Below are 55,893 nucleotides of genomic sequence, written 5' to 3' on the forward strand. Positions count from 1 at the left end.
GCGAGTGACGGCGACTGCCGTGCCGTACCCCCTGGGCAGCCGCACAAGGCCACCGGGTGGGCACTGGGACGGCGCAGCGACCGCGCCTCAAGTCCTGTACCGGCGGTCGGCCCCCGTGCTGTCGTGAGCTCCCCTTCCCCCGCAGCCCGTGCCGCCCGGCACGGATACGAGGAGCCGCGATGCCCGCACGCCCACCGGACGAGGAAGCCGCCCTGCACGTCGAGAACCTCGACGTCACCTACGGCCGCGCCCTGTCCGCCCTCCGCTCGGTGTCACTGACCGTCCCGCACGGCGGCGTCGTCACCCTGCTCGGCGCCAACGGCGCTGGAAAGACGACCCTGCTGCGCGCCGTGTCGGGCACCCTCAGGCTGCATCGCGGGACGATCACGGGCGGCCGCATCCGCTACGGCGACACGGAGCTCGACGGCCGGGACCCGGTCGCCGCGGTACGCGCCGGAGTCGTCCAGGTGCCCGAGGGCAGGCGCGTGTTCGCCGGGCTCACCGTCGACGAGAACCTGCGCAGCGGGGGCCTCGGCCTCGGCCGGCGCAGCCCGGCACTCGTCCGAGACGGCCGGGACCGGGTGTTCACCCTCTTCCCCCGGCTCGCCGAACGCACCCAGCAGGCCGCCGGCCTGCTCTCCGGGGGAGAACAGCAGATGCTGGCCATCGGCCGCGCCCTGATGGCGGCGCCCCGCCTGCTCCTGCTCGACGAACCCTCGCTCGGCCTGGCCCCGCAGATGGTGCACCGGATCGCCGAAGTCGTCCGCGAGATCAACGCCCAGGGCACCGCCGTCCTGCTGGTCGAACAGAACGCGGGCATGGCGCTCTCGCTCGCCGACCACGCCCGTGTCCTGGAGGTGGGCGAGGTCCGGCTGTCCGGGCCCGCCGACGAACTCGCCCGCACCGACGCGGTGCGCCGCCTGTACCTCGGCGAGCAGACCGGCACCGACCACCCCTCCGACACCGGCCAGGGGGCCGCGTGAGCACCTCCGCACAGCGACCGCAGACCACCGAGCCCTCCGAGCTGCGCGTCCGGGACGTCACCGTGCGCTTCGCCGGACTCACCGCGCTCGACGAGGTGTCCTTCACCGTCGCCCCGGGGTCGGTGCACGCCCTCATCGGCCCCAACGGGGCCGGCAAGTCCACCTGCTTCAACGTCCTGTCCGGCCTGTGCCGGCCCGCCTCCGGCACCGTCGTGCTCGGCGACGCGGAACTCACCCGGCTCCCGCCGCACCGCATCGCCGCCCTGGGCGTGGCCCGAACCTTCCAGAACATCGTCACCACCGAGGGAACCGTCGCGGACAATCTCATGCTCGGCCGCCACGTGCTGTCCCGCGCGGGTTTCACGGCCAGCGCCCTGCGCCTGCCGTGGGCCGCCCGCGAACAGCGCGAACACCTCGCCAGGACGCGTGAGATCGCCGAACTCACCGGCCTGGGGAACCACTTCGACACACCGGTCGCGCTGCTGCCGTACGGCGACCGCAAGCGGGTGGAGTTCGCCCGCGCCCTGTGCCTGGAACCGAGCGTGCTGCTGCTCGACGAACCCGTGGCCGGCATGAACGCCGCCGAACGCACCCGCACCGCCGAGGCCGTCCGCAACGTCCGGACCGAACTCGGCCTGTCCGTCGTCCTCGTGGAGCACGACATGGGCCTGGTCATGCGCCTCGCCGACGAGGTCACCGTCCTCGACTTCGGCCGCCGCATCGCCGGCGGAACCCCCGACGAGATCCGGCGCGACCCCGAGGTGCTGCGCGCCTACCTCGGCACCGAAACCCCGCAGGAGGACGTGGCATGACCGGACTCCTCGACAACCTCCTGAACGGCCTCGCCCTCGGCTCGGTCTACGCACTCGTCGCCCTCGGCTTCGTCGTCATCTTCAAGGCGTCGGGCGTACTGAACTTCGCCCACGGCTCCCTGCTCCTGCTCGGCGGCTACCTCACCGCGGTCCTGCACGAGGACCTCGGCTTCGCCGGTGCCCTCGCCCTCGCCGTGGTGGCGACGGCGACCGTGGCCGGAGCGCTCGACCGCCTCCTGCTCCAGCGCGGCGAGCCGGATGCGCACGCCGCCCATGTGCAGACCATCGTGACCATCGGCATCGACATCGTCCTGGTGACCGACCTGTCCCGGCGCATCGGGGGCGACCTGCTGTCCCTGGGAGACCCCTGGGGCGACTCGGTGCGTGACCTCGGACCGGTGACCGTCGCCGACAGCAGGCTCGCCGCGATCGTCGTGTCGGCCGTGGTCATCGGAGCGGTCTTCGCCCTCTTCCGGTACACCGCCTGGGGGCTGTCCCTGCGCGCCGCGGCCGAGGACAGGGAGGCCGCCGCCCTGATGGGCGTACGGCTGACACGGGTACGCACCCTCGCCTGGTGCCTGGCAGGCGCTCTGGCCGCACTGGCCGCGGTCTTCCTCGTCGCCTTCCCGGCCCCCGGGCTGGAGCGCACCACCGGCCAGATCGCCCTCAAGGCCTTCCCGGCCGCGATCCTCGGCGGCATGACGTCACCGGCCGGCGCCCTCGCCGGCAGCATGCTGATCGGCCTGACCGAAGCGCTCGTGGCCGGCTACCAGTCGGAACTGCACGTCCTGGGCGAGGGATTCGGCGACGTCGCCCCGTACGCCGTGATGGTGCTGGTGCTCCTCGTGCGGCCCACCGGGCTGTTCGGCGCGAAGGGAGCGGCACGTGTCTGATTCCACGTCCGCAGCCCGGGCCCTGCACTGGGGGAAAAGAGTCCTTCCCCTCGTCCTCCTGTGCGTACTGCCCTTCTACCTGGACGCCTTCTGGCTGCGCATCGGCCTGTTCTCGCTGGCGGCGGCCATCGGTGCCGTCGGCCTCGGCCTGCTGACCGGGACCGCGGGACAACTCTCCCTCGGCCACGCCTTCTTCCTCGCCGTGGGAGCGTACGGCTACGTGTGGCTCGCCGGAGAGCCCGGACCGGGGCTCCCGCCCGTCCTCGCCCTCATCCTGGCGGTGCTCCTCGCCGGAGCGGCCGGCGGACTGTTCAGTCCCGTCGCCGGCCGGGTGCGCGGCATCTACCTGGGCGTCGCCACGCTCGCGCTGGTGTTCCTCGGCCACCACGTCCTGCTGACCGCGGACTCCGTCACCGGCGGATTCAACGGCCGCTCGGTCCCGCCGCTGCCGGGCTTCACCGACAGCAATCCCCAACTGGTCCTGCTGGGCGTCCCCTTCGGCGCCGCGGAACGGCTGTGGTACCTCGGCCTGGCACTGTTCGCCCTCACTTGGTTCACGGCGCGCGGCCTGCTGCGCGGGCGCCCCGGCCGGGCCCTGTCGGCGCTGCGCGACAGCGAGACGGCGGCCGCGGTGATGGGCGTGCACGTGGCCCGGTACCGCTCGGCGGCCTTCGTCGTGTCCTCGATGTACGCCGGACTGGCCGGAGTGCTGCTGGCACTCGCCTTCCGCCGTGTCGTGCCGGACTACTTCGTCCTGGCGCTCTCCGTCGACTACCTCGCCATGATCGTCATCGGCGGCCTCGGCTCCGTGGCCGGAGCCACCGCGGGAGCCGTCTTCGTCACCGCGCTTCCCCTGCTGATGACGCGCTACGCCGACCAGCTGCCGCTGGTGACGGCGCCGGGCGCGACGGACGGCGTCGTCGGCCCGACCGAGGCGGCCCGCTACCTCTACGGCGCGGCGATCGTCCTGGTGCTGCTGTACACCCCCGGCGGACTGCACGGCCTGATCCGACGACTGCGCGCCGGACGCTCCGCGGAACACCCACCGGCGCCCGCGCCCCCCTCCCAGGGATCCACCCCAGCCGTACGAGCCAAGGAGCACACCCCGTGAACGTCACGCACCACAGGAACCGCCTCACCGCCGTCGCCACCGCCGCGGCCGTCGCCCTGCTGATGGCGGGCTGCAGCTCCAAAGCCGGCGACCAGAGCACCGGCGACGGCGCCGACGGCGTGAAGACCGGCCCCGGTGTCACCGACAAGACCGTCAGGCTCGGCGCGCTGACCGACCTGACCGGCCCCTACGCCACCCTCGGCAAGAGCATCGTCCAGGCACAGAAGATGTGGGCCGACGAGACCAACGCCAAGGGCGGCGTGTGCGGCCGCAAGGTCGAGATCGTCGTCAAGGACCACGGCTACGACGTGCAGAAGGCCGTCACCGCGTACGCCGACATCTCGACGGACGTGGTGGCACTGCCCCAGGTCATCGGGTCGCCCGTCGTCGCCGCGCTCCTGGACGACATCGAGCGCGACCGGCTGCTGACCTTCCCGCAGGCCTGGGCGGCCTCCCTCCTCGGCAAGGACTCCGTCCAGGTCCTCGGCACCACGTACGACGTCGACATGATCGCCGCTGTCGACTTCCTCACCCGGACGAAGGGACTCGGCAAGGGCGACACGATCGGCCACGTGTACTTCGAGGGCGACTACGGCGCCAACGCGCTGGAAGGCTCACGCTGGGCGGCGAAGCAGGCGGGGCTGAAGGTCGCCGGCCAGAAGATCAAGGCCACCGACACGGACCTGTCCGCACAGGTGTCCGCGCTGCGCAAGGCGGGCGTCAAGGCCGTCCTCATCAGTGCGGGACCGGCCCAGACCGCCTCCCTGACCGGAGTCGCGGCCTCCCGAGGACTGCGCGTGCCGATCGTCAGCAGCGCCCCGGGCTTCGCGCCCCAGCTCATGAAGACGCCCGCGGCGGCCGCGCTGGAAGGCATGCTGCACGTGGTGAGCGCCGCACCGGCCGTGAGCTCCGACCTGCCCGGGGTGCGCCGCATGGTCGCCGCGTACGGGAAGAAGTACCCCGGCTCCCCGGTCGACTCCGGCGTGCTGTCCGGATACAACGCCGCCCAGCTCCTGGGCGCCGACCTGGAGAAGGCCTGCGAGGCGGGCAGCCTGGCCAGGGAGGACGTGGTCAAGGCGCACCGCGCGCAGAAGAACGCCGACACCGGCCTCGGCTCACCGCAGGACTTCTCCGACGTGGCCCGGCCCGCGAGCCTGTCCACCTACGTGCTGCGGCCCGACCGGAAGGCGGTCGGCGGGCTGGTGGGCGCGGAGGACGCACACCGCGCCCCCGGAGTCGAGGAGTACCTCACGTCGCGTCGGCCCTGATATCGCGAAGTTCCTGAGGTCACGTGATCTGACGGCGCGCAAGTACCGCTGCGCAGCCTGAACGAGAACGGATTCAGCGCCCCGGCTGCTGAATCCGTTCTCGTTCTTCTATTGGACCTCCGCCACCCGGCCAGCGACGCTGGAGTGTGTTCGGCGCCGCCGCGCACCCGAGCCCGGCGCGTCGGACGCCGACGGGGACCGCGCGACACCCGAAAGAGGTCACGAGCCCATGCACACTCGCCGTATCGGTGACGTCGAAGTCAGCGCGATCGGCCTGGGCGCCATGCCCATGTCGCTCGAAGGCCGGCCGGACGAGGCCCGCTCCCTCGCGACGATCCACGCGGCCCTCGACGCCGGCGTGACGCTGATCGACACCGCGGACGCCTATCACCGCGACGCCGACGACGTCGGACACAACGAGACCCTGATCGCCAAGGCCCTCGCCTCCCACGACCGGGGCGGCGACGTCCTGGTCGCCACCAAGGGCGGGCATCTGCGCCCCGGCGACGGGAGCTGGACCCTGGACGGCAGCCCCCAACACCTCAAGGACGCCTGTGAGGCCTCGCTGCGCCGCCTCGGCGTGGAGGCCATCGGGCTCTACCAGTTCCACCGCCCCGACCCGCGGGTGCCCTACGCGGACTCCCTCGGCGCGATCCGTGACCTCCTCGACGAGGGGAAGATCCGCATGGCGGGGATCTCCAACGCCGACCCGGAACAGATCGGGCTGGCCAACGAGATCCTCGGCGGTCGGCTGGTCTCCGTACAGAACCAGTTCTCACCGGCCTTCCGCTCCAGCGAGCCTGAACTGCGCCTGTGCGACGAACTCGGCATCGCCTTCCTGCCCTGGAGCCCGCTCGGCGGCATCTCCCGGGCCGGTGAACTGGGTTCCTCCCACGCACCCTTCGCGCGGATCGCCGAGGCCCGCGCAGTGAGCCCGCAGCGCGTGTGCCTGGCCTGGATGCTCGCCAAGTCGCCGGTGGTCGTACCGATCCCGGGCGCGAGCCGCCCCGGGACGATCCGCGACTCGGCCGCCGCCACGGACCTCGTGCTGACCGCGGACGAACGTGCGGAGCTGGACGCCGTCTGAGACCCGGGAACGGGCGCGGACTGGCATCCGCAAACCTCAGGTCTCTAGGATGTACTCCCTGTCCTGCCAGGCCAGTTGGCACGGCATGAAGCTGGGGGAAAGATGGAGACCGGTAACAAGCTGTCCACGTCGATCGACGCCACGGTGCCCACGGCCGCGCGCATGTACGACCACTACCTGGGCGGCAAGGACAACTACGCGGCCGACCGGGCGGCGTGTGAAGAACTCGACAAGGTCGTTCCCAGCACGCGCCGGCTGGCCGTCAACAACAGGCGCTTCCTCCAGCGGGTGGTCAAGACTCTGGCGGCGGAACACGGCATCCGCCAGTTCCTGGACCACGGCTCAGGCCTGCCCACCCAGGACAACGTCCACCAGGTCGCCCAGCGCATCGACCCGGAAACGCACGTGGTCTACGTCGACAACGACCCGATGGTGCTGGTCCACGGCCGCGCCCTGCTGGAGCAGGACGAGCGCACCGCCGTGATCCACGCGGACATGCGGGAGACGGACGTGATCTTCTCGCACCCCGAGACGCAGCGCCTGATCGACTTCGACCAGCCGGTCGCCGTGCTCTTCAACTCGGTGATGCACTGCATCCCCGACAGCGAGACGGACGGACCCCAGGCGGTGGTTCGGCGCGTGGCCGAACGCCTGGTGCCCGGCAGCTTCCTGGTGATGTGCCAGCTGGTCAGCGAGGACCCCGAGGTCCGTGAGTTCGTCACCAACTTCATGGACCAGGCGACCCAGGGCCACTGGGGCCGGGTGCGTCAGGAGAAGGACGTCGCCGAGTGGTTCGAGGACCTGGACGTCCTCGACCCGGGCCTGGTCGAGGTTTCCACCTGGCGCCCGGACACGGAGGTCGCGCCCCGTCAGCTCACCCACGAGTGGATCGAGTTCGGCGGCGTGGGCCGCCTGCGGTAGTCGGACGGCACACAGGAACGCCCCTCACGAGATCTCTTCGTGAGGGGCGTTGTCAGCCGTGCCCCGCCTCATCCGCCGTAGCGCTGCTTCATCGTCTGTCGCAGCAGCTCCAGTGAATCCCGCGGTTCCAGTGCCTCGTCGGCCAGCCGGTCCAGCGCCAGCCGGTACTCCTCCGTCTCGTCACGGTCCTCGAGGAAGTTCGCGCTCTTGATGTGCTCGAGGTAGACCACGTCGGGCAGATCCAGTCCGCCGAAGCGGAGATACGTGATCGGGATCGACGGCGCCGAGGCGTTCGTGACGTCCAACGGCACGATCTGCACGGTCACGTTCGGTCGCTCGGCCATCTCGACGAGGTGTTCGAGCTGTTCGCGCATCACGTCCTTGCTGCCCAGGACGCGCAGCAGGACCGACTCGTCGATGATCGCCCACAGCTGAGGAGCGTCCGCCCGCAGCAGCAACTCGGCCCGGCGGGTGCGCAGTTCCACACGGCGCCGGACCTCGGCCGCGGCCGCGGCGGGCAGGCCGCGCTCGACCACCGCCCGCGTGTAGTCGGGGGTCTGCAACAGGCCGGGAACGTACTGGATCTCGAACGTACGGATCGCGGCGGCCGCCTCCTGCAGGCCGACCAGCCGGTCGAACCACTCGGGCATCAGCCGTTTGTCGTACCGCTGCCACCATCCCGGCTCACCGGCACGTTCGAGCAGTTTCAGCAGCACGGAGGCCTCGTAGTCCTCGGTGCCGTACAACTCCAGCAGTGCGCGGACGTCGCTGTCGGCCGGAGGCCGGCGGCCCTTGCCCGACTCGATGCGGGACAGCTTGGCCGCGCTGAACCCGAGGGCCCGCGCCGCCTGCTCCTGGGCGAACCCGGCGTCCTCGCGGAAACCGGCCAACTGCACGCCGACCAGCATCTTCAGTAGTGTCGGAGCCGGCTCGGACCGGTCCAGATACGGCTGCAGTCGGGAGATGCGCTGCGACTCGGCGGACATCCAAACTCCCAGGGAACCGGCATAGAGGCGACCCACATTATCGCACTCCGCCGTGTCGCAGCGCATCCACCCGAACACAGAAGGGAGTTGACCCCAGCCGGGCAGAAGCCCTCACAGCAGGTGGTCGAACTCGCCCTCCTTCGCGCCCGCGACGAACGCCGCCACCTCGGCCGGGGTGTAGACGAGGGCCGGCCCGTCGGGGTGACGGGAGTTGCGCACGGCGACGCCGCCGTCGCCCAGGGTGGCCACTTCGACGCAGTTGCCCTCGGCATTGCTGTGCCGGCTCTTGATCCAACGGGCGTCCAACGAGCTCGCCCGCACTCCGTTCTGCACTGGTGGCACCGCACTCTCCTTGCTGTTCACGTTCCTCGCCGGGCGCTGTGCCCGGCTGCCCCGGAAGGCCGGGTCGGGTGTGTCATCGACCCCTCCCGTCCCACACATTCTTTGCGTGCAATTTCTCGTGCAATTGCACGCGGGCGCTTTCAGCGTGGATAATAGCTGCGGCGTCAACCCCCGGGGAGACGCCCCGTCTTGACGTCGCATCAGGGAGATGCCGTGTCGTCACCTGCGAACCACATGATCCGGGAGCCGGGCCGGGCTGCGCCGGGAGCGGGTGGTGGAGCGGCAGTCACCGCCGGGCCCCCGCCTGTGCCTCGACCGGCGCCCCCGAGTGAGCAAGCCACGCCGAGGGCCGTGCCCCCGAGCGAGGCCGCGGACTTTGCCGCGTTGCGCATCAGATGCAGCGGGGAAGGCTTCGCCCTGGCCCGCGCCTTCACCCGCGACACGCTGCACTGCTGGTCACTCGGCCACCGCAGCGACGACGCCGTCCTGGTGATCACCGAACTGGCCGCCAACGCCGTGGCGCACGCGGTGCCGCGCGCCGCGGCGCGCGAGCCGGAGGTGTGGCTGGGACTCCTGCTCGATCCCGGCCATGTACTGCTCACCGTCTCGGACTCCGGTGACAACGTGCCCGAGTTCACCGGCGGCGACGCCACCGACCTGCGGGAGCACGGCCGTGGGCTGTGCATCGTCGACGCCCTGGCCGAGGAGTGGGGCTGGACCCTCAAACCCCCGGCCGGCAAGACCGTCTGGGCCAGGCTGTCGGCCTGCCCTCCCCCCTGAGACGACCAACCCATGACCGCCGCGGAAAGGCCCCACGCCATGCGCACCGCTCCGACGCCCCCATCGAGCACCGAGCGCACCGACCACCACGTGCCGCCGACCGGGGTGGCCAGGACCGCGCCCCTCATGGCACTCGAACGGGTGCCGTGGCGAGACATCCAGGACTCCACCGGCTGCGCGGCGGCCATCCCCCTGCTCCTGGGCAGCGTCGCCTGGGGCGACGCCGAGACCGCCCGGGCCGCTCTCGCCGACCTGCGGACCCGCATCTGCCAGTACGGCTTCGTGGTGGAGCAGGCCACCGCCGCAACGGTCCCCTTCCTGTGGGAACTCGCCCAGCTCCCGCACGTGACCTGCCGGGCCGAGATCATCCAGCTGCTCAAGAGCATCGCCGACGCCCGGCAGTGGGAGAGCACGGCCGCCGTCTACCCCAAGCTGCTCAACCACCGTGAGAACCCGGTGGTGTGGGAGCGCGCGGCGCGCCGGGCCGTCCGCGAGCGCCGCGGTGTCCTGCGGCGGCTGATGGCCGAGGAGGACACCGAGCTCGCCCGGGCGACCACCGAACTCGCCCGCGCGCTCGGCGAGTGACGACGGGACCGCCACGCTCGCTCGGCGAGTGATGACGCACTCGAGTTCGTCGACCGGCTGCCGCAGGGACCGGCATGCACGAGGAACTCTCGCGCGCCCGCGGACCGGAACGTAACGAAATCGAGCCAAATGAGGCCTCAATGGTGGCGGATGTGAATGGTCCGTCGGGGTTCGGGCATACGCAGCGAAAATCGAGAGAGGGGCGCTACGTGCTCGTTCCGGACCCGAAGGTCGTCAGGAAGCTGCTGACTCGCTACGCATCGCTGCGGATCGCTCAGGCGGAAAGGGAAAGGGAAGCCACGGCACGTGAACTGGAGGACGTCAGCTACACGCTGTGCGTGATGATGGGGACCGCCGACATCCACGACGCGGTCGCCAAGGCGGACGTCCTGCTGGCCGACGCCGGGCGCCCGCCGGTCGCCACCACCGACCCGGACGGGGAGAGCGGTCTGCGGCTGGCGGTGTGACACCGTGCCGTCCCGGCCGCCGAAGGGCTAGGAGTGCGCTGCCGGGACGGCATCCGTCTTTCCGTGGAATGCGGAGCGATAGGCCTGCGGGGTGGTGCCGACCACTCGGCGGAACCGTTCGCGGAAGGCGGTGGGCGAGCCGAACCCCGCCTGCCGCGCGATCCGTTCCACCGGGTGGTCACTGTTCTCCAGCAGGTACTGGGCCCGCCGGACCCGTGCCCGGAGCAGCCACTGCAACGGCGTGGTGCCCGTCTGCTCGCGGAAACGACGGCTGAAGGTGCGCTCGCTCAGTCCCGAGCGGGCCGCCATCGCCGCCAGGGTGATCTCGTCGGCCAGGTGGTCCTCGATCCACTCCAGGAGCGGTTCGAGGGTCGAGCCCTGCGGTACGGGCGGGAACTCGTGCACGATGAACTGCGCCTGACCGCCCTCCCGTTCCAGCGGCATGACGGACATCCGTGCGGAGTGCGCGGCGACGGCCGAGCCCAGATCCCGGCGGATCATGTGCAGACACATGTCCATGGCCGCGGCGGCCCCGGCCGACGTCAGGATCTGCCCGTTGTCGACGTACAGCACGTCCGGCCGCACGTCGACGCGCGGAAAGCGCCGGGCCAGCACATCGGCGGCCACCCAGTGCGTGGTGGCGCCGAGCCCGTCCAGCAGTCCGGCCTCCGCCAGCACGAAGGCACCCACGCACACGGACGCGATCCGCGTCCCCGCCTCCGCGGCCCGCCGCAGCGCCGCCAGCACGGCGGGGGACGTCGGCCCGGCCGCCTCGGAGCAGCCCGGCACGATGACCGTGTCGGCGTCCGCCAGCGCCTCCAGCCCCCACTCGACCCGCAGGCCGAAACCACCGTCCGCCCGCACGTCCGGGGACTCCGCGCACAGCCGCACCCGGTACGGACGGCGCCCGTCGGGAAGCCGCGTCCAGTCGAACACCGTCATGGGGGCCGCCATGTCGAACGGCACCACGTGATCAAGAGCCAGGATCGCGATTGTGTGCATGAGCGCCACGATAGGCGGATTCCCGCCAAGGCCACGAACCGCTGCTGAGCACGGGATCGGCCTCGGTGCCTGAACCGGGCGTTGGCGAGAACCCGTTGGCGCCTGTCGTTTCTGCCTCTGTGTGATCACCCGCGTGATTCCTAGGGTGAGCGGACACCGTCGACCGCGGCACCGAAGGACACCTCACTCGATGACCAAGTTCCTGCTGACCCTGCACGTCCTGGCCGCCATCGTGGCCGTCGGCCCCGTCACCGTCGCGGCCAGCATGTTCCCGCCCGCGGCGAGACGCGTCCAGGTGAGCGCGGACGGGCCCGACACCGCGGGGATCGGCACCGTACGCCTGCTGCACCGCATCTGCCGTGTCTACTCCGGCATCGGGCTGGCGGTCCCCGTCCTCGGCTTCGCCACCGCGGCCGCGATGGGCGTCCTGGGGGACGGCTGGCTCACCGCGTCCATGGCCCTGACCGCGGCGGCGGCCGGCGTCCTCGTCGCCCTCGTCCTGCCGCGCCAGGAGGAACTCCTCGGCGAGCTCGCCGAGCACAAGGCCGTGGAACGCAGCGGCACGGTGCAACTCGCCATGTTCACCGGCGTCTTCAACCTGCTGTGGGCGACCGTCACCGTCCTCATGATCGTCCGGCCCGGATCCACGACCGGGGCCTGACCCGAACGGCAACCGGCGTTGACGTCAAGCCCCGCGCCGGAATGTGCGTGTCCGTGTGCGGAGGCGCCTACACTCGACATTCGTGCCCAACTGCATGGGCAGTGACACGAAAGGCGCGTTGACGGGTGTTCCAGGATTCCCCCATCTACGACCGGCTCGTCGCGGAGCGCGGCGACGTTCCCCTTCAGACTCGCAGGGAGGCCGAGCGGGTGACCAGGGAACTGGAGTACGTCATGCGACCGCTGCAGTCCTCCCTCGGCTCCCCCCTCCCCACCGACCGCCAGGCCGCCCCGGGCGCGGGCTGGCAGCGGGCGGCCCTGCCCGGCCCGCGGTCCTACTGACCCGAACTCAGCGCACCGCCGAGTCGGCGCCGTTGACGTGGGCCCGTGGCCGCGGGCCCGGTCGGGCGAGCCACTCGGCGACGCTGTGCGCGATCGGCTGGCCCGTCTCCACCTCGACGAAGCCGAACTGCCCCGACTGATTGCACTCCAGGAACCACCACGTCCCGTCGGCGTCCTCGGCGAAGTCGAAGGCACCATAGGCCAGTTCGGCGTCCCGGACGTACGCCCGCACCGCCGCGGCGACGCGCGGCGGCACCTCGACGGGACGCCAGGGCTCGGTGTTCGACGCGAACCGGACGTCCACCTCGTCGGGTTCCGCGTCGTCGGCGACGGCCTTGCGGGCGGCCAGTAGCCCCTCGCCCACGACGGTCAGGCGGATGTCGGCCCGCTTGGCGACCCGCCGTTGCAGCAGCGTCGGCCCGAACGCGACGGCGGAGAAGTCGGTGTCCGGGGCGACCCGGCTGGTCGGCACCGCCCGGGGCGGGTCCTGCGGATGGGCGCCGGAGACTGGCTTGACCACCAGGTCCGGATAGCGTTCCGAGAACTCGCGGGCGGCCTGCGGAAACGTCGTGATGAGGGTGGCCGGCACCGGCAGACCGCACAGCTGGGCGAGCCGCAGCTGCCAGGGCTTGTGGCGGGCCCGGCGCGCCGCGTCGGGATGGTTCATCCAGCGCGCGCCGCAGCCGCGGAGCATCCCGTAAAGCGCCTGTGAGGCCTCCTCGGTCAGCCAGGCGGAGGGCGCCGCCGCCCGCGCGGCCGGGGCCCCCGGCCTGCGCACCCACACGGACCGCAGCCCCTCGAGGCTCACCAGGCGCCCCCCGGACGACAGATGGCCCCGGAACCTGCCGTGCACGAACTCGCCGGACAGCGCCACCCCGCCGGTCAGGTCGGCGGGGTCGAGCCGGACCACCGGAACCCCCGTCGCGTTGAGGTGCACGACCACCATGTCGGCGGTCACGTCCTCTTCGCAGGTAAGAATCAACACGGTCATTTGGGCCGCGCCGTGTTCAGTCGTCGAAGTGCGTCTTGGAGCCCGCGGTGGAGGTCGTGGTCCCCAGTTCCCTCATCAGGCCGTGGTCGCGGGCGGCGATCCGCCCGTCGAAGAGCACGTTCAACTGCAGTCCGGAGTCATAGACGAACGGAGTGGTGGCCTCCAACTCCGCTGCCGGACGTGCGTAGTTGAGCGCGAACGGTTGCATCGTCTCTCCCTCGCCGGTGCTGCTCGATCAAACGACGGTCACCCCGCGGCCTCGCTCGGTCCGCCGACTTCCTCGGGCTTCCAGAGACTTATACGAATCGAACGGGTGATTGGTTTCCTTACGGTGCGTAGTCATGTCCCGTTCGGTGCGCCGCGCTCGGGCGTCGTGGGCGAGGCGCGCAGTGTGCGCAGCGCCAGGAGCAGTACGCCGATGTCGTCCAAATACACCGGATCGGGCAGCAGGTCGGTCGGCAGCACGAAGTACAGCAGGGCGCCCCAGAAGACCCAGCGGGGCCCGGTCGGCAGCCCCGCCCGCCGCAGACTGCGCCGCGCCCGCACCAGCCGGACCAGCAGCACCACGGCCACGGCCAGTGCCACTGCCGCGAGTACCGCGGCGACGACGATCACCGTTGTGGTCGAGTCCACGGCCCGCCCCCTTTTCGTCCCGCGGGCGGCACCGCGCGCCCGTCTCTTGTCGGATTCCCGGTTACGGCCCCGGTATGGCCTGCCGGACGCGGCGCTCATACCAGTGGGTCACTGAGTGGCACGCCGCGGCAGGGACGCCTGGTAATCGTCACCGTAACGTCGCATGTCGCACGTCGGTGACGCAGGAGCGACCGCACCCTTCCCCTGGAGCCGAGGATGACGACCCGTCCACCGGAAGCCCACTCGAACGAAGCCGGCATAACCCCCGCCGAACCGGCCGGCCCCACCGTCGCGTCGTCGTACGGCGATCCGGTCGGCGAACTCGTCCGTGCCGTCGTGGCCGACCGGTCCCCGGAGGACGTCGTCCACCTCGTCACCCTGCTGGAACGATCGCCGGAGTACGCACAGGCCACCGTCGCCGCACTGCGCGCGGTCGGCGTCGACCGGTCCGTGGAGGACGTCACCCGGCTGGCCGCCCTGCTGACCCGGCCGCCGCGTGACGCCGACAGCGCGGACGAGGCGATCCGCGCCGCGGCCGAGTGCCGTCCGCTGGAGGACGTGAGCCGGCTGGTGGCCCTGCTGCACCGGACCCCGCTGGAACCGCACTGCGGCCACGAGGCGGTACGGGCGGCAGCCACCGGCCGGCCCGTCGAGGAACTCGTCGACCTCATCGGCCGGCTCGCCGCGGAGCGGCCGGTGGAACCCCCCCTCGCCGGCGGCGGAGGAGGAACAGCCGAACTCGCAATCCGCCGACGAGGACGGCGGACCCGCCGCCGACGGTCCCCGGCCGGACCCCGTTTCCGGCCCGCGGCCCCGCCGCACCCCGGCACGGGCCGTACGGCCGGCGTTGTGGCCCGGTCGGCTCGCCGCCCTCGCCCTCGCCGTCTGCGCGCTGCTCTGCTTCCCACCGCACCGCGACGGCGCGTCCCTGCGCGTCCACGGGTTCGCCCTCGGCGTGTCCGCCCTGTGCCCGCTCCTGGCCCTCCTGCTGAGCGCGCGGCCGGCCGTGCCGCTGCTCGCGGTGGCCGTGCTGGTCCCGGCGGGGCTGGCCGCGGTCCAGTTGTTCGAGAGCCGCTTCCACTCGCCGGGGCTCTCCCGGGCCCTGGACCTCTCCCTCGCCCCGGACTGGCTCGTCGGTACGGCGGCCCTCTGCGCGTCCCTGGCCGCGCTGACGGCCCTGCTGGCCCGCCTGACATCGCCGCAGTCGCCGAGAAACGCCCCGGCGGAACGCCCGATGGCCGAGGCGAGCCGCAGCACCGACTGAAACGTCGCCGCGTGCCCGCGCCGCCTGCCTAGGCTGCCGTCATGACTGCGCATCACGTGAACCGCGACCACCCGGCCGAGGTGCTGCGAGCCGCCTACGAGGCCTTCGCCGCCGTGGTCCGTCCCCTCGGGGACGAGGAGTCCTGGCTGCCCACGGACTGCGCGGGCTGGGCGGTCCGCGATCTGGTGTTCCACTGTGTCGCGGACGCCCAGCGCGCACTGGTGGCCCTGCACACGCCCGCCACCGGGCCGGCCGACCGCGATGCCGTCACCTACTGGCGCCAGTGGGCACCGGATCCGGTCGGCGCGGCCGACGGGCGGCGCCGTAACCGGGTGGGCGCCAGCATGTTCCCCGATTTCCGGCAGCTGAAGGAGCTGTACCTGGAGACCACGGCGGCCACCGTGACCGCCGCGGCGGCGGCCCGGCCGGACGACCGTGTCATCACGCAGGGCCATGTCCTGACCGCCGGGGACCTGATGGTCACGCTCGCCGTCGAGGCGAGCATCCACCACCTCGACCTGGTGGCCCGGCTGCCCGCGGCCCCGGGGCCGGCGCCGACCGGCCTGGCCGCCGTCCGCGCCACGCTGGACGGCCTGCTGGGACGGCCCGTCCCGCTGGGGTGGAGCGACGAGCGGTACGCCCGCGCCGCCACCGGCCGCGCACCCCTCACGGAGGCGGAACGGGGCGCCCTGGGACCGGACGCCGACCGCTTCCCGCTCTTCAGCTGACCTCGCGCCCGGACGTGTCCGGCGGAACCTCACCGTCGCCTTCCGCGCGGGTGGGGCGCAGGGCCTTGGTGGAGCCCTTGAGACGTTCGAACGTCCGGGTCAGCTGCTGGAGGGCGGATCCGGCGGGCGCACCGGCCGAGCCGTCGGGCGCCGGGCCCGGCACGGCCTCGCGGTAGGCGGCCAGCGCCTCGTTGGCCCGCTCGGCGGCCTCCCGGTACAGGTCCCGGGACCTGGTCATGGCCTCCAGCGCCTCGGCGTACCTGGCCACCAGACCGCGCTCGCGGGCGAGTTCCTCCTCCAGCGTCAGCAGCTGCCACTGCTCCCGCAGCGCGGTGAGCGCCTCGTCGGCACCGTCCGGCAGGGGCCTGGGCAGCTCGGTGTAGCGGGTCACGGTCTCGATCAGCTCGGTCGGCTCCGACCCGTCGAGGAAGACGCTGCGGACGGCGAAGGCACCGTCGTGGTAGCCGGGCGGCACCGGTTGTCCGGGCAGGATCACGGCCCCGCCGCGCGGCACCTCCACCTTGAGGCCGCGCAGGGCCCAGTTCACGACCCGCAGCTGGTCAGGGGCCGCCCGGTGCTCGACCACGCGGTGCCGCAGGCTCGGCGGCAGCAGTCGGGTCAGCGGACGGCGACCGCGTTCGTCGGGGGTCATGGCCTCGTGGACGACGACGTGGACGGCCCAGCCGCGTACGGCGTCCTTGAACAGCCGCCGTATGGCCTTGTCGTCCGACGGCAGCGGGGTGAGGTCGCGGAACGGCAGGCCGGTGACGGCCTCGTGGTCCCAGGCGGCGTCCGGTGTGTCGGGCCAGAACATGGTGGCGGGCGAGGGCCAGGACTGGTCCCAGCGCCGTTCGGCCTCCGCCACCAGCGTCCACCGGGACGCGTCGTCGGCTTCGGGTACGAGGGTCAGCCGGGCGCGCACGGTCACCTCGCCCGGCGCCCGCCATCGGGCCTCGAAGACCCGCTCCGCGGCGTCCTCGGCCGCGGGCAGTTCCGCGAAGTCGTCGAGGACCTCGTCGTCCTTGAGACTCCGCAGGCGGTGGCGGAGCACGTCGGCCGCGCCGGGTCCGACATGGCGGCCGCGGGCCGGCCACAGGGTGGGGGGAGTGGTGGGGCGGTCGGTGGGGGAACTTGGCATGGATCCATCTGTGAGCGGGGGCGGATGCGAGTGCCAGTATCGTCGCCGCGGGTGGGTGGAGATCAACCGGGGGTCCGGCCCGTCGACACGCGCGGGCGGTGTCCCGGCCGAGACGATCCACTACGGCGGGTCGAAGACCGCGCTGCTCGCGGTCAGCCGAGGTTTCGCCAAGGAGGTGGCCGGCAGCGGCGTCACCGTCAACTCCGTGACCGCCGGGCCCACCCGCACGGAGGGCGTGGAGGACTTCGTGTACGAGCTAGTCGACGGCGACCTGCCCCGGGAGGACGCCCAGCGCGTGTTCATGCGCGACCGCGCGCACTCGGGGCGCGAACGGTGCGCACCCGTCAGGAGCGGTTCACTCCTGTCCCGTCCGCGGCGGCCCCGCCACAATGACTTCTCGAACGGGGCCCGCTCACCATCCGCATTGGGGCGGGCCCTGTTCGCCACGGCTCACGGCTCACGGCTCCTCGCGGGTGAACGTGCCCAGTCCGCTCTCGTCGAAGGCCTCGATGGTCACCCGGGTCGCCTGCCCGTCCCCGACGTCGCGGAAGGTGACGCCGGACGGACCGGTGGCGTTCTCGCCGGTCGTCTCGAAGCTGAACGTGTCGCCGTCGTAGTGGGTCAGGCGGAAGGTCTTCGGCTGGGGGCCGAGCCGCATGGTCAGGGTTCCGTTCGTCGCGGTGAGGTCAGGGGGCCGTAGTAGTCGTTGGCGTAGGTGCCGGTGTAGGCGCTGTCCACGCGGGCCTCGGAGGCGTCCTCGGGCGGCTTGGCGTAGTCGGTGGGGGAGCGACCCGCCTGTTCCTGCTGCTCGTAGAGATCGGCGGCCAGGTCGAGCCAGTCCGCGGTCGGTTTGCCGTGCTGGGCGGTGTCGAAGAAGTTCAGGGCGATGGAGTCGGCGAGACCGACCGGCTCGCCGTTGGTGAGCACGGCGATCCCGAGCTGTTCGCCCGGCAGCATGGTCACGTTGGTGTTCGCGCCCAGGGCGAAGGCGCCGGAGTGGCTCAGGCGCAGGCGGCCGAGATCGTCGTAGCTGACGTTCCAGCCCAGGCCGTAGAAGCCGGTGCGGCCGGCCGGCGCGGGTGGCGGCTGGGAGACGATCGCGGGGACGTGGGTCTGTTCCAGCGGTTCGGCCGGGATGATCCGCTTGCCGCCGAGTTCGCCGTTCGCCAGTTGCAGCCGGAGCCAGGTGGACATGTCGCGGGCGGTGGAACTCGCGCCGCCCGCCGGTGCCTGGGCGTCCGCGTCACGCACGTACCTCGCCTGCCAGGTGCCGTCGGCGGCCCCGACGTGGGTGACGGCCTTGTCGCCGGCCTTGTCGTAGTCGGCGAAGCGGGAGCTGGTGGTGTTCATGCCGGCCGGATCGTAGAGCGTGTCCTCGGAGAGCTTCTCCCACGTCGTGCCCTTGGCGTTCGCGACCGCCTGGCCGGCCGCCGTCACCCCGCAGTTGGTGTACGCGTAGCTCGCGCGGAACGGTGTCAGCGGCTCGTGGCGGAGGTGGCCGAGGATGTACGACCGGTCGTAGCCGAGGTCTTCGAGGAGGTCACCGGCGTGGTCCGGCAGTCCGCTGCGGTGCGAGAACAGGTCGGCCACGGTGACGTGTCCGGTCACTCACCTGTCCTTGAGGGCGAAGCCCGGCAGATGTCCGGCTACCGGGTCGTCCCAGTCGATCACCTTGTCGCCTACGGCGCCGGCCACGACGGTCGACGCCAACGGTTTGGACAGCGAGGCGAGTTGGAACACCGTGTCGGGCCCGACCGCCGGGGACAGCCCGGCCTGCCGCTTCCCGAACCCCGTCACATGGACGACCCGGTCCTTGTACACGACCGCCACCGCGACGCCCGGCACGCCGGTCTCTTCCATCCCGTCCCGCACGATGCCGTCCAGTTCGCCGACGGCGTTGTCCACGTCCTGCTGTGTGAGCTGCGGGGGCGGCGAGGAGGAGCGGAGCCAGGCCACCGCGGCGGCTGCCGTCCTGACGTGGTGTGTTGTCCTGCACCGAACACCCATGCTTCCCATTGAAGTCCCCGCTCGGCGCGTTGTCCTGCGGAGCCGGGCCGGCGGCCGGGGACGGAGAACCTGAGTCAGGCCGCTTTTTCGGGGGCAACGGGGGCAACGGGGGGAATGAAAAACGGCCTCGACGGTTCCGGAGGAGATGAATCCGGCACCGTCGAGGCCGTTGTCGTCGTCCTAGGCGCCGCTCGCCTTGAGCATGTCCTCACGCTCGACGAGCTTCACGCGCGCGCGGCCCTGCGGTTCGCCCAGCGCCTTCTCGGCGGCGTCCAGCTTGTACCAGCCCTCCCAGGTGGTGAAGCGGACGTCCCGCTCGGCGAGGAACGCGTCCACCGCCTCCGGCTCGGGGGAACCCGGCGTCTGCAGACGGCCGTTGGTGTGGTCGTCCAGCAGGTTCGACACCGTCTCGTTGGCGTCGCCCTTGGTGTGGCCGATGAGGCCCACCGGGCCGCGCCGGATCCAGCCGGTGACGTACGTGGACTGCAGGGGCTCGCCGCTCTCCTGGAGGACCCGGCCGCCCGCGTCCGGAACCGTGCCCGAGTCGAGGTCCCAGGGCAGCTTGGGCAGCTTGTCGGAGAGGTAGCCGACCGCGCGGTAGACCGCGGTGACGTCCCAGTCCTTGAACTCGCCGGTGCCCTTGACGTTGCCCGTGCCGTTCAGGGCGGTGCGCTCGGTGCGCAGGCCGACGACCTTGCCGTCCTCGCCGAGGATCTCCGTAGGTGACTCGAAGAAGTGCAGGAAGAGCTTGTGCGGCCGGTCGCCGACGTCGCGGATCGCCCAGTTCTCCAGGGTCTTGGCGACCATGTCGGCCTGCTTGTTGCCGCGCCGGGTCTCGATCGAGCCCGCGTCGTAGTCGATGTCCTCGGGGTCGACGATGACCTCGATGTTGGGGGAGTGGTCCAGCTCCCTCAGCTCCATCGGGCTGAACTTCGCCTGCGCCGGGCCACGGCGGCCGAACACGTGGACCTCCAGGGCCTTGTTGGCCTTGAGTCCGTCGTGGACGTTCGGCGGGATCTCCGTCGGCAGCAGTTCGTCCGCGGTCTTGGCGAGGATGCGCGCCACGTCGAGCGCCACGTTGCCGACGCCGAGCACGGCGACCTTCTCGGCCTCCAGCGGCCAGGTGCGCGGCACGTCCGGGTGGCCGTCGTACCAGGACACGAAGTCCGCGGCGCCGTACGAGCCGTCGAGCTCGATGCCGGGGATGGACAGCTCGCGGTCGGCCGTCGCGCCCGTGGAGAAGATCACGGCGTCGTAGAACGCCCGCAGGTCGTCCAGGCTGATGTCGGTCGGGTAGTCGACGTTGCCGAAGAGACGGATCTGCGGCTTGTCGAGCACCTGGTGGAGGGCCGTGATGATGCCCTTGATGCGGGGGTGGTCGGGGGCGACGCCGTAACGGATCAGGCCGAACGGGGCCGGCATCCGCTCGAAGAGGTCGATGGACACGCCGGGTTCGGCGGCCACGTCGGACTTGAGCAGGGCGTCGGCGGCGTAGATCCCGGCGGGGCCGGCTCCGACGATTGCTACCCGCAAGGGGCGGGGCATGATCAGGTTCCCTTCGAGCGGTGACAAGGCGTCTCGTCGGGAAGCCTAAACTAAGGCAAGCCTTAGTTGGTACGCGGGTCCGGTCTATGAGCTCATAAGGTCACTTTATGAGTAAGTCCCGTGGATCAAGGGAGGGGCTGCTCGGCCCAGATGACCTTGCCCTCGGGCGTGTAGCGGGTGCCCCAGCGCTCGGAGAGCTGCGCGACGAGGAACAGGCCGCGGCCGCCCTCGTCGGTCATGGCCGCGTACCGCAGATGCGGCGAGGTGCTGCTGCTGTCGAAGACCTCGCAGATCAGGGTCCGGTCGTGCAGCACGCGAACATGGATGGGGTCGCCGCCGTAGCGGATCGCGTTGGTGACGAGCTCGCTCAGGATCAGCTCGGTCGTGAACGTCAGCTCGTCCAGCCCCCACCGGGCCAGCTGACGGCTGACCGAGGCGCGTACCTCGCCGACCGCCGCCGGGTCGCCCGGCACCTGCCACTCGGCGATCCGGTCGGCGGCCAGCGACCGGGTGCCCGCCACGATCAGGGCGATGTCGTCGCCGGCCCGGTCCGTGAGCCGGGAGTCGAGGACACCCCGGCAGGTCTCCTCGGGTGACCGGCCGGCCCCCTCCAGCGCGGTGCGCAGCAGTTCCAGGCCCACGTCGATGTCCCGTTCCCGGTCCTCGACGAGCCCGTCGGTGTAGAGCACGAGGCGGCTGCCCTCGGCCAGTTCGAGGTCGGCCGTCTCGAAGGGCAGGCCCCCGAGCCCGAGCGGGGGACCGGCCGGCACCTCCGGGAACTCCACGCTGCCGTCGGGGTGGATCAGGGCGGGCGGTGGGTGGCCTGCCCTGGCGATCGTGCACAGCCGGGAGACCGGGTCGTAGATCGCGTACAGGCAGGTCGCCCCGGTGACGGGGGCGTTGGCGCCCTCCGCCGCCTCGTCCTGGTCGATGCGCCCGACCAGCTCGTCCAGGAGCGCGAGGAGTTCGTCCGGCGGAAGGTCCAGGGCGGAGAAGTTGTGCACCGCCGTCCGCAGGCGTCCCATGGTGGCCGCGGCGTGCAGCCCGTGCCCGACGACGTCACCCACCACGAGCGCCACGCGGGCACCGGACAGCGGCAGCACGTCGAACCAGTCACCGCCGACACCCTCCTGCGCGGGCAGATACCGGTAGGCGATCTCCAGGGCGTCCTGCTCGGGCAGGTTGCGGGGCAGCAGGCTGCGCTGCAGCGTCACCGCCATGTTGTGCTCGCGCGTGTAGCGGCGCGCGTTGTCGATGGAGACCGCGGCCCGGGCGACCAGTTCCTCGGCGAGGGCCACCTCGTCCACGTCGAACGGCTCGGGCTTCTCGGACCGCCAGAAGCTGACCACCCCCAGCACCAGACTGCCCGCGCGCAGCGGCACGGCGACCAGCGAGTGGATGCCGTACGCCACCACCTGGGCGGAACGCTCCAGGTCCTGCGCCTGCCAGCCCGCGGCCTCGCTCAGCCGCGGCTCGACGACGGCCTGCCCCGTGGCGAGGGCGCGCGCCTGGGGCGAGGTGTCGACGAGCCGGATCCGCTCGTCGACCGGATACAGCGGGGCGTCCTTGCGGATCCCGTTCACGGCTGTCCGGCTCAGCGCGGTCGTCACCTGCGGCTGGCCGCCGCTCAGTACCGCGTCGAACAGGTCCACCGTGACGAAGTCCGCGAACCGGGGGACGGCCAGCTCCGCCAGTTCCTCGGCGGTACGGGTCACGTCCAGGCTCGTCCCGATGGCCACTCCGGCGTCGTACAGCATGTTCAGGCGCTCACGGGCCGCCTCGGCCCGGCCGGACAGGGCGCGCAGCTCGGTGGAGTCGCGCAGGGTGGCGACGGTGCCGGGCGGGCCGCCCTTGGTGTCCGTGGTCCGCTGGTTGATCGCCAGCAGCCGGTCCTTGACCAGGTGCACCTCGTCCGTGGCGACCCGTCCGGAGGCCAGCAGACCAGCCGTGTCGGGGGCGAGCCCGAGGTTGAGCACGTGCCGGCCCTCGGCGTCGTCGGGCAGGTCGAGCAGTCGCTGCGCCTCGTCGTTGGCGAGGAGCAGCGTGCCCTCGTCGCCGACGATGAGCACGCCCTCCCGCACCGAGTGCAGCACCGCGTCATGGTGCTCGTACATCCGTGTCATCTCGTGCGGGCCCAGACCGTGCGTCTGCCGCAGCAGCCGCCTGCTCACCAGCGCCGTGCCCGCCGTGGCCAGGGCGAGCCCGGCCGCGGCGGCGACCAGCACCAGCGGAAGCTGCTGGTCGGCGGCACCGCCCACGCTCTCGGTCGTGATCCCGGCCGACACCAGACCGACCACCGTGCCGTCGTCGGCCTTCACGGGAACGACGGCCTGCACCAGCGGGCCGATCGTTCCGGTGATCTCCTCGGTCACGGTCTTCCCGGCCAGCGCCGGGGCGATCGTCCCGACGAACTTCTTGCCGATGCGGTCCGGCTTGGGATGGCTGTAGCGGACGCCGTCGGTGTTCATGACGACGATGAAGTCCACCTTGGTCGCCTTGCGGGCCGCCTCGGCGCGCGGCTGGAGCACCGCCGACGGGTCGGGGGAGCGCAGCGCCTCGCGGGTACCCGGCGCATTGGCGAACGCCTCGGCGACGGCGACCGAACGGTTGCGGGCCTCCTTGGTGCTGTCGTGTCGTACCTGGAGCACCAGGGCCACCACCGCGGCCACGACCAGCAGCAGCACGATCACCACTTGCAGGACGAACACCTGTCCGGCGACGCTGCGCCCGCCGAGAGCCGACGGCAGCCCCGGCCGGCCCCCGCCGTGTTCCCGCCGGGGAGGCGGACCGCCCGGCTGTCGCCGGGTTCGCCGCGGATGCCCGTCGGGCGCTCCGGGAGCGCGGTCGGGCGCGGGTGAAGGGTTCGGACCGCTGGGGCGACGGGTCGACGCCCCGGATCGACCCAAGGGCCGGACCATGTGCCCATGTCTACACTGCCGGGCCCACAGGAGGCGAGGGGGCCCCAGGTCATGACAGCCCCAACTCCCGACTCTTGGGGGGTGTGGCCGGCCCCGGGCACCTGTCGGTTTCACCGCGCGGGACGGCGTGCGGCGAGCAGGAGGGCGATGTCGTCGGGACGGTCGACGGCGTGGCGGGCCGTCGTGGTGAGGCGGTCGGCCACGCCCGCCAGCGCGCGGCCGCCCGGACGGACGGCGGGGGCGCCGAACCTGGCCAGGGCCACGCGCAGGGAGCTGATGCCGTCGTCGATGTCGCCGCCGGGCTTCTCGACCAGCCCGTCGGTGTACAGGGCGAGGATGGCTCCGGGGTCCATATGCAGCTCCGTCACCGGGTAGCGGGCGCGCGGGTCCACGCCGAGCACCACCCCGCCGGGCAGGTCCAGGACGTGGGTGCGGCCGTCCGGGCGGCGCAGCAGAGGGGGCGGGTGCCCGGCACGGGCCGCCCGGGCCATGCCGGTGGCGGGGTCCAGGCGGATGTAGCAGCAGCTCGCGAACAGCCCGGGGTCGAGGTCGATGAGGAGGTGGTTGGTGCCGCTCATGACCTCGTCGGGCGGCCGGTCGCCGAGCGCGAACGCCCGTACGGCGCTGCGCAGTTGCCCCATGGTCGCCGCCGCCTGCACCCCGTGCCCCTGCACGTCCCCGATGACCAGCGCGAGGCCGTCGCCGGACTCCACGACGTCGTACCAGTCCCCGCCCACCTCCATGCCCTGGGTGCCGGGCAGATAGCGCCCCGCCGTCTCCACCTGCGGGTGTGAGGACAGCCGCCGGGGCAGGAGGGCCTGCTGGAGTCCGCGGGCGAGGGCGGCCTCGGTCTCGTATCGCTGAGCCTTGTCCATGGCGTGGGCGATGAGCCCGGCGAGCGCGGTGAGGACCGTACGTTCCTCGGTGCTGAAGCTGCGGGACCGGTCGAAGCCCAGGATGCAGGAGCCGACCGGGCGGCCGGAGGCGATCAGCGGCAGGAAGGCGCGGGCGCCCTCCTCGGCGTCCAGCTGGATGCCGGGGTAGGCGGCGGCCAGCTGTTGCATGGAGTCGAAGAAGAGCGGACGGCCGGTGGTGAGCGTCTCGACGCCGGGCAGCCGCGCGTCGAGCGCCACCCCGTCGAACGGGGCGAGGAACCCGGAGGGGAAGCCGCTCTCCCAGGCCAGATACAGGTGCCGTTCCTGGAGAAGGTAGATGGCGAGCCGGCGGCCGCCGAACGCGGGCAGCAGCTCCCGCATCACCACGGCGGACACCTGGCGGGCGGTGACCGCCTCCGTCAGCGCGATCGCGAGGACGATGGGGCGGTACACGGGCGCCGGCGGGGCGAGACCGTCCTCGGTGGTGAGGGCGGCCGGGGCGGTGTCCGCCACCCGGCTCGCCGGCCGGATCGTGCAGGTCAGGCGGTCCGGGCCGGGATACACGGAGAAGGCGAGCCAGTCTCCCTCGGAGGGCCGCGGCGCGGACTCGGCGGTGTCCGCGGGGGGTCGCTCGACGTGGAAGTGCACCGGGTCCGGCGACAGCAGGGCCCCGCGCAGATGGTCCTCGACGTCCGGCAGGCCGATCCACGGCACGGCGTCGCACAGGGCCCGGCCCAGCAGCTCGGCCCGCGGCCGGTGCAGCAGCTGTGCGGCGCGCGGGTTGGCGTAGACGACCAGGCCCTCCCGGTCCATGCAGAACACACCGTCCGGCAGCAGGTCGGCCGCCGCGTCGGCGGTGGCGCCGAGACCCGGGTCGAGCACGATGCCCCGCACCGGACGCGCCTGCGGCGGTACGGCGGCCGGGGTGGTCGCGTCGTGCGGGGGCCGGCCGGTCGCCTTGTACGGGCTCCACAGGTCCATCAGCCGCAGTCCGCCGTCCGCGGCCCGCAGGTACAGCGGCAGGATCGGAGGTCTGCCGACGGCCGTGTCCCGCAACGCGAGCAGGATGCGGTTCGCCTCGGAGGGGGCCACGGCGTCCGCGAACGCCTGCGGGGTCCCGGCGAACTCCGTCGGCGGTACGCCCAGCAGCACATGCAGGTCCGTGTCCCCGGTCACGAGGCCCGTCTGCGGCGTCCACAGGAAACGCCCGATGCGTGCGAGCGGCGGACGCCGGGCCGGCGTCCGCGCGCACAGCGGCTCCTGGTCCCAGCGGAGCGGGGCCGCCTCGTCCTCGTCCAGGCTCCGCAGAGCCGCGCCCAGATCCAGGGCCAGCCGGACCAGGCGGTCGCACTCGGGCAGCAGCTCGGCGGCGTCCGGGACGGAGGGGCGCAGCACGGTGAGGACGCCGTACGCGTGGGATCCGGCCATGACCGGCGCGTAGAGGGAGCCGAACTGGAACGGCAGGCCGGCCGAGAACTGGGGGTATCGGCGCATCGTCTCGGTGGCGTTCGGCAGGACCACGTGGACGCCCAGCCGATGGGCGTCCGCGACGGGGAACGGACTGTCCATGTGCAGCCGCCACCAGGGACGGAACAGCGGGCCGGGCAGCCCCGTGAGCACTGCCAGGCGCAGCAGTCCGGGCGTGGAGGAGCGCAGATAGACGCCTCCCGCATGGCCGCCGGCCGCGCTGATCGCCTCCGTCGAGGCGTCGATCAGCAGCGCCGCCAGCCGTCCGGGCTTCGGCTGTGCGTCCTGGGAGCTCCCAGTCATCGGCCCTACCTCGTCCGTGCGCCAGTCACGCGGGCGACACTGCAAGAATGCGCCATGACGGGCCCGGACCGCACCTGGGCAGGCGAAAGTGACCTCGTACTCTCCGAGGGGGCGGGCGGGTCAGCGGCTGCCGGTCCAGTTGTGGGCGACGTCCACCACGACCCGGTCGGCGAGGTGCTGTACCCGGAACGGCAGCCGGGTGCGGACCCCCAGCCCGATCTGTGTCTCGCCCTCGAAGCTGCCCGCGAACCGGGTGTCCCGGAAGGTGCGGTAGCCCGTGAGGTTCACGCCGGGCAGCGGACGGGCCACCCGTCCGGGATACGTGGGGGCCCCGGTCGCGGGATCGTAGGCGGGTGCTGCCACCCGTACCTCGAGGACGGCCCCGCCCGCGACGGCGACGGGACGGCCCGACCCGTCCTGACGGAGGCTGTCGACATAGCGCACCCAGTAGCCGAGGCCGCCGGCGCCGCCGGGGACGTCGATGACCATCCGGTCGTAACAGGGGTGGCTTCCGGTCCTGATGTTCTTCACCGGCGCCGTCGTGCCGGCGGCGCGTGACTTGGCGAGGCTGCCCCAGCCGGTGGGGCATGTCGTGGCCGCCGGGGCGGCGTCCGCCGGCATCGTGCTCGCCGTCAGTGCCGCGCCCATGAGTACCGCTGCGGCCCAGGCTGTTCTGCTTCGTCTCATGATGTCCCTCGAGACGTTGATGTGAGTGGTAACAGGTGAGACATCCGACTTGGCTGAAAGGTTGCACTATTTCGCACTGATCCATGCCGGGTTCCGAAACAACGGCGCGGCCCCGGCGCTCGGATCCTGCACCGCGTCCTGACCGCGCCCGCCCCGTTCCCGACAGAGCCCGGGCCTCCCCGGCCGATGTGGCCGAAGCCACGTCACCGGGGAGGCCCGGGCCATGTCGTACGGCGGGACCGGCGGGCTACCGTTTCGCGCAGTCCCCCCTCTCATCACCAGCATCGGGCGGCCCGGCAGTGCAAGCAGATCTCTCCCCGGTCATAGCGGCGACCTCCCAGTGGCTGACCTGCGCCTATCCCTCGGGCGGCGGCGCGCTGGCCTCCGCCCTGTGCGAGGTGCAGGCGCGCCAGGCCGTGACCGTGGCGGCCTGGCTGAGATATCCGACGCTGATGGACGCCGCACTGGTCGGCATGGCCGGACCCGGTGGTTCGGCCCGGCTCGACTGGGTCACGGGCGCGGACGGGGCCGGTGCCCGGGACGCCGACGAGGCCGCCTGGCGCAGCTGGGTCGACGAGGTCGTCGCGAGCTGGGCGGCCTGCCTGCTCACCGACCCGGAACTGGCCGTCAGGGCCGTGGCCGCACTCGCGGGGGGCGGCCACACGAACGGGGTGCCGGCGGCCGAGTTCCGCCGCCTGCTCGCACCCGACGAGGAGGACCGCCGTGCGGCGGTCCTCCTGCGTCACCCCGACCTGCTGGCCCCCGTGGCCGAACTCCATCACTCCCAGCTCGTGGAACGCCTCGAGCCGGGACAGGCACTCATCGCCTGAGGCCGCCAGCGGTCAGTCGTGCTTGCCGCGGCCGGTCAGCGCGTCCCGCATCCGGTCGACCAGTCCGGCACCCGGTGCCAGCAGCTTGTTGGCCGGAGGCGTGTCCGGGGCGGACGGGTGCGGCCGGGTCGGCGCCATCTTCTTGGCCGTACGGACCTTGTCGCCCAGGGTGTCGAGTGCCTCCGGCGGGCACGCCACCCGCAGCTGCGGGAAGAGGTTCTCCTCCTCGTCGGCGATGTGGGAGCGGATCTCGCTCATCAGCATGCCGACGAGCCGGTCGAACTCGGGATCCTCCGCCGCGCAGCCCTCCAGATCCTTCATGATCTGCTCGGCCTTCGCGTGGTCCTCGATCTCCCGGTCCGCCATGGCGTTCCCGTTCACCAGATGCTCGCGCACGGCCGGGTACAGGTACTCCTCCTCGGCCACCGAGTGCCGGACCAGCTCCATCGTGGCCTGCTCGGCGTACACCTTGCGGTCCTTGTCACCGGACGGCAGGGCCTCGATGCGGCCGAAGAAGTCCTCGACCTCCCGGTGATCGGCCATCAGCTCGTCGATGACGTTTCCTCCGTGTCCCATGCTCTCCACCTCCAGCCAGGGGGTGGCGGCCCGGGGCGGACCCGCCACGGCCCCCGAGTGCCCCGCGCGGCCCGCCCTACGCCCGGCCAAAGCCCGGCCGGAGGGGTGTGGGCGGGGCACATCGAAGGAACCCGCACCGGGACACACGCCTGTGACGCCCCCCGGGAGGCCGACGTGACCGACGCTCTGGACGAGGTGCTCGCGCGAGTACGCGGGGAAGTGGCCGCGAGGGCCGAGCGGCTGTGGGACATCGCGCTCACCCTGCACACCGAGCCCGAGTACGCCTTCGAGGAGCACCGGGCGGCGGCACTGCTCTGCGGCGAACTCGCGTGGGAGGGCTTCACCGTCGAGAGGGGCGTCGCCGGACTGCCCACCGCCTTCTCCGCACGGTGGGGCGCGCGGCCCCGGCCCGCGGTGGCCCTCCTCCTGGAGTACGACGCCCTGCCCGGCCTCGGGCACGCGTGCGGCCACAACCTGATCGCCGCGGCCGGCCTGGGTGCCGCGCTGGCGGCGCGGGCCGTCCTGCCCACCGACGCGGGAACCGTCCAGGCCGTGGGCACGCCCGCCGAGGAGGGCGGCGGCGGCAAGGTCACCGAGGTCGAGGCAGGGCTGTTCGACGACGTCGACGCCGCACTGATGTTCCATCCCGGCGTGTACAACTGGCGGTGGGCGCCGCTGACCGCGCAGGCCCAGTACCGGGTCGCCTTCCACGGCCGCGCCGCACACCCGACCGGCAACCCCACCGAGGGCATCGACGCGCTCGCCGCGCTGATCCAGCTGTTCAACACCCTCGCCGTGGTCGGGCGGCGGCTGCCCGAGGGCTCCCACGTCCAGGGCATCGTCACCCACGGCGGCCGGGCGACGAACATAGTCCCCGAGTACGCGGAGGGCCTGTTCGGGCTGCGCGCCGCGACGACCGCCGCCCTGGAGGACCTCGCGGGAGAGCTTCTGACCTGCGCGCAGGGCGTGGCGCGGGCGACGGGAACGACGGTCACCGTCGAACGCGCCACACCGCGCTACGAGCACTTCCGCGACAGCGGGGTGCTCTCCGCACGGTTCGCCCGGCACCTGGCCGGCGCGGGCATCGGCATCACGGCCCCCGAGCCGGGCGTGTACCTGGGCTCCTCGGACATCGGCAACGTCAGCGGGCGCGTCCCCGCCATCCATCCCTTCGTGGCGATCATGGATCCGGACGGCTCCGACCACACCCCCGAGTTCGCCGCCGCCGCGGCGTCCGACCGCGGCCGGGCGGCGATGCTGGCGTCGGCGGAGGCACTGGCGTGCACGGCGGTCGAGGTGCTGCTCAGCCCGGAGGTGCGAGACCAGGCGTGGCAGGACCACGCGGCCGCCGCGCTGTGAATGCGGGAGCTCAGCCGGTGTGCAGCTGGTACACGTTGAACGCCCGCCGGATCACCGGCTGGGCCACGTTCCGCACCCGCACGCCACCGGCCGTCATCCCGTGCTCGGTGCCCGCGTGGGCGTGGCCGTGGACGGAGAGGTCGGCACCGGCCGTGTCGATCGCCTCCGCCAGCAGGTAGCTGCCGAGGAACGGGTAGATCTCGGGCGGCTCGCCGGCGAGGGTGTCGGCGACGGGGGAGAAGTGGGTCAGCGCCACCCGCAGCTCGCAGCCCTCTTCCTCCAGCTCCTTGAGCGCGGTGTGCAACGAGTCCGCGCAGCGCCGCGTGTACCGCACGAACTCCTTCATCAGCGGCTCGCCGAACTCGCCGGCGCTGCGTCCGACGAAACCACCGCCGAATCCCTTCGTACCGGCGACACCGACGCGCGAGCCGCCGCACTCGACGACCGTGCCCTCGCCCTCCAGGACCGTGACGTCCGCCTCCCGGAGGATGGCGGTGACCTTCCCGGGCTGCTCGTCGTGATGGTCGTGGTTGCCGAGCACCGCGACCACCGGCACCGGCAGCCCCCGTACCTCCTGGGCCACCACCCGGGCCTCCTCGGGCGTACCGTGCCGGGTCAGGTCGCCCGCCAGCAGCAGCAGGTCGGCACACTCGTCCAGGGTGTCGAAGGCGGGGCGCAGCAGGCCCTGGCTCTCGGGGCCCATGTGGATGTCCCCCACGGCGGCGACGCGGATCATGGCAGGTCCTCCGCATGGTCGGGGGAGGCGGTCTCCGCCACCACGACGTCCGTGTGCACGGCGAGCCCGGCCAGCTCCTCGTGGACGGTCCGCAGCACCGTCTCACGGCACTGCGCGGAGGGCACCGTACCGGTCACCACGACCGATCCGGCCCGCACCTCGATCCGTACGCCCAGCTCACCGAGCTCCTCCGCGGCCAGCCGGTCGCGCAGGTGGGCGACGCGGTACTCGACGTTCTCCGCGGCAGGGGCGTGGCCGGCCCCGTGGGCCTGCCCCGCGCCGGTCTCGCTCATCGCCGTTCCTCCTTCGGCCTCGGACCGATGACCTCCAGTCGCTCCAGGAAGTAGAAGAACGCGTCGGGCATCGGATCGTCCCCACAGGCGTGGCGCACCGCCTCCCAGTCCACCCTCTCCCGCAGCGTGCGCGCGATCGGGAGCACCGCACCGAAGTCGCAGTGGTGCTCGGAGAAGGCGGCCACCAGGCTGTGCACCAGGTCGGTCGGCGACAGCACCGGCATGAACACCGAGTCGACCGACAACTCCTGCGCCCGCTCCAGCAGTTCCGTGGTGACCGGCTGGTGCGCCAGCTCGAAGATCAGGTCGACCTGCTGTCCCAGGCAACTGGACTTCAGCAGCCAGTCCTCCGGCGGCACGTACACCGGCAGCCCGGCTTCGCGCAGGGTATCGGCGACGGCGTCCGCGTCCTCGGGACGGAAGCAGAAGTCGACGTCGTGCTGCAGGTTCTGGGCGCTTCCGTGCGCGTACACCGCGACGCTGCCCGCGAGGGCGAACGCGTGCCCCTTCCGCTTCAGGATCGAGCCCACCTGCTTGGCGGCCTGCAGGATCGCCTGATTGCGGTCCAGGGGCAGGTCCTGGCCGAGCGCCCCGTTCTGCGGTACGAGCTCCGGATCTCCCGATGCCAGACGCAGCTCCGCGACGCCTGCTCGCTGATCCACAGCGTCGTCCTCCGCATGCCGCGTCATCGCTGCCCCCTTTCCTGGTCGACGGCTCAGGCCCGGGTACCCGGCGCGTCGCCGTCGACACGAACGTCATACGCCGACGTGCGCGCGTCACACTTCCGCGTTTGCGGGAACCCGGCCCTCATGAAGAGCAAGGACACACCCCAGCAGACCTCGCCCGAGGAGCGCCGGATCGTCGAGCGACTGGTGCCGGCCTGGCTGGAGGAGACCGAGCGGCACGACGACGCCGCGGCCCGCGAGGCCCGCCGGGGCTGGGAGCGGGGCTCGCTGTCGGACCGGTCCGCGCAGGACCTGGCCCACTGGGTCACCGCCCGGGTCACCGACACGGGCTTCAACGAGGACGAGGGCCCGCACGTGGAGGGCCCCGTCCGGATCACCCCCGCGGACAAGGAAGCCGTCCACCGCTGGCTCACGGCGCAGGGCCACGGCATCTGACGAGGTGCCCCGCTCAGCCCTCGGTCTTCTCCTCGGTCCAGGTCCACGCGTGCTGCAGCCAGTCCGCCACCGTCACGGCACTCAGCCCCGCACAGACCAGACGGGCGGCCCGCGGAGCGGCGGAGTAGCAGGCGACCAGGCCTCCGGCCACCCATGCGGCGGTGCAGAACGGGCAGGTCACCAGCTCTCCGACGGCTCGGCGGACACCTTTGCCGCGGGGTGCGTCGTTCACCTCACCGCCCGCCCCCTCCTCTTCGCGGCGGGTGAAGGGCGCCCGCACGAAGCTGGTGATCCGGTCCTTGGACAGCAGCCTGGACGCCTTGAACGTCGCGGTGCCGAGCAGCGCGACGTCCCAGGGCGGAACACGGTCCGGCAGCTGTACGCCACGACGCCGTGCCGCCACGGAGAACAGCACCGCACCCGCGGTGAACGCCGTGGTCAGCGTGGCATAGCCCGCCAGGGGCGCCTCGTCCTGATCGTCGTAGCGTCGGTCGTCAGTGGTCATGGCGCCCGAGTGCCCGGTCCGCTCACCGGCACACGTGGCGCACCCGCGCGCACGGGCAACCGCACCGCAGAAGAAACACCGGCCGGTGTGACGGACCAGAAGGGCCGGGTACCCGGCCGCCCGCACGGCTGTGGCCCGGTCAGCGGCGGCTGCCCCGCGGCCCGGTCCACGCGTCACAGCAGCCACGAGTCGAAGGAGCCCACGAACATGACGGACGTGTCGAGCATGGGGCCCGGTCCGGACGACGACCGGAAGGTGCTCACCAACCGACAGGGCCACCCCGTCTACGACAACCAGAACCAGCGCACGGTCGGCGCGCGCGGCCCGGCCACCCTGGAGAACTACCAGTTCCTGGAGAAGATCAGCCACTTCGACCGGGAGCGGATCCCGGAGCGGGTCGTCCACGCCCGGGGCGTGACGGCGTACGGCTACTTCGAGGCCTACGGCGCCTGGGGCGACGAGCCGATCAGCCGCTTCACCCGGGCCAAACTCTTCCAGGAACGCGGCAAGCGGACCGACCTGGCCGTCCGTTTCTCCACCGTCATCGGAGGCCGCGACTCCTCCGAGGCCGCTCGCGATCCACGCGGCTTCGCGGTGAAGTTCTACACGGAGGACGGCAACTGGGACCTGGTCGGCAACAACCTCGGCGTCTTCTTCATCCGGGACGCGATCAAGTTCCCGGACGTCATCCACGCCCTCAAACCCGACCCCGTGACCTTCGAACAGCAGCCCCGGCGCATCTTCGACTTCATGTCGCAGACGCCCGAGGCCATGCACATGCTGGTCAACCTGTTCAGCCCGCGTGGCATCCCGGCGGACTACCGCCACATGCAGGGCTTCGGCGTCAACACCTACAAGTGGGTCAACGAGGAGGGGCGGACCGTCCTGGTCAAGTACCACTGGATGCCCAAGCAGGGTGTGCGCAGCATGACCGAGGAGGACGCCGCGAACGTCCAGGCGCAGGGACTCGGCCACGCCACCAAGGACCTGTACGAGGCCGTGGGGCGCGGCGACTTCCCGGAGTGGGAGCTCCTCGTCCAGATGATGGACGACCACGACCATCCGGAGCTGGACTTCGACCCGCTGGACGACACCAAGACCTGGCCCGAGCAGGAGTTCCCGCCCAAGCCGGTCGGCAGGATGGTGCTCGACCGGATGCCGGTGAACTTCTTCGCCGAGAACGAGCAGATCTCCTTCGGCACCGGCGTCCTCGTCGACGGTCTGGACTTCTCCGACGACAAGATGCTCGTCGGCCGCACCTTCTCCTACAGCGACACCCAGCGCCACCGCGTCGGCCCCAACTACCTGCAGCTGCCGGTGAACCACGCGAAGAACGCCGACGTGCGCACCAACCAGCGCGACGGCGCGATGACGTATCACGTCGACGGCGCCGGCGAGAACGCCGACGTCAACTACGAGCCCTCGATCCGGGGCGGTCTGCGCGAGGCCGAGTACCCCAGGCACGACGAGCAGGGACCGGAGATCAACGGGCGGCTCACCCGCAAGCGCATCCCCCGCACCAACGACTATCTGCAGGCCGGCCAGCGCTACCTGCTGCTGGAGGACTGGGAACGCGACGATCTGGTCAAGAACTTCACCGACCTCCTCGCCCAGTGCGACCGGCCGGTGCAGGAACGCATGGTCTGGCACTTCCTGCTGGTGGAGAACGACCTCGGTCTGCGGGTCGGTGACGCCCTGGGCATCAGCCCCGACGACGTCTCGCACCTGGAGCCGCTGGCCTCCCAGGACCTGACCGACGAGGACCGGGAGCGCCTGGCCAACCTCGGCAAGAACCCGCCGCGAGATGTGGAGGGCCTGACCATGACCCACTGTGTCCCGGACGAGCGGCACGTCGTGACCCGGTGACCCGGTGACCGGACTGGTGCCGGGCGCGGCCCGACGACCCGCCCGGCACATGGTCCGCGGGGCTCACCCCGCCCGTTCTCCGGCTTCTTCGCCGGCCGCTGCTGCCGCCGAGCTCCCCGCGGCGCGGGAATAGGCGTCGGTGTCCAGGTCCCGGTGCCCGCCCCGGAGTTCGTACCGTGTGCGCAGCACGGCGGCGGCCTGTTCGCGGGTGGCAGAGGTGAGAGCGAAGTGCTGGCGGGCGTACTCCAGCACGTCGTCGACGTTCACCCGGCCTCGCAGCAGCCGTTCGCCCGCCCCGTCGGCACCGACGGCCTCCAGCCGGGCCGCCAGGGTCTTGCGCTGCGCGGCGATCGCGATGTCCGCCGCCACCCCGAGCTGTGCGCGCAGGTGGCGTGCGCGTCGCGCGGCCACCTCCCGCGAGGTACGGCCGCGCCAGTGCACCAAGCGCCTCATTCCCAACCCCCTGATGGATCGGCGCCGCCCGAGAGGTCCCGGACGGCGCATGCCAAGTCGTGACCCGTCCGACTACCCGGAGTACCGGCATCCAGACGCGACGATTCCCGTCGGAGTGAGGGTCGGCGGGGCGAGGGCCGCGGCCGGTCAGGCGGGCATCTTGGCCCGCAGGCGGCCGGCCGCCGCGGCGGGACCGGCGGTGGCACGGACCGAACGGCGCACCAGATGCGCCTCCCGGCGCAGGTCATGAGCGCTGTGGCGGCCGCGCCACCACAGCGACGGATGCCCGGCGGTGTCGTCCGCCGCGATGAGCAGCCCACCGAGCATCGAGAGGTTCTTCAGGAAGTGGATGCGCTGCTGGGCGCGGTCCGAGGGATCCTCGGCCTCCCAGAAGCGGTGCCCGGCCAGCGTCGTGGGCACGAGCGTGCCGGCGATGGCCAGGGCCGCGACCCGCGGGACACGGCCCATGCCGAGCAGAACCCCCGCAGCCACCTGGACGGCACCGCTGAGGCGTACGACCTGTTCGGTGCGGTCGGGCAGCGCCTCGACGCGCTCGGTGAGCGGCTGGACGACCGGCTCGGCCACCGGGGCCACCGACTTGGGATCACGCACTGAGTTCAGGCCGCCGGCGATGAACATGGAAGCGAGCATCGGGCGGCCGACCATACGCAGAAGACTCATGTCCCTCTCCAGGGGTGTGGGTGCCGGCGGTGTGGATGCCGGCGGTGGATGCACGCTGCGCTCCCCGGGTTCCCGACCGGTGCGGGCTCATTCGACGCCGGCCGTCCCACTGCGGAGCGTCCGGTTCAGCTCCGGCAGGCCGGGAACGCGGTCCGTCGTACGACCAGGATCCGAGGCAGGAAGAAACGGTGTCCCGATGACCGAGTACGAGCGTTCCCGCACGATGCCGGCCCAGCCGGAGCACGTCTTCGACCAGGCCGCCCAGGTCGAGCAGCTCGACGCCTGGCTGCCCGAGGCCCTGCACGTGCACGCCGACGAACCGCCCGCCGTCACCGTGCACGAGGACCACGCCGACCACGACACCCGGGCGCTGCTCCAGTCCCGTCGCGACCAGCTGCGGCTGGAGTGGGGAACGCGCGACCAGGGCAGCTACGCCGGCTGGCTCCAGGTCGCCGGGCTCGACAGCGGGGCCAGCGAGGTGACCGTGCACCTGTCGTTCTTCGACGACAGCCACGACCCCGGCCGGCAGACCGTCCACGACGCCCTGGACAGCAGCCTGCGCCGCCTGGAGGAACAGGTCCGGCTGCGCGTCGACAACGCGGCGGGCTGATGACCGTCGCGTAAGAGATTTCTGTGAATTTCCGGGGCGCTTGAACACCGGAGGCTTCGCCTGCGTATAGGGCCGGGGGATTTCCATGCCCGTACGGACGAAACGCGCAGGAGTACTTCCGTGGGACACAACAGGCGCAGACGCCCAACAGGCGCACGACGTGCGACCGTTGCCGCCGTGGCACTGATGCTGGGCGGTGGTGGGCTGATGGCGGCCAACGTGTACGCCTCGGCGACCGACGGCGGCGGCTCGGACGGCCAGGGGTACGGCGGGGCCCGGGTCCTGGGAGCAGCGACGGTCTCCTGCCCGGACGTCGGCGCCCGGTTGACCACCGTGCCCGACGAGGCGCGGGCCGACGTCGACAAGGAACTCGCCTTCCTGGACCAGCAGGTGGCCGAGGCCTACCGGCAACTCCAGGACCCGGCACGGAACGCGCAGCCGGACAGCGGGATCATGGACCCCCTCAAGGAGGACCGGGCGGCGACGATCGAGCGGATAGCCGCCGCCATCGACCGTACGGGGGACCGTCCGCAGGGACTCGACGCCATGGCCGACTGCACGCTGCGTGAGAGCGACAAGCAGACCGACGAGCAGAGCGGCGACCAGAGCGGCGGCGAGGAGCAGCAACAGGGCGAGGACCAGCAGGGCGACGGCCAGGAGCAGGGCGACGGCGCCCAGCAGCCGGGCAACGGCGGCCAGGCCGGCAACGGTCCCGTCGCCGCCGACTTCGCCGACATCACCAGCGTCCAGCCCGCCGCGGCCGCCCCGGGCGCCGAGGCGGACGCCTCGCGCGGCACCTTCGTCACCAGCTGCGGCGTGAACGAGAACGGCCTGTTCAACTCGGACAACGTCATCGTCGCCCCGGGTGTCTCCAACGGAGCCCACCACTTCCACGACTACGTCGGCAACCAGGCCAACAACGCCTTCGCCGGCGACGACGACCTCGCGAACGGCGACACGAGCTGCGAGGACCAGGGCGACAAGTCGTCGTACTTCTGGCCCGTCCTGCGCCTGCAGAACGGCACGCAGGAGCAGGACGCGGCCGCCCCGGGCGGCGGCATCGAGGGCAACGCCGGTGAGATCGTCACCCCCCGGCAGGTCACCCTCACGTTCGTGGGCAGCCCGCGCGGCGAGGTCACGGCCATGCCGAGGCTCCTGCGCATCATCACCGGCGACGCCAAGGCGTTCGTCAACGGAACGGCCAACGCCAACGCGTCCTGGAGCTGCACCGGGTTCGAGGACCGGCAGCTGAAGGACAGGTACCCGCTGTGCCCGCAGGGCAGCGACGTGGTCCGCACCTTCAAGTTCCAGAGCTGCTGGGACGGACGCAACATCGACAGCGCCAACCACCGCACCCACGTGGCGTTCGCGCAGGCCGACGGCGCCTGTCCCGCCGGGTTCCAGGCCATCCCGCAGCTCGTCCAGCGCATCGTGTACGACGTGGACGCGCCGAGCCTTCAGGACGGCGGCCGTACGACCCCGCTCTTCGCCGTGGACTCGTTCCCCGAGCAGCTGCACAAGCCCGTCACCGACCACGGCGACTTCATCAACGTCTTCGACGAAGACCTCATGCGGAACATGGTCGACTGCATCAACGACGGGCGCCAGTGCGGTCCCGGCTCGGACCAGGACCCCGGCAACGGAGAAGACCCCGGCAACGGCGAGGACCCGCAGGACCAGCCGAGCGACCAGCCATCCGAAGAGCCGCAGGACCAGCCGACCAAGCAGCCGACCAAGCAGCCGTCCGAGGAGCCGCAGGAGCAGCCGACGGCGCCCCCCGCCCCCTCCGCCGGTGAGAACGAGGAGCAGGGCGGGAACGGCCAGGCGAAGCCCGACGCCTCACCCACCGCGTCGGCCGACGACGAACCCAAGGTCTACGCCACGCCCACCCCCGCCCGGAGCGCCACCGCCCTCCCCGAGGCCTGGTCGAACGACCTGGTCGAGGGTGGGACGGACGGCACCGCCTCCACCACCCCGACGATCGGCGCGGCCGCGCAGTCCCCTGCCGGCGCACAGACCGAACCCCAGACGGCCGGTGGCTCGCTGGCCGAGACCGGCAGCCAGCTGTGGCCGGCCGCGGCAGGTGCGGTGCTCCTCGTCTGCGGCTTCGTGCTGCTGCGTCGTACCAGGCGCGGTTCCGTGTAGACGGACGGACGGACGGACGGACGGACGGCCGGGCGGGCCCAGCGGGCCCGCCCGGCTCGACGCGCGGAAAGGCGGCATCCTGCCTACGATCACTTGAGTGGGACACACATTCGAAGAGCTCGTGGAGAAGCAGCGCGCGGCGGAGCAGGCGCACGAGCGGGTCGAAGACCTGAGCCGCGCCTACGGGCCGCCCGCCGAGCACAAGTGGTCCAGGAAGCAGACCGTCACCTACGAGACCGCGTTCCGGGCCTGGCGTGATCTGGACCGCGACATCCGCTCCGCGGTGGCGGAGTTCGCGAAGGAGCAGGGCCGGGCGCGCCGACAGGTGGAGGCGGACGTGCGGACGGCCGTGGCCCGTACCGAGTCGGAGTAGCGAACCGGCACGGCGGAACCAGGTTTTTGCCGTACCGGCAACACTCTTTGCCTGTTGGCCGGGCGCGTCGCAGGCTTGGGCACCATGACGCACACGCACACGCACCCGAACCCTCACATCCCTCCGACCCAGCCCGCCGAGTTCTGGGAAGCCCGCTACCGGGACAGCGAACGAGTCTGGAGCGGCCGCCCCAATCCGCTCCTCGTACGGGAGGCGAGCCACCTCCCACCGGGCACCGCCCTGGACCTCGGCTGCGGCGAGGGGGCCGACGCGGTGTGGCTCGCGGCGCGCGGCTGGCAGGTCACCGGCATCGACATCTCCCACACGGCCCTCGAACGCGCCGCCTCGCACGCCGCCGAGGCGGGGGTGGCCGACCGGACGACGTGGGAACGGCACGAGCTGGGCACGACGTTTCCCGAGGGCACCTTCGACCTGGTCAACGCCCAGTTCCTGCAGTCCCCGGTACGCCTCGACCAGGAGGGAATCCTGCGGCAGGCCGCCACGGCGGTCGCTGAGGGAGGCACGCTCCTGATCGTCATGCACGGCGGATGGCCGTCGTGGCGGAGCGAGGCACCCTTCGAGATGGAATTCCCCACGCTGGAGGGCACTCTTTCCGCGCTCGGGCTGCCGGAGGAGAGCTGGAGCGTGGAAACCATGTCCGCCATGCGCAGGGAATGCGTCTCCCCCGAGGGAGTCGACGGTTTCCGTGAGGACAACGTGTGGCGGATCCGACGCGTGCAGAAGCCGGAATTCGGGTCCGCGTTTGGATGAAGCGGTGAGGGCTACCCGGCAGGAGAACCTACCCGCAGTCAAGCGCGGCTTGGAGTGATGGAACGTGGCCGGAGACCAGAAGGCCAGGGCGAAGAAGGAACAGGCCAAGGGAAAGGCCAAGGAGGCGATCGGCCGCACCGCGGGCAATGAGCGGATGGAGGCCGAGGGCCGGGGCGGGCAGTCGAAGGGCGACGCCCGACAGGCCAAGGAGAAGATGAAGGACGTCTTCAAGCACTGACGCAACTGCACACGACGAAAACACTCAGCGGGGCCCCCGTTCCATACCCGGGGGTCCCGCTGACTGCTGTTACCTGATGACAAAGGAAACGCAAGCCGCTGCGTTCCCGTGAGCACCGCCTGAGCGCACCGTGCTCACGGTCCTACCGTCCGGCTATGAACCTGAGTCGCAGCGAAAAGAGAACATGGCGGAGCGCCGCGGCGGCCGTGCTGCTGATCGCGGGAGTGCTCACGGCCGCCACCCCGAGTGACGCACAGGCGCGCACCGAGCGGACCGAGACGCCGGTGGCGTCGACGTCGCCGGTCACCGGGGTGACCGAGTCGGTGGTGCGGGTGAAGGTGCCGCTGCCCGCGTCCGTGGGGGCCCGTCCGGCGGCGTGCGACTGGCTGTCGTACCTGCGCTACCGCTCCTCCGCCGCACCGGCCGCCTCGGCCGACGCCGACCGGATCCTCGTGGCCCAGCCAGGCATCCTGGAAGGGGCCGGGGCGTTCGACAGCGTCGCCCGCAACACCGTGGCCCGGGCCGCCGAGCAGGGCAGCCACATCGAGTTCTGGGCACTGGACCGCCGCTCCAACTGCCTGGAGGACCGCACCGGCATCGCCTCCGGCGACCAGCACGCGGCCGTCGACTACTACTACCGGGGCAAGCAGGTCGAAGGGCGGACCTTCGGCGGGTACGTCGGCAACGCCCGGCTCGGCTGGATGGCGAAGCTCGGCATCGAGCAGACCGTCCGCGACCAGTACGACCTGCTCGCCGCCGAACTGCCCGACCCGTCGCTGCGCAAGCACAAGGTGCTGTGCGGCGGCCACTCCCTGGGCGGCGTGATCACCGGCTACTTCGCGGCCGCCGACTTCGACGGCGACCGCACCACCACCGCGGATGCCGGCTTCAACCAGTGCGCCGGCTACTTCGCCCTCGACACCACCGTCTCCACCTCGCTGGCCGACCTCAGCGGCAGCATCCCGGACGACACCAACCTGCCCGACGTCGGCCTCGGTCACGGCGCCGTGCAGGCCGGGCTGGACAGCGGGGTGCTGCCCCGCTCCTTGTCCGCTCCGGTGCTGCTCAACCCCGAGACCATGACCGTGCTCGCCATCGCCGGCCTGGGTGCGCTCCGGGACCCCGACGGCGAGGCCGACCTGCCCCGCTACCTGCCGTCGAACGTCAACATCGAGGCCACCAACCGGTTCCTGTTCTCCGAGGACACCGCCACCTTCCTCACCGGCTCACCCGCCGTGGAGGACTTCCGGCTCACCAACGCGGCGATGCTGGGGGCGCTGATGGACGACAACTCCGTACCGCTCGCGTTCCTGCAGAGCAGCGTGGGCTTCTTCGACGGCGGGCCGGTCGTCGACAAGAACTTCCCCGTCGCCAACGGCGGCGACCAGCAGGCGGGCCTGTTCGGCACCGACTACAAGGCCCTCCCCGGCCAGCCGAACGGCCCGCTGTACAGATGGCGTAATTACGACCGTGTCGGCGACCCCGACGACCCCGGAGACCGGTCCGCCGACGGCACGCCGTTCACCTCGGCCGCCAAGGAGGTCACCGACATCCAGGAACTCGCCCGCAGCATGGTCGAACACCCGCTGGACTTCACCGAGCAGTACTTCCCGACCAAGCTGGTCACCGACATCCAGCTGGCGACCTCGCCGCAGGTGAAGCGGCTCGTCGTCCACCCCGAAGGGCTCACCGCCAACCCGACGCTCACCGTGCTCGCGGGCGACGGGCTGCTGGCGGGCCGCGCACCGGCCGACCTGGACCCGGTGATCGCCGAGGGCTACCAGCATCTCGACGTGCTGACGGCGGCGCCCGTACAGAACAGCGGACTGCCCGAGCCCGTCTCCACCCACCTCACGCGCTTCGCGCGCTCGCCCGAATAGAGCCCGACAGGACGACAAGAGTGGGCCCGGGAGGTGATCACCTCCCGGGCCCACCGGCTTGTGCGGCTCAGACCTTGCCGGCGGCGAACGTGGCCGCCTCGTCGGCGTCGTCGCGGTAGCTGAGGTGGGCCCCGGTGTCGCCCCCTCCGGACTCGCAGACGGGGTCGCCCTCTGCGCAGATGTCGAAGGTGCGGCTCTGGTAGGTGCCGGTGACGCTCTTGCCGATGGCCCGGATCGGGTTGCCGAACAGCAGCACGGCGGAGACCTTCGGTTCGAGGGCGGCGGGGATCGTGGCGACGATGGGGCTGCCGACCACCGCACCCGCGCTGCTGATGCCGATCGAGTTGTCGACGACATTCGCGCCCTGCGAATATCCCACCAGAATGAAGCGCTGGTTGGGACATGCGGCCGCTTGGCTTGTGACGCGGTTGACGAGATCCCTGTTGCCCTGCGCGGCCGAGGTCAGGGAAAGGTTCGCGGGATAGTTCACGCTGTAGCTGGACAGGGTTTTGCCGGTGATTTTCCTTTTGAGTTCCGAATACACCGGGTCGCCGACGATGAAGCCGAGCGTGCCCGGCTCGAAGGTGCCTCGGGCCGATACGACCTCGACGTCCGTGCAGGCGGCGGCTGTTGCGGTGGGTGCCGAGACAGTCGCCAGTCCTGCCCCGCCGGCCAATGAGAGCGCGGCGAGGCACAAGCGGATACGCATGGGGAATCCTCCGCGTGCGGGGCGCGGGATGCGCCTGGGAAGTGGAACGCCCCGAACGTATTCGCTTTCCCCAACGGAGTGTTATGCAGAGGATTATGGAATTGTCGCGCCTTTTTGAGCTCTCGTGAGCATGGTTCCCGACGGGTATCTCACCGGCTGTCGGGCGCCTGCTCCCGTAAGGGGTCCTTTCACTATGCCCGTCCGGGTCGCGCGGCCTGGCACCGCACCTCGCCGCGTTGCCGAAACGCCCACGTGGCTCCTCCCCCACGCTCGAACAACCTCGCGCGGGGGGACCCCCATCGCGGCCGCTCCGGCGCCTTGCGATGCACGGCACCAGACCACGCGACCTGATCGGACGCTCATAGTGAAAGGACCCCTAATGCCTCGGCGCGCAATGCCAGCACGAGGTCCAGGCGGCTGTCCGGCTCGTGCAGGGCCTCCCCGAAGAGCTTCTCCAACTGCCTCAGGCGGTAGCGGACCGTCTGCGGGTGGATGTGGAGCCGGGCGGCGACGTCGGGGACGTTGCTGCCGCTGAGCAGCCAGGCGAGCAGGGTCTCGGCGAGCCGGGGGCGCTGCCCGGCCGAGACCGTGTCGAGCGGGGCCAGGACCCGTGCCTGCAAGTGGGCGAGCAGGGGCTCGTCGCCGTGCAGCAGCAGCGTCGACAGGTGGTCGGCGCAGCGCACCACGCCCTGCCGGGGAAGGATCCCGCGGCCCATCAGCGCGAGGGCCCGGCCGGCCCAGCGCAGCGACCGCGCCGCCTCGGTGACGCCGACCGTCGGACCGATCGCGGCCGGTCGTCCGCGCAGCGCGAGGGCGAACGCCCGGCCGCCGAAGCGGCCGGACCCGTCCGGGTCGGGCAACAGCATGCGCGGCGGCCGCGACTCCATGTCCACGAGCGCGCCGGCGGCGGCCAGCGGACGTTCCTCCTCGCGCTGGTCGGGCCCGGCCGCGAGCGCCACGACCGCGACCTGCCGGGGCACCGGCCACCGCGCGCCGTGCGCGAGGTCCTGCACGGTCTCCAGGGACACCGGCCCTTCGCCCAGCAACAGGTCGAGCAGGCGCCTGCGACGCCGTTCCAGCTCGTCCGTGCTGTGCGACCGGGCCTCCGCGTAACCGGCCGCGGCCGCCTCCGCGACCTCGTGCACGGTCTGGAACGCGAGCTCGCCGAGCGCCGACACGGTCGCGGAGTCCAGTCCGAGCTGTTCCGCCGTGCGGCCCATCAGCCGCCAGGCGTGCAGCCCCCCGACGCGCAGCGCCGACTGCAGCGCGTCCAGACTGCGGCCCTCCAGGGCCTCGCCGCGCCCGAGTTCGTAGTACGTGGCGGCGATCGCGTCACTCCGGCCGCGCGGGTCGGCGATGTGGTCGACGAACAGCGTCAACGCCTGCACCACACCGGCTCTGAGATTGCGCCGGTCGTCCCCGTCGGACAGGCGGAGGTACTCGGGCACCTGTCTGCGCACCTCCTCCTCCACCTCGTCGGCGACGGATTCCAGCTGGGCACGCAGCAGTTGGGCGAGATCGGGCGGCACCGGCGGGGCTGTGGGACCGGTCGGCACGCCGTGCGGGACGGGAACGGCCACGACGGACACTCCTTTCACCCGGAAGCGGCTCACCCACGGGCTGTTTCCCATGGGGCGAGTGGGACGTCCCGTGTTGGACGGACGATCCCTGCGCTCCGTTCCGTGCCCCGCCGGCTCCGGCCTCACTCGGGCAGACCCAGCGCACGGGCGAGCATCGGCCACGAGGCGGCGAACTCCCCCTTCCAGTAGGCCCAGCTGTGTCCTCCTCCCGGATAGAAGTGCGTGGTGACCGGGACGCGGTGGCGCGCGAGCGTGTCCGTGAAACTGTGCGCGGAGGGCCACAGCGCGCTCTCCAGCGCCGCCGGCAGCGGATCACCGCTCCCGCCGGCCAGTCCGCTGCCGTTGGAGACGTACAGGGCGGTGCCGCGCAGCCCTTCCGCGCGGGCGCGCGGGTTGAAGTCGCGCCAGGTCAGGAGGTTCAGGATCGGGTTGCCCCACAGGGAGTGGGCCGCCAGGTTCTCGCGGGCCACGATGGCGTCCATGATGTTCGGCACACCGGGCGCCGTGGTGTCGAGGATGCCGCTGTAGGAGGCCGCGGCGGTGAACGCGCCGGGGTGCCGGGCCGCGTGCGCCATGGCCCCGTACCCCCCGGTGGACACCCCGGCCACGGCCCGTACGCCGGAGGCCCGGTAGGCGCTGCGGAGCAGGGCCGGCACCTCCCGCACCTGGAAGGTCTCGTAGTCGGGTCCGTTCCGCCAGGCGGTGGGAATTCCGGTGGGGCCCGCGTCCGGCATCGCGACGATCAGGTTCCGGCCCTCGGCGAAGGCCTCGATGTCCGTCTCCCGGGTCCAGGAGGTGTAGTCGTCGTGGGCGCCGTGCAGCAGGTACAGCACGGGGTACGTCCGGGTCGGCTGCGTGTCGAAATTCGACGGCAGGATCAGCCGCACCGCCGCGCTGCGGCCCAGCGCGGCGGAGTTGACGGACACGTCCAGGGTGCGCGGCCCGAGCCGGGTGGCGGCCCGGGCCTGCCCGGTGGCTGCCCCGGCTCCGAACAGGACGGCCAGTCCCGTGGCGGCGGCCGCCTTGGTGACGGCGCGCCGGGACATGTGGGTGGTGCGGTGGGGCATGGCGGCTCCTCGGATCTCGGTTCAGTTGGTCTGCTCGGCTCCTCCGGCGGCGTACGCCGGTGCGCCGAGCAGCCGCCGAAGGTGTACGGCGATCTCGTCGACGTGCGGCGGATCGAGCAGCGACAGATGGTGTCCGCCCACGGGGACGGCCTCCAGGCGCGAGCACAGCTCGTCCCAGCCCAGCGCCTCGTCGTCCCGTTCGTACGCCGGGTCGCGCACGGTGTGCGGGGCGGGCTCGGTGGCCCGGTACAGCACCACCCGCCCGTCGTAGGTGCCCGGCTGGTGCGCCTCGCCGATCGTCAGGTCCAGGTACGAGGACCGCTGATGCTCCAGCGCCGCCGGGGGCACGTCCACGGCCTCGCGCAGCGCCCGCAGCACGGTGTCGATCCGTTCCGTGTCGTCGTCCGTCGCCACGAGTTCGTCGTACGGCAGCTCCAGCCGGGCACCGTAGGTCTCGGAGACATGCCGGGCGAAGCCCGTGAAGTGGTCGCGGATCCGGTCGGCCCGGGTGCGCCCCGGCCCAGGGAGGGGCCGGACGGAGTCGATGAGCACCACCAGGTCGACGTCCCGCCCGGCGGCGGTCAGTTGCCGAGCGGTCTCCTGGGCGACGAACCCGCCGAAGGACCAACCACCCAGCAGACAGGGCCCGTCGGGGTGGGCGGTGGCGATGGCCTCCGCGTAGCGGCGGGCCTTCTCGGTCACCGTGCGCGCCGTTTCCACCCGCTCCAGCCCGTACACCGGCCGGTCGTCCCCGAGCCGTTCGGCCAGCGCCCGGTAGACGTCGGTCGGACCGCCGGCGGCATGCGCGAGGAAGAGCGGAGGCCCGGAACCGGTGTCCCGCAGTACCCGCAACGGCGAGCCCTCGCCGACCGCCCGCCGGACGCGCCCGGCCGCCTCCTCGACGGTCGCGGTGCCGAGCAGGTCGCGCAGCGGCAGCTCGATCCCGAACTCGCGCTCCACGGCCGTACGGATGCGGACGGCCATCAGCGAGTCCAGCCCGAGGTCCGCCCAGGCGGCGTCCGGCGTGATCCGGGCCGTGGGGTGCCCGGTGACGGCGGCGACGTGGTGGCTGAGCCGGGCGAGCACGGACGCGGACCCGGTGTGCGGAGCGGCGACCGGCGCATCGGCCGCACCGTTCCCGGCGACCGGCGCCCGCGCCGACCTGTTCCCGGCGGCCTCGGGTGCCTGCGCCGACCTCTTGACGGCGGCTACCGGCGCCTGCGCCGGCCCGTTCCCGCGGCTACGGGCGCCGTCCGTCCACCAGTGCCGCACATGCCGCCAGCGCGGTGCCGGCAGGTCGACGACACGGCCGGGCGGCAGGGGCAGAGGTACCCCCGCGGCGTACAGTGCACCGAGCTGCCGCACGAACCCCGCCGAGCCGTCCGCGTCGCGGCGCAGCGTTCCCACGGTGAGGGCGTCGGGCACGGTGTCGACGACGGCCCCCGTCAGCACGGGGTGCGGCGAGATCTCCAGGAAGGTGGTGTGGCCGTCGGCGGCGGCGGCCGCCAACGCCCGGTCCAGACGCACGGGCCGCCGCAGGTTGGCCGCCCAGTGCGCGGCGTCGAACTCGCTGTCCCCGCGCGGGTCGGCCAGCACGGTGGAGTACACCGGAACCCGCGGCCGCCGCCCCTGCACACCGGCCAACGCCTCGGTCAGCTCCGGCAGCAACGGGTCCACCTGCGGTGAGTGTCCGGCGCCCACCACCCGCATGGCCCGCGCCCCCCGGCCTTCCCGCTCCAGCCGGCGGACGAGCCGGGCCACCTCCGCCTCGTCACCGGTGACGACCTTGTGACGCGGCGAGGAGTGCACGGCCACCTGAACACCGGGCAACTCCTCTGCCAGCGCCTCCAGTTCACCGTCTGCCAGGTCCACGACCGCCATGGCGCCGCCGCTCAACCGGCTGAGCAGCCGGGCTCGTACGGCGATCACCCGGGCCGCGTCCGGCACGTCCAGGGCGCCCGCGCACACCGCGGCGGCCACCTCGCCCATGGAGTGGCCGATCACGGCGGCGGGTTCGACACCGTAAGAGCGCCACAGCTCGGCGAGTGCCACCTGAAGCCCGAACAGGACGGGCTGCGCGACCTCCAGGCGGTCCAGGCCGTCACCCGAGGCCAGCCGGTCGTACAGGGACAGGCCGCACTCCGCGGCCAGTTGGGGATCGAGCTTCTCCACGGCGGCCGCGAACGCCGGTTCCTCCTCCAGCAGCCGCCGGCCCATACCGGCCCACTGGCTGCCGTACCCGGAGAAGACCCACACCGGCCCGCGCCCGACGAGGCCACGCTCGCTCATGACGGCCCGCGTATCGCTCCGTCCTGCCGCCAACGCGTCCAGGCCCTCGGCGAGCTCGTCCCGGTCGCGGGCGGCGACGGCGGCCCGTACGGGCCCGCGGCCGGTGCGCCCGGCGAGTGTGCGCGCCACGTCGGCGAGGTGTGCGGCGCGGCCCTCGCCGGTGCGGAGCCAGTCGGCGAGCCGGGAAGCGGTGTCGTGGAGGCGCTCGGTGTCGACGTCGGAGAACGGGTACAGGCGAGCGGCGGGCTCCTGTACGGCGCCGGGCAGCAGGGCTCCGGGCCGCCATTCCTCCAGTACGGCATGGGCGTTGGTGCCGCTGAACCCGAAGCCGGAGACGCCGGCGACGGCCGTGCCGCCGTAGCGGGGCCACGGCTCGGGCTCGGTCACCACCCGCAGGCGTGCGTCGCCCAGGGCGCCCTCGGCGCAGTGCAGGGAGGACGGGATGAGGTCGTGGTGGAGGGCGAGGACCGTCTTCACCAGGCCGGCGATGCCCGCGGCGGACTCCAGGTGGCCGAGGTTGCTCTTGACGGAACCGAGCAGCAGCGGCTGGTCGGGGTCGCGGCCGGCGCCGAGCACGGCATCGAGCGCGCCCGCCTCGATCGGGTCGCCGAGGGGGGTGCCGGTTCCGTGCGCCTCGACGTAGTCGACGCACGCCGGATCGAGCCCGGCCCGGGCGTACGCGCTCCTGAGCACGGCCTGCTGGGCGGCGGGGTTGGGTGCCATCAGGCCGCCCGAGCGGCCGTCGGAGTTGACGGCGGTGGCTCGGATCACCGCCAGCACCCGGTCCCCGTCCCGTTCGGCGTCGGACAGCCGCTTCAGGAGCACCGCCGCGCAGCCCTCGCCGCGGCCGATGCCGTCCGCCGCCGCCGAGAACGGCTTGCACCGGCCGTCCGGCGCCAGCGCCCCGGCCCGCCGGAACGCGACACCGACGGTGGGGGAGAGCAGCAGGTTGACCCCGGCGGCGATCGCGGTGTCGCTCTCGCCGGTCCGCAGGCTGACGCAGGCCTGGTGCAGGGCGACCAGCGAGGAGGAACAGGCGGTGTCGACGGCCACGCTCGGCCCGTGGGTGTCCAGGACGTACGCCAGGCGTCCCGCGGCGACACTCAGGGCCGCACCGGCCGGCGCCCACGGATCGACGGCGGCCGGGTCGGAACCGGTGAGCTGCCCGTACTCCGGGGCGGAGATGCCGACGAAGACGCCGGTGGCGGTGCCCGCCAGGGACGCGGCCGGGACGGCGGCGTGGTCGAGCGCCTCGTGGACGACCTCCAGCAGGATCCGCTGCTGGGGGTCCATCACCGCGGCCTCACGCGGGGTGATGTGGAAGAAGTCCGCGTCGAACCCCGCGACGTCGTCGAGGTAGCCGCCGTACGGGGACGCGTCGGCGGGCGGAAACGCGGTGAAGTCGCGCCACCGGTCCTCCGGCACCCGGCGGATCGCGTCGACGCCCTCGCTCAGCAGCCGCCAGTAGTCGGCCGGCCCGTGCACCCCGCCGGGCAGCCGGCACCCGACCCCGATGACCGCGACGGGCTCACCCGGCGCCACCGTGGGAGCCACGGGAAGCGGGGTGCTCTCCTCCGCCCAGCCGCACAGACGGGACACCAGCGCCTCGCCGGTCGGCGTCTCCCACAGCAGGGTGGAGGGCAGTTCGCGACCGAGCACGTGCGACAGCTCCCCGGCCAGGGCGACCGCGTCCCTGGAGGACATGCCGAGGTCGGCGAGCGGCCGGTCCATGGGGACGTTCTCGGGAGCCATGTCGTTCCAGACGGCCACCCGCTCGGCGATCAGCCGGCGCAGCGCGGCCTCGTCGACGGCCGTCATCGCGCGCCCTCCGCCGCCCCGACGGGCCGCCCGTAGGCGCCCTCCAGGTAGCGCGTCCGCGTGAGCGCCCGCGACACCTTGCCGCTCGACGTACGCGGCACGGTTCCCGGCGCCACGAGCACCACGTCCGCGGGCCGCAGACCGTGCCGCACCGAGACCGCGGCGCGCACCGCGCGCACCAGAGCCGGTACGTCGAGCGCGTCGAGGTGCGCCGTGCGCGCGTGCTCGGCCACGACCACGACCCGCTCGCCCTCGGGACCGGGCACGGGGAAGGCGGCGAGCCGGTCCCGGCGCACCGCCGGATGCGCCTCCTGGGCCGTGGCCTCCACGTCCTGCGGATAGTGGTTGCGCCCGTCGACGACGATGAGGTCCTTCAACCGTCCGGTGACCACCAGCTGTCCGTCCAGGACCGTCCCCAGATCGCCGGTGCGCAGCCAGCGGCCGCCGGCCCCGGGACCGGCCGTCTCGCCGCCGAAGACGTCCCGGGACTCCGCGGCCCGGTTGCGGTAGCCGCGGCCGACGTTGGGTCCCTGCACCCGTATCTCGCCGACCTCGCCCTCCGGCAGGACGGCATCCGTCGCGGGGTCGGTGATCCGCACCCGCTGCCCCGCCGGGGTTCCGCAGCCGGCCAGCAGCACGGCTCTGGGATCGTCCGGCCGCGCGGGCAGGGCCTTCCCGGCGGCGAGGGCGTCCCGGTCCAGAGCGAACCGCCGCAGCGGCTCACCGGGCCGGGCGGCACTGACGAACACCGTCGCCTCGGCAAGCCCGTACGAGGGACAGTGACGGTCCGGCGGCAGCCCGCGCTCGGCGAACGCGGCGTGGAAGCGGTCGACGGTGCCGGGGCGCACCGGCTCGCTCCCGTTGATCAGCGCGGCCACGCCGTCCAGCCGCAGATCGGCCTTCTGTTCGGCCGTGACGGCGGCGGCGCAGTAGTCGTAGGCGAAGTTGGGCGCGGCGGTGAGCGCCCGGGGATGCGCGGCCAGCAGGCGCAGCCAGCGCACCGGCTGGTGCAGGAACGCCGCCGGGTCCATGAGCACCGACAGCAGTCCCCGCACGACGGGAGCGGCCACACTCAGTACCAGCCCCATGTCGTGGTACAGCGGCAGCCAGCCGACACAGGTCACCGGGTGCGCGTCGGCACGGTAGGCGGTCAACGCCTGCCGCGCGTTGGCGACGACGTTGCCGTGCGTGATCTCCACGCCCGCCGGCGCCCGCGTCGATCCGGAGGTGTACTGCAGATAGGCGACCGCCTCCGGGTCGACGGCGACCGGCCGGAAGTGCTCGGCGGCGGCGTCGGCGACCTGGTCCGCGCCGACGATGCGCAGGGACGGGTCCGCGCAGAACTCCCGTACGGCCTCCACTTCGCGCCGGGTGGTCACCACGACCGTGGGGAAGGCGTCGGCCAGCACGCCCGCGAGCCGGTCGGCGTGCCCCGGCAGGCCGGGCGGATACAGCGGTACGGCGACCATCCCGGCGGCCAGGGCCGCCAGGAACCCGGTGACGTACTCGACGCCCTGCGGGCACAGCAGCGCCACCCGCGCCCCCGGTTCGGCCTCCTCGGCGAGCCGGGCGGCGAGCGCCCGTACCCGCAGGTCCAGGCGTCGCCAGGTCAGGGTGCGGTGCACGCCGCGCGAGTGCGGGGCGGGATGTTCGACGAAGGTGAAGGCCCGTCGGTCGGGGGCGGCTTCGGCCCAGTGCCGCACGTACTCCGGCAGGGTCCGGCACGCGGGCGTGAGCGGGGGGCGGTTGTCCATCAGGGGAGTGGCTCCTCACGTCGCGGAAGCGTCTTGCGGGGCGGAGGCGTTGCGCGGTGGAACGGGCCGGGAGACTCAGAGCGGGATGTTGCCGTGCCGTCGCTGCGGCATCGGTGCCCGTTTGCCCCGCAGGGCGCGCAGGGCGCGGCAGATGTGGGCGCGGGTCTCGCGCGGCGCGATGACGGCGTCGACGTATCCGCGTTCGGCGGCCAGATAGGGGGTGCCGTAGGTGCTCTCGTACGTGGCGACGAGCCGGGCGCGTAGCGCCTCGGGATCGTCCGCGGCGGCGAGTTCACGCCGGTGCAGCACCCCCACCGCCCCCTCCGCGCCCATGACGGCGATCCGCGCGGTGGGCCAGGCGAGGTTGACGTCGGCGCCCAGATGCTTGGAACCCATGACCGCGTAGCCGCCCCCGTACGCCTTGCGTACGACCACGGTCACCTTGGGAACGGTCGCCTCGGCATAGGCGTACAACAGCTTGGCGCCCCTCCGGATGATCCCGCCCCGCTCCTGCCGCACACCGGACAGATAGCCCGGCACGTCGGCGAAGGTCAGCAGCGGGATGCCGAACGCGTCGCAGAACCGCACGAAGCGCGCGGCCTTCTCGGAGGCGTCGATGTCGAGCACCCCGGCCGAATGCAGCGGCTGGTTGGCGACGACCCCGACCGAACGGCCCTCGACCCGGGCCAGCGCACAGATGATGTTCGGCGCGAACAGCTCCTGCACGTGCAGGAGTTCACCGTCGTCCACGACCGCCCGCAGGATGTCCCGCATGTCGTAGACCTGCCCGAGCCGGTCGGGGACGACCTCGTCGAGCCAGTCGGCGGCGGGCGCGGACCCGGGTGCGTACTCGGGGGGCCGTTCGAGGTTGTTGGCGGGCAGGTACGACAGCAGTTCCCGTACGGTCTCCAGGGCGTCGCCCTCGTCGGCGGCGAGGAAGTGCGCATTGCCGTTGACGGCGTTGCTGGCACGGGCGCCGCCCAGGTCCTCGGCGGTGGTGCGCTCGCCGGTCACGGCCTCGATGACGTCGGGCCCGGTGACGAACATGTGCGAGGCGCCGTCCACCATCACCGTGAAGTCGGTGATGGCCGGCGAGTACGCGGCCCCGCCCGCGCACGGCCCCAGCACGACCGAGAGCTGCGGGATCACCCCGGACGCCTGCACGTTGCGGCGCACCAGCTCGGCGTAGAGGGCGAGCGAGGCGACGCCCTCCTGGATGCGGGCGCCGCCGGAGTCGTTGAGCCCGACGACCGGACAGCCGGTCTTCAGGGCCAGGTCCATCAGGGCGACGGTCTTCTCACCGAAGGCCTCGCCCATGCTGCCGCCGAAGACGGTGGAGTCCTGGGCGAACACGCACACCGGTCGGCCGTCGACCGTGCCGTGCCCGGTGACGACGCCGTCACCGTAGGGGCGGTGTCCCCCTCCCTCGGCGAAGCGGGCCCGGACGAACTGTCCCGTCTCGGTGAAGGAGCCCGCGTCGAGCAGCCGGTCGATCCGCTCCCGGGCCCCGAACTCCCCGCGTCTTCTCGCGCCGCCCGGCGCGACCGCCGTCGCTCGGCGGCGTTCCAGGTCGGCGACCCGGTCGACGGTTCGGTCGGGTGTGCACGCCGTCTCCGCTGCCTGGGGTGTCGTCACCTCTGTCGTCACAGCCACCTCCGAAGTCGCCTCCGAATATGGCAGCGACCGGAGGGAGGTCCGGGCGGATCGGCGGTGCGTTTGCCTGAGGTGAGTGCGGCGCGACGCCGCTTAGTCCCGGAGTGACAAGCGGTCGCCGGCGAGGCCGCCACCCTGCGCACGAGTGGCGGCCTCGGCCGGTATCGCGTCGGGCACGGGTCAGGCCGTGTTCCCGGCCGTCCTGGTGCGGCGCGCCGCGTACAGACCGCCGCCGGCGATTGCCAGGACGGCCAGCCCGCCGGCGGTCACACCCGGCGAGGCAAGCGCGCCGCCTCCGGTGTGCATCCCGCCATGGGGCTTGTCGTGGCCGCCCTTGTCGTGGCCGCCCTTGGCGTGGCCGCCGTTGTACGAGTCCTTGTAGATCTCCGGGTCGTGCTTGGTGTTCTTGTACGCCTCCGTGCCGTCCTTGCCGCTCCGGTAGGTCTCAGGGTCGTGCTTGGGGTCCCGTGCCGTGCCCCACTCCTCGTCGTCCGCCACGGTCAGCGCGCCGCCACCGGTGTGCATGCCACCGCGTGGCGCGTCGTGCCTGCCGTCCTTGCCGTGCTCCTTGTTGTATGAAGAGCTTTCATGACTGTCCGAGGACTTCTCGTGGCCCCAGTCACCCCCGTCCGCGTGGGCGCCGGGTGCGGAGATCCCGACGACCGCCGCGGCCGCCGCCGCGGCCAGGAGCATGCGTGTAGAGCGCATCTGCATTCCTTCCGCCTCGGCCGGGACAGCTGCCACTTCGTCAGCCGACGTGACCCGACCTCGACGTGATCCACCGTCAGTCAGCCCCGGGGATCCCACCACTCCAGAGGCTCACTCGGGCGAACGGCGCGGTCACCCGCACCGGTGCCCGCCTCACGTGAGGGTCACTTCCCAGGTGTCGACGGCGTAGTGCACGCTCATGCCGTTGCGCGCGTACAACTCGGGCGCCCCGGTGGCGTTGGCGGTGTCCACGCCGAGTCCCACGGCGTCCCGTCCCCGCCCGGCGAAGGCGGCGAACGCGTGCCGCAGCAGGAACCCGCCCAGCCCTCGCCCCCGGGCCTCGCGCAACACGCCGATGCTGCGGATCCAGCCCATGGCCTCGCGGTCGTCACGGGCGATCAGGAACCCCACGTCCCCGAGGTCGTCGGTGCTGACGACGAACACCAGCGACCAGTCGAGCCTCTCGCCGTCGACGTCGTGCAGCCACGGGCCGTACGCGCGCTGCTGGAAGTCGAAATGCCCGGCGAACGAGACCTGGTACAGCTCGTGCACGCGCATCCGGTCCGACTCGGTCTCGCAGAACCGCACCCGCACCCCGGCGGGCGCCGTCGGCGGCAGCGCCTCGCCAGGACCGAGGGCCCGCCGCAGCACGTGATACCGCCGCACGACCGTCCACCCCCGCGCGCGGAGCAGCCCGGTGTCCACCGTGGGCGCCACGTTGAGATGCAGATGCACCACGGCCCGCTCGGCACCGTTCGCACGCGCCTTGTGCAGCGCCCTGACCTGCATCGCGTCCAGGATCCGCGCCCCGGCCGACTGGTGATCGGGCAGCACATAGTGATCGGCGTCGATGCGTTCGCCCTTCGACTCGTCCCACAGCAGCCCGTACGCCACCAGCCGCTCCCCGTCGAAGGCCAGCCAGGAGTCGCGCCCGAGATCGGTCTCCGGATGCCTGAGATCGGCTTCGACCGTGTGCAGGTCGGTCTCCTCCCGGCCGATCTCCAGCACGTCGACCGCGTTGAGCAGACCGGTGATGACCGGGGCGTCGGCGAGTGAGGCGGGGCGCAGCAGAGAGGACATGGGGTCAGGGTCCGGGGGAGGAGGGGCCGCCGCAACGGATTTTCGGGGGCGGCGTGCCACTGCGCCGTCTGCCGTGAAAAGGATGGGTGGACGCCCAGGGGCGGACACCGCCGCAGCGCCTCGCACCCGGCGTTCGCGGCGCGCGGACCGTGAGGCCCGCGCGCCGGCGTGTGGTGGTCAGGCGATGTGGTGGACGACCTGGTTGGTCAGTTCGTAGCGGGCGCCCACGATGGCCAGCTGACCGGCGTTCACCTTGGCGGCGAGGTCCGGCTCGGCGGCGAGCCGGGTGCGGACGGCCCGGATGTTGGCGTCGATGGTGGAGTCGACGCGGGCGTCGCCGTCCTTGGTGCGGTCGATGTTCGGCGCTATCTGGTCGGCCAGATACTGGATGTGGGCGGGCAGTTCCTCGCCGGAGGTGTCCGCCTGGACGGCGGCCTTCACGGCGCCGCACGACTGGTGGCCCAGCACCAGGACCAGCGGGATCTGCAGTTCGAGGACGCCGTACGCGACGCTGCCGAGCACGGCCTCGTCCAGGACCTCCCCGGCGGTGCGCACGGTGAGCAGATCACCGAGGCCCTGGTCGAAGACGAGCTCCGGCGGCACCCGGGAGTCGACGCACCCGAGGATGACGGCGAAGGGATGCTGACCCGACGCCACGGTCTGCCGGACGGTGGGGGTCTCGTCCGGGTGCTTCTCCCGGTAGGTGCTCCAGCGGGCGTTGCCCGCCGCCAGTGCCCGCAGGGCTTCCTCGGGAGTGCTGGGACGACGGCTCGTGCCGCGGCTCGCCGCCGAGGCGGGGATCGCGGCCAGGGTGACGCCGGTCCCGAGGGCCGCGGCCCCGGACAGCCCGGCGCGCAGGAAGCCGCGACGGGCGGGACGGGACGCGGCGAACCGTGCGCGGGCAGAGGTGGCCGACTGCTGGCCGGAGGGTCTGAGGGGGGTGTCTTCGCTCTTCACGGAGAGGAACGTACGTCCGAGTCGGAGGTTGATCCGCCGCGTTACCCAACCATGGCCGGACGGGGGGAAATCATCAGCGGATCTTGGTCTCCTCTTGGCGCTACCCATCGCTTACCTTGACCTGCCGGGCGGCCCGTGATGCGGAGCAGGCGTTTCCCGTGTGCCGCGCGCGAACTCGGGCAGCAGCTGTGACGTGCGCCGGACGATCGGCGCGGTACAGGTCATGTCGGGAGAAAGGCGCACCGTGGTCGAGGCGAAGCCCGAGGGGCAGTCCCATCCGCCGGGCAGGGGAAACATCCCGAAATCCGTCGCGAACCTGCCGCGTCAGGTCCGCGACGAGCTGACCCGACGACTCCGCCGGAACAAGGGTGCCTTCCGCGAAGAGGACGTCCAGGTCGTCGAACGGCCGTTGCTGAAGCGTGCGGTCGGTGCCTCCGCGCTCGGCAACTGCATGGAGTGGTTCGACTTCGGCGTCTACAGCTACCTCGCCGCCACCATCGGCAAGGTGTTCTTCCCGGACGCCTCACCGGCCGCCCAGGTGGTCTCCTCCTTCGCGACCTTCGCCGCGGCGTTCGTCGTCCGGCCCCTCGGCGGCCTCGTCTTCGGCCCGCTGGGCGACCGGATCGGCCGGCAGAAGGTGCTCGCCACCACCATGATCATGATGGCGGCCGGCACCTTCGCCATCGGCCTGATCCCCAGTTACGACACCATCGGCATCGCGGCCCCGGTGCTCCTGCTGCTCGCCCGCATGGTCCAGGGATTCTCCACCGGCGGCGAGTACGGCGGCGCCACCACCTTCGTCGCCGAGTACTCCCCAGACCGTCGCCGCGGCTTCCTCTCCAGCTGGCTCGACTTCGGCACCTTCACTGGCTACGCCCTCGGCTCCGCCCTGGTCACGGTCCTGAACCTGCTGCTCAGCGATGCCGAGATGGTCTCCTGGGGCTGGCGCCTGCCGTTCCTGATCGCCGGGCCGCTCGGCGTCATCGGCCTCTACATGCGGCTCAAGCTGGAGGAGTCCCCGGCGTTCCAGCAGCAGTTGGACGAAC

52 protein-coding genes and 2 pseudogenes (1 of these 54 cut by a window edge) are annotated in these 55,893 nt (G+C 72.3%); 26 read left to right on the forward strand and 28 right to left on the reverse strand.

The genetic code is table 11. The features are described 5' to 3' along the window. Nucleotides 1-179 precede the first annotated feature (179 nt). The 7 genes from KUM49_RS18440 to KUM49_RS18470 all read left to right on the forward strand — a co-directional run bounded on the left by KUM49_RS18440 (nt 180) and on the right by KUM49_RS18470 (nt 7,075). Nucleotides 180-983, forward strand: a complete 804-nt coding sequence (locus KUM49_RS18440) for an ABC transporter ATP-binding protein (RefSeq protein ID WP_217237944.1) — start codon at nt 180-182, stop codon at nt 981-983. Beyond that, nucleotides 980-1,795, forward strand: coding sequence for an ABC transporter ATP-binding protein (locus KUM49_RS18445; protein ID WP_217237945.1), 816 nt, complete (start codon nt 980-982; stop codon nt 1,793-1,795). The genes KUM49_RS18440 and KUM49_RS18445 overlap by 4 nt, the downstream gene beginning before the upstream one ends. Further along, nucleotides 1,792-2,688, forward strand: coding sequence for a branched-chain amino acid ABC transporter permease (locus KUM49_RS18450; RefSeq protein ID WP_217237946.1), 897 nt, complete (start codon nt 1,792-1,794; stop codon nt 2,686-2,688). Before KUM49_RS18445 ends, KUM49_RS18450 begins: the two co-directional genes overlap by 4 nt. After that, complete coding sequence (locus KUM49_RS18455) at nt 2,681-3,799, forward strand: branched-chain amino acid ABC transporter permease (RefSeq protein WP_374200169.1); 1,119 nt, start codon at nt 2,681-2,683, stop codon at nt 3,797-3,799. Before KUM49_RS18450 ends, KUM49_RS18455 begins: the two co-directional genes overlap by 8 nt. After that, nucleotides 3,796-5,067, forward strand: a complete 1,272-nt coding sequence (locus tag KUM49_RS18460) for an ABC transporter substrate-binding protein (RefSeq protein WP_217237947.1) — start codon at nt 3,796-3,798, stop codon at nt 5,065-5,067. Before KUM49_RS18455 ends, KUM49_RS18460 begins: the two co-directional genes overlap by 4 nt. A 229-nt stretch (nt 5,068-5,296) precedes the next feature. Next, nucleotides 5,297-6,154, forward strand: coding sequence for an aldo/keto reductase (locus KUM49_RS18465; RefSeq protein WP_217237948.1), 858 nt, complete (start codon nt 5,297-5,299; stop codon nt 6,152-6,154). A gap of 102 nt (nt 6,155-6,256) precedes the next feature. Further along, nucleotides 6,257-7,075: an SAM-dependent methyltransferase gene (locus tag KUM49_RS18470; protein WP_217237949.1), complete on the forward strand. Its 819-nt coding sequence runs from the start codon at nt 6,257-6,259 to the stop codon at nt 7,073-7,075. A gap of 68 nt (nt 7,076-7,143) precedes the next feature. On the opposite strand, the gene KUM49_RS18475 is transcribed toward KUM49_RS18470, so the two are convergent. Together KUM49_RS18475 and KUM49_RS18480 are read right to left on the reverse strand one after the other, a co-directional pair. Beyond that, the gene (locus tag KUM49_RS18475; RefSeq protein ID WP_217237950.1) at nt 7,144-8,061 is read right to left on the reverse strand and encodes a helix-turn-helix transcriptional regulator; all 918 of its coding nucleotides are present in this window, start codon (nt 8,059-8,061) and stop codon (nt 7,144-7,146) included. 111 nt (nt 8,062-8,172) lie between these two features. Continuing rightward, nucleotides 8,173-8,403, reverse strand: a complete 231-nt coding sequence (locus KUM49_RS18480; RefSeq protein ID WP_217237951.1) for a DUF397 domain-containing protein — start codon at nt 8,401-8,403, stop codon at nt 8,173-8,175. A 384-nt stretch (nt 8,404-8,787) separates the two neighbouring features. Between KUM49_RS18480 and KUM49_RS18485 the strand changes: the two genes are divergently transcribed. The 3 genes from KUM49_RS18485 (at nt 8,788) to KUM49_RS18495 (ending at nt 10,235) form a co-directional block, all read left to right on the forward strand. Next, complete coding sequence (locus KUM49_RS18485; RefSeq protein ID WP_374200170.1) at nt 8,788-9,183, forward strand: ATP-binding protein; 396 nt, start codon at nt 8,788-8,790, stop codon at nt 9,181-9,183. Nucleotides 9,184-9,222: 39 nt separating this feature from the next. Further along, nucleotides 9,223-9,768: a hypothetical protein gene (locus KUM49_RS18490; RefSeq protein WP_217238247.1), complete on the forward strand. Its 546-nt coding sequence runs from the start codon at nt 9,223-9,225 to the stop codon at nt 9,766-9,768. A gap of 209 nt (nt 9,769-9,977) precedes the next feature. After that, nucleotides 9,978-10,235, forward strand: coding sequence for a DUF5133 domain-containing protein (locus KUM49_RS18495; protein WP_217238248.1), 258 nt, complete (start codon nt 9,978-9,980; stop codon nt 10,233-10,235). 27 nt (nt 10,236-10,262) lie between these two features. Here KUM49_RS18495 and KUM49_RS18500 read toward each other — a convergent pair whose 3' ends face one another. Next, nucleotides 10,263-11,237, reverse strand: a complete 975-nt coding sequence (locus KUM49_RS18500) for a GlxA family transcriptional regulator (protein WP_217237952.1) — start codon at nt 11,235-11,237, stop codon at nt 10,263-10,265. 190 nt (nt 11,238-11,427) lie between these two features. On the opposite strand from KUM49_RS18500, the gene KUM49_RS18505 reads away from it, so the two are divergent. Both KUM49_RS18505 and KUM49_RS18510 read left to right on the forward strand, forming a co-directional pair. Continuing rightward, nucleotides 11,428-11,898: a hypothetical protein gene (locus tag KUM49_RS18505; protein ID WP_217237953.1), complete on the forward strand. Its 471-nt coding sequence runs from the start codon at nt 11,428-11,430 to the stop codon at nt 11,896-11,898. A 125-nt stretch (nt 11,899-12,023) separates the two neighbouring features. Beyond that, nucleotides 12,024-12,239: a hypothetical protein gene (locus tag KUM49_RS18510; protein ID WP_217237954.1), complete on the forward strand. Its 216-nt coding sequence runs from the start codon at nt 12,024-12,026 to the stop codon at nt 12,237-12,239. 7 nt (nt 12,240-12,246) lie between these two features. On the opposite strand, the gene tgmB is transcribed toward KUM49_RS18510, so the two are convergent. The 3 genes from tgmB to KUM49_RS18525 all read right to left on the reverse strand — a co-directional run bounded on the left by tgmB (nt 12,247) and on the right by KUM49_RS18525 (nt 13,863). Then, nucleotides 12,247-13,230, reverse strand: a complete 984-nt coding sequence (gene tgmB, locus KUM49_RS18515; protein WP_217237955.1) for an ATP-grasp ribosomal peptide maturase — start codon at nt 13,228-13,230, stop codon at nt 12,247-12,249. A gap of 16 nt (nt 13,231-13,246) precedes the next feature. Further along, nucleotides 13,247-13,438: a putative ATP-grasp-modified RiPP gene (gene tgmA, locus KUM49_RS18520; protein ID WP_217237956.1), complete on the reverse strand. Its 192-nt coding sequence runs from the start codon at nt 13,436-13,438 to the stop codon at nt 13,247-13,249. A gap of 131 nt (nt 13,439-13,569) precedes the next feature. Beyond that, the gene (locus KUM49_RS18525; RefSeq protein ID WP_217237957.1) at nt 13,570-13,863 is read right to left on the reverse strand and encodes a DUF1232 domain-containing protein; all 294 of its coding nucleotides are present in this window, start codon (nt 13,861-13,863) and stop codon (nt 13,570-13,572) included. 847 nt (nt 13,864-14,710) lie between these two features. Here KUM49_RS18525 and KUM49_RS48365 point away from each other — a divergent pair. Further along, nucleotides 14,711-15,127 carry a hypothetical protein gene (locus tag KUM49_RS48365; protein ID WP_254401400.1) on the forward strand — a complete coding sequence of 139 codons (417 nt, stop codon included), beginning with the start codon at nt 14,711-14,713 and terminating at the stop codon, nt 15,125-15,127. A 41-nt stretch (nt 15,128-15,168) separates the two neighbouring features. Continuing rightward, a complete protein-coding gene (locus KUM49_RS18535) occupies nt 15,169-15,855 on the forward strand; it encodes a maleylpyruvate isomerase N-terminal domain-containing protein (protein ID WP_217237958.1) in 687 nt (228 codons plus the stop codon). Here KUM49_RS18535 and KUM49_RS18540 read toward each other — a convergent pair. Then, complete coding sequence (locus KUM49_RS18540) at nt 15,848-16,993, reverse strand: hypothetical protein (RefSeq protein ID WP_217237959.1); 1,146 nt, start codon at nt 16,991-16,993, stop codon at nt 15,848-15,850. The two genes, KUM49_RS18535 and KUM49_RS18540, sit on opposite strands and share 8 nt — an antisense overlap. A 91-nt stretch (nt 16,994-17,084) precedes the next feature. On the opposite strand from KUM49_RS18540, the pseudogene KUM49_RS18545 reads away from it, so the two are divergent. Then, nucleotides 17,085-17,303 (forward strand): annotated as a pseudogene (locus tag KUM49_RS18545) (SDR family oxidoreductase); the annotation flags it as partial. A 147-nt stretch (nt 17,304-17,450) separates the two neighbouring features. On the opposite strand, the pseudogene KUM49_RS18550 reads toward KUM49_RS18545, so the two are convergent. The 5 genes and pseudogenes from KUM49_RS18550 to KUM49_RS18570 form a co-directional block, all read right to left on the reverse strand. After that, nucleotides 17,451-19,009, reverse strand: a pseudogene (locus tag KUM49_RS18550) (serine hydrolase). Nucleotides 19,010-19,180: 171 nt separating this feature from the next. Further along, nucleotides 19,181-20,545 carry an FAD-dependent oxidoreductase gene (locus tag KUM49_RS18555; protein WP_217237960.1) on the reverse strand — a complete coding sequence of 455 codons (1,365 nt, stop codon included), beginning with the start codon at nt 20,543-20,545 and terminating at the stop codon, nt 19,181-19,183. 125 nt (nt 20,546-20,670) lie between these two features. After that, on the reverse strand, nt 20,671-23,463 hold the full coding sequence (locus KUM49_RS18560) for a SpoIIE family protein phosphatase/ATP-binding protein (RefSeq protein WP_217237961.1): 2,793 nt from the start codon (nt 23,461-23,463) through the stop codon (nt 20,671-20,673). Between the two features lie 110 nt (nt 23,464-23,573). Further along, a complete protein-coding gene (locus KUM49_RS18565) occupies nt 23,574-26,108 on the reverse strand; it encodes a SpoIIE family protein phosphatase (protein ID WP_217237962.1) in 2,535 nt (844 codons plus the stop codon). Between the two features lie 120 nt (nt 26,109-26,228). Beyond that, complete coding sequence (locus KUM49_RS18570; RefSeq protein WP_217237963.1) at nt 26,229-26,795, reverse strand: hypothetical protein; 567 nt, start codon at nt 26,793-26,795, stop codon at nt 26,229-26,231. 299 nt (nt 26,796-27,094) lie between these two features. Between KUM49_RS18570 and KUM49_RS18575 the strand changes: the two genes are divergently transcribed. After that, on the forward strand, nt 27,095-27,625 hold the full coding sequence (locus tag KUM49_RS18575) for a hypothetical protein (RefSeq protein WP_217237964.1): 531 nt from the start codon (nt 27,095-27,097) through the stop codon (nt 27,623-27,625). Nucleotides 27,626-27,637: 12 nt separating this feature from the next. On the opposite strand, the gene KUM49_RS18580 is transcribed toward KUM49_RS18575, so the two are convergent. Then, nucleotides 27,638-28,201, reverse strand: a complete 564-nt coding sequence (locus KUM49_RS18580; protein ID WP_217237965.1) for a hemerythrin domain-containing protein — start codon at nt 28,199-28,201, stop codon at nt 27,638-27,640. Nucleotides 28,202-28,375: 174 nt separating this feature from the next. On the opposite strand from KUM49_RS18580, the gene KUM49_RS18585 reads away from it, so the two are divergent. Further along, nucleotides 28,376-29,560, forward strand: a complete 1,185-nt coding sequence (locus KUM49_RS18585) for an amidohydrolase (protein WP_217237966.1) — start codon at nt 28,376-28,378, stop codon at nt 29,558-29,560. 10 nt (nt 29,561-29,570) lie between these two features. Here the strand turns inward: KUM49_RS18585 and KUM49_RS18590 are convergent, their stop codons facing one another. The 3 genes from KUM49_RS18590 to KUM49_RS18600 are packed head-to-tail and all read right to left on the reverse strand — an operon-like array spanning nt 29,571 to nt 31,278. Beyond that, the gene (locus KUM49_RS18590) at nt 29,571-30,296 is read right to left on the reverse strand and encodes a metallophosphoesterase (RefSeq protein ID WP_217237967.1); all 726 of its coding nucleotides are present in this window, start codon (nt 30,294-30,296) and stop codon (nt 29,571-29,573) included. Beyond that, on the reverse strand, nt 30,293-30,589 hold the full coding sequence (locus KUM49_RS18595) for a BON domain-containing protein (protein WP_217237968.1): 297 nt from the start codon (nt 30,587-30,589) through the stop codon (nt 30,293-30,295). Before KUM49_RS18595 ends, KUM49_RS18590 begins: the two co-directional genes overlap by 4 nt. After that, complete coding sequence (locus KUM49_RS18600; RefSeq protein WP_217237969.1) at nt 30,586-31,278, reverse strand: nucleotidyltransferase family protein; 693 nt, start codon at nt 31,276-31,278, stop codon at nt 30,586-30,588. Before KUM49_RS18600 ends, KUM49_RS18595 begins: the two co-directional genes overlap by 4 nt. Nucleotides 31,279-31,398: 120 nt before the next feature. Here KUM49_RS18600 and KUM49_RS18605 point away from each other — a divergent pair, with 120 nt between their 5' ends. Then, nucleotides 31,399-31,710 carry a hypothetical protein gene (locus tag KUM49_RS18605; RefSeq protein ID WP_217237970.1) on the forward strand — a complete coding sequence of 104 codons (312 nt, stop codon included), beginning with the start codon at nt 31,399-31,401 and terminating at the stop codon, nt 31,708-31,710. Between the two features lie 13 nt (nt 31,711-31,723). Here the strand turns inward: KUM49_RS18605 and KUM49_RS18610 are convergent, their stop codons facing one another. Beyond that, the gene (locus KUM49_RS18610; RefSeq protein ID WP_217237971.1) at nt 31,724-32,215 is read right to left on the reverse strand and encodes a DUF1360 domain-containing protein; all 492 of its coding nucleotides are present in this window, start codon (nt 32,213-32,215) and stop codon (nt 31,724-31,726) included. Between the two features lie 207 nt (nt 32,216-32,422). Here KUM49_RS18610 and KUM49_RS18615 point away from each other — a divergent pair, with 207 nt between their 5' ends. After that, nucleotides 32,423-34,081: a catalase gene (locus KUM49_RS18615; protein WP_217237972.1), complete on the forward strand. Its 1,659-nt coding sequence runs from the start codon at nt 32,423-32,425 to the stop codon at nt 34,079-34,081. Between the two features lie 63 nt (nt 34,082-34,144). Here KUM49_RS18615 and KUM49_RS18620 read toward each other — a convergent pair whose 3' ends face one another. Both KUM49_RS18620 and KUM49_RS18625 read right to left on the reverse strand, forming a co-directional pair. Further along, a complete protein-coding gene (locus KUM49_RS18620; protein ID WP_217237973.1) occupies nt 34,145-34,534 on the reverse strand; it encodes a hypothetical protein in 390 nt (129 codons plus the stop codon). Nucleotides 34,535-34,681: 147 nt separating this feature from the next. Continuing rightward, nucleotides 34,682-35,215, reverse strand: coding sequence for a DoxX family protein (locus tag KUM49_RS18625; RefSeq protein ID WP_217237974.1), 534 nt, complete (start codon nt 35,213-35,215; stop codon nt 34,682-34,684). A gap of 196 nt (nt 35,216-35,411) precedes the next feature. Between KUM49_RS18625 and KUM49_RS18630 the strand changes: the two genes are divergently transcribed. The 6 genes from KUM49_RS18630 to KUM49_RS18655 all read left to right on the forward strand — a co-directional run bounded on the left by KUM49_RS18630 (nt 35,412) and on the right by KUM49_RS18655 (nt 41,232). Beyond that, entirely contained in the window at nt 35,412-35,825 is a 414-nt protein-coding gene (locus tag KUM49_RS18630; RefSeq protein ID WP_217237975.1) for an SRPBCC family protein, read from the forward strand. Between the two features lie 186 nt (nt 35,826-36,011). Continuing rightward, a complete protein-coding gene (locus KUM49_RS18635; RefSeq protein WP_254401472.1) occupies nt 36,012-37,970 on the forward strand; it encodes a DUF1996 domain-containing protein in 1,959 nt (652 codons plus the stop codon). Nucleotides 37,971-38,067: 97 nt separating this feature from the next. Further along, nucleotides 38,068-38,343 (forward strand): hypothetical protein, encoded by a 276-nt coding sequence (locus tag KUM49_RS18640; protein ID WP_217237976.1) that lies wholly within the window; start codon nt 38,068-38,070, stop codon nt 38,341-38,343. A gap of 84 nt (nt 38,344-38,427) precedes the next feature. Then, nucleotides 38,428-39,114, forward strand: a complete 687-nt coding sequence (locus tag KUM49_RS18645) for a bifunctional 2-polyprenyl-6-hydroxyphenol methylase/3-demethylubiquinol 3-O-methyltransferase UbiG (protein WP_217237977.1) — start codon at nt 38,428-38,430, stop codon at nt 39,112-39,114. Nucleotides 39,115-39,178: 64 nt separating this feature from the next. After that, complete coding sequence (locus tag KUM49_RS18650) at nt 39,179-39,352, forward strand: CsbD family protein (RefSeq protein WP_217237978.1); 174 nt, start codon at nt 39,179-39,181, stop codon at nt 39,350-39,352. 155 nt (nt 39,353-39,507) lie between these two features. Beyond that, complete coding sequence (locus KUM49_RS18655) at nt 39,508-41,232, forward strand: hypothetical protein (RefSeq protein ID WP_217237979.1); 1,725 nt, start codon at nt 39,508-39,510, stop codon at nt 41,230-41,232. A 67-nt stretch (nt 41,233-41,299) separates the two neighbouring features. Here KUM49_RS18655 and KUM49_RS18660 read toward each other — a convergent pair whose 3' ends face one another. The 9 genes from KUM49_RS18660 to KUM49_RS18700 all read right to left on the reverse strand — a co-directional run bounded on the left by KUM49_RS18660 (nt 41,300) and on the right by KUM49_RS18700 (nt 54,847). Next, entirely contained in the window at nt 41,300-41,941 is a 642-nt protein-coding gene (locus tag KUM49_RS18660; RefSeq protein ID WP_217237980.1) for a cutinase family protein, read from the reverse strand. Nucleotides 41,942-42,300: 359 nt separating this feature from the next. Further along, complete coding sequence (locus KUM49_RS18665; protein WP_308406657.1) at nt 42,301-43,521, reverse strand: helix-turn-helix domain-containing protein; 1,221 nt, start codon at nt 43,519-43,521, stop codon at nt 42,301-42,303. A 122-nt stretch (nt 43,522-43,643) separates the two neighbouring features. Continuing rightward, nucleotides 43,644-44,588, reverse strand: coding sequence for an alpha/beta hydrolase family protein (locus KUM49_RS18670; RefSeq protein ID WP_217237982.1), 945 nt, complete (start codon nt 44,586-44,588; stop codon nt 43,644-43,646). Nucleotides 44,589-44,609: 21 nt separating this feature from the next. Next, a complete protein-coding gene (locus KUM49_RS18675; protein WP_217237983.1) occupies nt 44,610-48,695 on the reverse strand; it encodes a type I polyketide synthase in 4,086 nt (1,361 codons plus the stop codon). Next, nucleotides 48,692-50,449 (reverse strand): fatty acyl-AMP ligase, encoded by a 1,758-nt coding sequence (locus KUM49_RS18680; RefSeq protein ID WP_217237984.1) that lies wholly within the window; start codon nt 50,447-50,449, stop codon nt 48,692-48,694. The genes KUM49_RS18675 and KUM49_RS18680 overlap by 4 nt, the downstream gene beginning before the upstream one ends. A gap of 75 nt (nt 50,450-50,524) precedes the next feature. Continuing rightward, nucleotides 50,525-52,096, reverse strand: a complete 1,572-nt coding sequence (locus KUM49_RS18685) for an acyl-CoA carboxylase subunit beta (protein WP_374200171.1) — start codon at nt 52,094-52,096, stop codon at nt 50,525-50,527. 186 nt (nt 52,097-52,282) lie between these two features. Then, nucleotides 52,283-52,810 carry a hypothetical protein gene (locus tag KUM49_RS18690; protein WP_254401401.1) on the reverse strand — a complete coding sequence of 176 codons (528 nt, stop codon included), beginning with the start codon at nt 52,808-52,810 and terminating at the stop codon, nt 52,283-52,285. A gap of 153 nt (nt 52,811-52,963) precedes the next feature. Then, nucleotides 52,964-53,890, reverse strand: coding sequence for a GNAT family N-acetyltransferase (locus KUM49_RS18695; protein ID WP_217237985.1), 927 nt, complete (start codon nt 53,888-53,890; stop codon nt 52,964-52,966). A 177-nt stretch (nt 53,891-54,067) separates the two neighbouring features. Beyond that, the gene (locus KUM49_RS18700; protein ID WP_374200172.1) at nt 54,068-54,847 is read right to left on the reverse strand and encodes a carbonic anhydrase; all 780 of its coding nucleotides are present in this window, start codon (nt 54,845-54,847) and stop codon (nt 54,068-54,070) included. Between the two features lie 223 nt (nt 54,848-55,070). On the opposite strand from KUM49_RS18700, the gene KUM49_RS18705 reads away from it, so the two are divergent. Then, on the forward strand, nt 55,071-55,893 hold the 5' portion of the coding sequence (locus tag KUM49_RS18705) for an MFS transporter (protein ID WP_217237987.1). 737 nt of this gene lie beyond the right edge of the window; the window shows 823 of its 1,560 coding nt (coding positions 1-823); the start codon lies at nt 55,071-55,073; the stop codon falls past the right edge of the window.

The sequence above is a fragment of the Streptomyces sp. AC555_RSS877 genome (assembly GCF_019049245.1).
Classification (GTDB): Bacteria; Actinomycetota; Actinomycetes; order Streptomycetales; family Streptomycetaceae; genus Streptomyces.

What these genes read in the sequence shown, in the direction of transcription:
- KUM49_RS18500 (WP_217237952.1), bottom strand. Translation starts at nt 11,237, where the DNA reads ATGCACACAATCGCGATCCTGGCTCTTGATCACGTGGTGCCGTTCGAC.
- tgmB (WP_217237955.1), bottom strand. Translation starts at nt 13,230, where the DNA reads ATGACCGTGTTGATTCTTACCTGCGAAGAGGACGTGACCGCCGACATG.
- KUM49_RS18645 (WP_217237977.1), top strand. Translation starts at nt 38,428, where the DNA reads ATGACGCACACGCACACGCACCCGAACCCTCACATCCCTCCGACCCAG.
- KUM49_RS18535 (WP_217237958.1), top strand. Translation starts at nt 15,169, where the DNA reads ATGACTGCGCATCACGTGAACCGCGACCACCCGGCCGAGGTGCTGCGA.
- KUM49_RS18475 (WP_217237950.1), bottom strand. Translation starts at nt 8,061, where the DNA reads ATGTCCGCCGAGTCGCAGCGCATCTCCCGACTGCAGCCGTATCTGGAC.
- KUM49_RS18505 (WP_217237953.1), top strand. Translation starts at nt 11,428, where the DNA reads ATGACCAAGTTCCTGCTGACCCTGCACGTCCTGGCCGCCATCGTGGCC.
- KUM49_RS18600 (WP_217237969.1), bottom strand. Translation starts at nt 31,278, where the DNA reads ATGACGCGGCATGCGGAGGACGACGCTGTGGATCAGCGAGCAGGCGTC.
- KUM49_RS18615 (WP_217237972.1), top strand. Translation starts at nt 32,423, where the DNA reads ATGACGGACGTGTCGAGCATGGGGCCCGGTCCGGACGACGACCGGAAG.
- KUM49_RS18690 (WP_254401401.1), bottom strand. Translation starts at nt 52,810, where the DNA reads ATGCGCTCTACACGCATGCTCCTGGCCGCGGCGGCGGCCGCGGCGGTC.
- KUM49_RS18470 (WP_217237949.1), top strand. Translation starts at nt 6,257, where the DNA reads ATGGAGACCGGTAACAAGCTGTCCACGTCGATCGACGCCACGGTGCCC.
- KUM49_RS18660 (WP_217237980.1), bottom strand. Translation starts at nt 41,941, where the DNA reads ATGCGTATCCGCTTGTGCCTCGCCGCGCTCTCATTGGCCGGCGGGGCA.
- KUM49_RS18565 (WP_217237962.1), bottom strand. Translation starts at nt 26,108, where the DNA reads ATGACTGGGAGCTCCCAGGACGCACAGCCGAAGCCCGGACGGCTGGCG.
- KUM49_RS18560 (WP_217237961.1), bottom strand. Translation starts at nt 23,463, where the DNA reads ATGGTCCGGCCCTTGGGTCGATCCGGGGCGTCGACCCGTCGCCCCAGC.
- tgmA (WP_217237956.1), bottom strand. Translation starts at nt 13,438, where the DNA reads ATGCAACCGTTCGCGCTCAACTACGCACGTCCGGCAGCGGAGTTGGAG.
- KUM49_RS18450 (WP_217237946.1), top strand. Translation starts at nt 1,792, where the DNA reads ATGACCGGACTCCTCGACAACCTCCTGAACGGCCTCGCCCTCGGCTCG.
- KUM49_RS18635 (WP_254401472.1), top strand. Translation starts at nt 36,012, where the DNA reads ATGCTGGGCGGTGGTGGGCTGATGGCGGCCAACGTGTACGCCTCGGCG.
- KUM49_RS18580 (WP_217237965.1), bottom strand. Translation starts at nt 28,201, where the DNA reads ATGGGACACGGAGGAAACGTCATCGACGAGCTGATGGCCGATCACCGG.
- KUM49_RS18610 (WP_217237971.1), bottom strand. Translation starts at nt 32,215, where the DNA reads ATGACCACTGACGACCGACGCTACGACGATCAGGACGAGGCGCCCCTG.
- KUM49_RS18670 (WP_217237982.1), bottom strand. Translation starts at nt 44,588, where the DNA reads ATGCCCCACCGCACCACCCACATGTCCCGGCGCGCCGTCACCAAGGCG.
- KUM49_RS18555 (WP_217237960.1), bottom strand. Translation starts at nt 20,545, where the DNA reads ATGCCCCGCCCCTTGCGGGTAGCAATCGTCGGAGCCGGCCCCGCCGGG.
- KUM49_RS18595 (WP_217237968.1), bottom strand. Translation starts at nt 30,589, where the DNA reads ATGAGCGAGACCGGCGCGGGGCAGGCCCACGGGGCCGGCCACGCCCCT.
- KUM49_RS18655 (WP_217237979.1), top strand. Translation starts at nt 39,508, where the DNA reads ATGAACCTGAGTCGCAGCGAAAAGAGAACATGGCGGAGCGCCGCGGCG.
- KUM49_RS18625 (WP_217237974.1), bottom strand. Translation starts at nt 35,215, where the DNA reads ATGAGTCTTCTGCGTATGGTCGGCCGCCCGATGCTCGCTTCCATGTTC.
- KUM49_RS18675 (WP_217237983.1), bottom strand. Translation starts at nt 48,695, where the DNA reads ATGACGGCCGTCGACGAGGCCGCGCTGCGCCGGCTGATCGCCGAGCGG.
- KUM49_RS18630 (WP_217237975.1), top strand. Translation starts at nt 35,412, where the DNA reads ATGACCGAGTACGAGCGTTCCCGCACGATGCCGGCCCAGCCGGAGCAC.
- KUM49_RS18440 (WP_217237944.1), top strand. Translation starts at nt 180, where the DNA reads ATGCCCGCACGCCCACCGGACGAGGAAGCCGCCCTGCACGTCGAGAAC.
- KUM49_RS18490 (WP_217238247.1), top strand. Translation starts at nt 9,223, where the DNA reads ATGCGCACCGCTCCGACGCCCCCATCGAGCACCGAGCGCACCGACCAC.
- KUM49_RS18695 (WP_217237985.1), bottom strand. Translation starts at nt 53,890, where the DNA reads ATGTCCTCTCTGCTGCGCCCCGCCTCACTCGCCGACGCCCCGGTCATC.
- KUM49_RS18540 (WP_217237959.1), bottom strand. Translation starts at nt 16,993, where the DNA reads ATGCCAAGTTCCCCCACCGACCGCCCCACCACTCCCCCCACCCTGTGG.
- KUM49_RS18605 (WP_217237970.1), top strand. Translation starts at nt 31,399, where the DNA reads ATGAAGAGCAAGGACACACCCCAGCAGACCTCGCCCGAGGAGCGCCGG.
- KUM49_RS18680 (WP_217237984.1), bottom strand. Translation starts at nt 50,449, where the DNA reads ATGGACAACCGCCCCCCGCTCACGCCCGCGTGCCGGACCCTGCCGGAG.
- KUM49_RS18620 (WP_217237973.1), bottom strand. Translation starts at nt 34,534, where the DNA reads ATGAGGCGCTTGGTGCACTGGCGCGGCCGTACCTCGCGGGAGGTGGCC.
- KUM49_RS18570 (WP_217237963.1), bottom strand. Translation starts at nt 26,795, where the DNA reads ATGAGACGAAGCAGAACAGCCTGGGCCGCAGCGGTACTCATGGGCGCG.
- KUM49_RS18590 (WP_217237967.1), bottom strand. Translation starts at nt 30,296, where the DNA reads ATGATCCGCGTCGCCGCCGTGGGGGACATCCACATGGGCCCCGAGAGC.
- KUM49_RS18465 (WP_217237948.1), top strand. Translation starts at nt 5,297, where the DNA reads ATGCACACTCGCCGTATCGGTGACGTCGAAGTCAGCGCGATCGGCCTG.